The organism is Serratia sp. 2723, assembly GCF_050434425.1.
Taxonomy (GTDB): Bacteria; Pseudomonadota; Gammaproteobacteria; order Enterobacterales; family Enterobacteriaceae; genus Chania.
This window is the reverse complement of the sequence record NZ_JBNDIN010000023.1, coordinates 1-49530: the sequence shown is the minus strand read 5'-3', so window position 1 is coordinate 49530 and position 49530 is coordinate 1. Positions and strand designations below refer to the sequence as shown.

Genomic DNA, 49530 nt, shown 5'->3' with positions numbered 1-49530 from the left:
CATCGGGTGCAGTAAGATTAATAATGCCGAGGGCTTGTGAGAGTTCCATTTAAAAAGGGTCCATGATGAACATGAACCCTTTTTACACCAGCCACCGGATCGGTCAACCGATCCTTAAACGATCGGCATTAGCCCTCGGGCGGCCTTTTTTCGCAACGCAACGCGTTATGCCTGCAGTTGACTGCTAACCCACTGTTGTAGACGACGGCGCGAAATCTTGATGCCGCCGTTTTTTAGCTCGTCGGGCAACGCCAATGCGGCAATCGGCCGCTGGAAGTTCGCCAGCCGGTCTTGCGCCCAGAGCATCAACCCTTCCAGCGTCAACTCACCTTCCAGATCGACCACCGCTACCGGCCGTTGGCCAAACTCCGCATCGTCAATCGGCACGATAAACACCTGCAACACCTGCGGATGTGCGGCAAACACACGTTCCACATCTTCCGGCTGAACGCCTTCCCCGCCGCTGAAGAACAGGTTATCCAGCCGACCGATAATACGCAGTTCACCCTGCTCCATCGCGCCACGATCGCGGGTATGGAACCATCCTTGCTCGTCGGTAATGGGCACTAGCTCGCCCCGCAGCCAATAACCCAACGCCAGGCTGGTGGAGCGGATCCAGACCTCCTGATCCACCAGGCGGATTTCACGGCCTGCTAAAGGTGCCCCAACGCCGGGCAGCTCGTCGGCACGCTTGGCGCAAACCGTTGAAGCCAGCTCCGTCAAACCATAGCCACACCAGCAGTGGATCCCTACCGCCTCGGCCTGCTGGGTGAGTGACACCGGGATCATCGCCCCGCCGAGCAGCACTTCTTTTAGCGCATGCCTGGCCATCGGTTCAGACAGCAAACGCCACAGTTGGGTTGGCACCAGCGAGGCATGGGTGCAGCCCGCCAGCGCATCGGCCAAAGGTTGCATCTCACGCACCACGAGCTGTGCCCCTACCGCCAACCAGCGCCAGATAATGCCCTGACCAGAGACGTGAAACAGCGGCAGCGAGAGCAGCCAGCTGTCCTGCGGCTGAAATTCCATCAGTTGCAACACGCCCTCTGCACTGGCAAGGTGGCCGGCATAGCTATGGGCGGCGGCTTTTGGCAAGCCGCTGGAGCCGGAAGTCAGCGTCAACGTCGCCAGTCTTTGTTCATCCCACGCCAGCAGCTGCAAGTGGCACTCATCAACGCCCGGCGGCGACAAAACGATCGCGCCAGGGGGCAACTCAGGCAAGCCATCCGGGCTGAAGGCAAAGTCGATATCCAGATCCGGCAACAAAGCCGCCAGCATCGGCGCAGGCAGCGTCGGATTGAGCGGCAGCAGGCGCGCACCACACTGCAAGAGCGCCAGATAGGCCAACAGCAGCGGATAACTGTTTTTTCCACACAGCAGCACACCGTTACCGGGTAACACGCCCTGGCGCTGAAAGTCGGCGGCCAGTACTTCCACCTGCCGTTGCAGCATCAGCCAACTGACCGGCTGTTGTTCAAAGATCACCGCGGTCGCCTGTGGGCGCTGTCTGGCCCAATGCCGCCACGGCCAATCACTCAACTGCGCCATACACACTCCAAGGTCTCAATGCCCAATAACGGCAAGGTGCTCTCTGGCCAGTTGCGTATCAGCTGGGCCTGCATCAGGTTCAACGTATCCAAACCCGGTATCGTCTGCGGCGTCAGCCAATGCGCGATACGCGCCAGTTGCGTCAACCCCAAACTGGATTCAATACTGGAACTGATCACCGCCACCAATCCGGCCTGATGCGCCTGCATGACCAGTTCACGGCAGCGGGCCAGACTCCCCACCAAGGTCGGCTTGATCACAATCGCTGCCACGCCCGGCTCCGCCTGTACGACAAAATCGGCTTCACGCACGCTTTCATCCCAGGCAATGGCAATTCCGGTTGCCTGGGCAAACTCACGGGATTCGTCACGGGTTTTGCATGGCTCTTCCAGAAACGCGATGCGATCGCGCCACGCTGGATTGACGTATTTGGCAAAACCGTCCGCTTTGGCCCGGCTCCAGCTGCGGTTGGCATCCAGCCGTAGCCTGAGATCGGGCAAGGCTTCCAGCAAGACATTGACGACCATGCCATCCCGCACCGCCTCATACAGCCCCACCTTCACCTTGGCCACTTTCTCCCCCGGCAGCGCGGCCAACAGGTCGAACAGCTCGTCGGGATCGCCAGTGCATAGCGGGGCTTTGCGGTAGTCGGCCTGCGTTGGCAATTGCCCGGCCATTTCCGCCAGGGCGCAGCTGGTACCGAAGGCCACCGATGGCCACTCGCTCTGCGCAGGCAGTTCACCCGCAACCCAAGCCTGCACCCAGGCCAAGGTAGCCTGCTGCGCCTGGTCGAGTGTCTCCTGGCTGAACTCCGGTAAAGGGGCAATTTCCCCCCATCCTTGCTGCCCATCCTGTTGCAGGTGGATCAGCAAACCCTCTCGCGTTTTCAGCCGCTGGTTGCGCAGCACCACGCCCGCCTCCATCGGCAGGCTATAGCGGTAGATCGCAGCAACACGGGTCAATAGTGCCGTCATTACGGGTTACGCTTGAATTTGCTGAAGTCAGGCTGGCGTTTTTCGATAAATGCGTTGCGCCCTTCCTGACCTTCATCGGTCATATAGAACAACATGGTGGCGTTACCCGCCAGCTCTTGCAGCCCGGCCTGACCATCACAGTCGGCGTTCAGTGCGGCTTTCAGGCAGCGTAGGGCCATAGGGCTGTTCTGCAACATTTCACGGCACCAGCGAACGGTCTCTTTTTCCAGATCCGCCAACGGCACTACGGTATTGACCAGGCCCATATCCAGCGCCGCAGCGGCGTCGTATTGGCGGCACAGGAACCAGATTTCACGGGCCTTCTTCTGGCCGACGATACGCGCCATGTAGGAAGCGCCCCAGCCGCCGTCAAAGGAACCGACTTTCGGCCCGGTCTGGCCAAAGATGGCATTATCCGCCGCAATGGTCAGATCGCACATCATATGCAGCACGTGACCGCCGCCGATGGAATATCCGGCCACCATCGCCACCACCGGTTTAGGGCAGGTGCGGATCTGGCGTTGGAAGTCCAGCACGTTCAGGTGGTGCACGCCGCTGTCATCGCGATAGCCGCCGTAGTCACCGCGCACTTTCTGATCGCCACCGGAGCAGAAGGCTTTATCCCCGGCACCGGTAAGAATGATGGTGCCGATACCGTCGTCATACCGCGCGTTCGACAGCGCCTCGATCATTTCCTTCACCGTGTGCGGGCGGAAGGCGTTACGCACCTGCGGGCGGTTGATGGTGATTTTGGCAATGCCATCGCTGGACTTGTGATACAGGATATCTTCGAAATCACCCGAGCAGTCCTGCCAGTCGATCGCGGCGTACAGTTGTTCTTCATTGGGATACAGCATGTTTGGTTCCTTTTTTAGCAAGAAATGCATCGAGCGCGGCGGCAAAATCTGCCGGATTGGCCAGATGAGCGTTATGACCCGCCTCTGGCACGGTTTGCAATGGCAAACCGGCATCACGCGCCAGCGCCTGAAACTTGTGATCGTCGGCACCGCATAACACCATCACAGGCAGTGCCAACTGTTGTAATTGCGGCACCAGCCAAGGTTGCCGCCCGAGAGACGTCGCCTCCAGCATATCGGCAATGGCCGGACCATGATTATCGGCACGGGCGGCGATCAGCGCCTCGCGGTGTACCAGGCTGAGGTTGGCAAAGACCGGTTGGAGATACCAATCGGCCAAGACCTTTTTGATCCGTTCGGTGCGGAAACGCTGCGCCCAGGCGGCATCATGGGCACGTCGCTGGGCACGTAAATCTTCGTTTTCCAACCCTGGATTACCGCCTTCGATCACAATGCCCTGTAGCCCTTGCGCTTCTCCGCAGCAAGCATGGTACATGGCAATACGCCCACCGAGTGAATAACCCACCAGCCAATAGCGCTCAATATTATGCTGTTGCAGCGTGGCGGTGATTTGCCTGCTGACGTCGGCAAAGTCCAGGCAGGATTGATCGGCAGAATCGCCATGGCCGGGTAAATCAATCGCCAGCGAGGGCCACTGTTCGCAACGCGAGGCGATCACCCGCCACTCATTGTTGTTCCCCAGCAGGCCATGCAGCCAGATCAACCATGGTCGTTGGCTTTCGCCCTGTTGTAACACGCGGGAAGCCAGCATCAGTTTGCCCCCATTTTTTGTACCAGATGTTGCAAGGTTTCTGCGCCATCGCTCGGCGGCACCTGCAACTCAATCAGCGTGGCTCCGCTGTGACGCCAGGCTTTTTCCACCGCCTGCTGCAACTGCCCCCAGTTTTCCGGGCAGGCATAATCAAGCTGGAACATGGCTGCCGCCTGGCTGAACTCCACGTCCTGCGGCATACAGTAAAACCGCTGGCGCTCAGGTTCCGGCGTTGGCAGCAGCGAGAAAATCTGCCCGCCGTTGTTATTCACCACGATCAGCACCGTGGGTGCCGAACATTGGCGCAACAGCGCCAGGGCGTTCAAATCGTAGAGTGCGGAAAGATCGCCTACCACGGCCAACGTCGGCTTGGCGGTGGCGCGTTGGACACCCGCTGCAGTAGAGATTAGACCGTCGATACCGCTGGCCCCGCGGTTGCTGAACACCGGATAACCGGCAGGCAGCTGGGTTAAGGCATCGATCAGGCGCACAATCAGGCTATTGCCGAGAAACAGCTGGCCATTCTCCGGCAACAGCTCAGGCAGGCGATGGGCCAGTTGCGCCTCACCAAACCGGTTAACCAGGTATTGCGACGTCACATCAAGGGCATCATCCGCCAACGCAGACAGATCGCCAGCCCAAGATGAACGCGGCTGTGCCGGGTGCAGATCGAGCCACTCGCCAACGGTAGAACGAATGCGGCGGCCACGATGATGCGCAGGATCGAGACGCCCAGGCAGATCGTCGATCAGCCAGAACTCCTCCGGCTGGCAGCGTTCCTGCCACTGCAGCAGACGTTTGCCCGTCAGGCTGCTGCCAAACTGCACCACCAGCTGCGCGCTTGCCAACAAATCGCGAGCCTGGGGGTTAGCCAGCCATAAGTCGGCACAGGGCAACGGTTGTCCCGTTTGCGAAAGGGCATCGCCGATCAACGGCCAACCGAGCATGCCTGCCCATTCGGCCAGTTGCACGCCCTCTTCCGCCCCCATTCGGCCAGCGATAATCACGCCGCGCTTCTGCCGCCAGAAAAACCAGTCCGGCTGCTTGATAACCTGATGCGGGTCCATTTCACGCAGCCAAGGATGGGTATCTTGCCACCAGTCCCCTAGCTCCGCCGACCACTGCTCATACAGCTGTTCATCACCGCCATATAACGGCTCCGCAAACGGGCAGTTGATATGTAGGGCACCTTGCCGCAGACGCGCCATCGCGCTGTCCAGGGTAGATACCAGCCAGCGAGCCGGAATATCCGGGCTTGGGCGTGGCAAATCGATGTTCAAGGTGGGATGGCTCGAGTAGAGGCCATTTTGGCGGATCGCCTGATTGGCCCCGCAGTTAATCAACTCCGGCGGACGATCGGCGGTGAGAAACACCAGCCGCTCCCCGGTTAGCCCGGCTTCGATCAGGGCTGGATAAAGATTTGCTGCCGCGGTACCCGAGGTGACGATCACCGCCACCGGCTCACGCGTAGCCTTTGCCAGGCCGAGCGCTAAATGGCCCAGGCCCCGCTCATCGAAATGAGTATGGCAGACAAAAGCGCGGTTCGCGGCGGCGGCCAGCGTAAGAGGCGTTGAGCGCGATCCCGGAGCGATACAGACATGCCGTACTCCATGGCGGACCAGCGTTTCCAGCAACAACGCCGCCCACCGGCGATTAAAAACACTTGTCGACATATTTCGCTCATAAGTAATAAACAGAGGTTACGCGCCGAAGCCTACCCAAACGAGGTAGCGAACCGGGGATCATAACTCTGAATTATATAAGTAATTATCTTTACGGCTTTTGCGCTGGCGCAAAAACGCCGTATTTCCCTGTGGCAGGTGGCCTGCAATAAATCAAGTTCGACCCACCAATACCAAATAGCGCCGCGAAAAAGAACAAAAAAGAAACATATAAAACACAACAAGTTTACACACGAAGATCGGCCTGCTCAATGCGCCAGCCCAGAATGTTCTGACTGCAACAGAGTGCGTAAGCCCGCCGCCTTGTTTTCGATCTCTTGCCACTCCTGTGCCGGATCGGATCCGGCCACAATCCCCGCCCCGGCATACAGCTCAACCCGGGCATCCGCGATCTGGCAGGAACGCAGCGCAACACAGAACTCAGCCTGCGCCGCAGCAAGATACCCTGCAGAACCGGCATACCAACCACGGGAAAAAGGTTCATGCTGGCGAATAAACTCACGCGAGGCCTGGCGCGGCAACCCGGCTACCGCAGCCGTCGGTTGGAGGCGTTGCAGGCAATCGGCATCATCACAATGGTTCAGTTGCCCTTCAATACGCCGCCGCAGATGCTGTACCTTGCGCAACCGCACCACTTCGGGTGGCAACACATCGACCGCTCTGGCACCGCCTTGCAGACGCTGACAGATATCATCAACCACCAGCAGGTTTTCCTGTTGGTTCTTGCCGTCTTGCAGCAACCACTGGGCCAGTGCCTGGGCTTGCCGCTCATCGGGATGGTTGGCAACCGTCCCCGCCAACGCTTCGGTCAGCAAATGTTTTCCCTCACGCAGGTACAATCTTTCCGGGCTGGAGCCAAGAAATGCGGAATGTGCATCAAAGCGCAGCATAAAGTGGTAGCATTGGTGATTCACCCTGCGGCTGGCGGCCATCATCGCAGGGGCAGACAACGGACTCTCCAGCGTCAACACCGAGCTGCGCGCCAAGACCACCTTATCCATCTGCTGCCGATTTATCGCCTTCAGCGCATCGCGCAGCATGATTTCCCACCCGGAACGTTCCGGTTGATGCTGCACCGACAGCACTTTCACCCGTAAATTCTCGATCGGTTTGGTTACCCGCAAATTTTCAAGCCAGGCAAGCGCCGCTTGGGCGTCATCACTCAATGACTCTTCAGAAAACAGGTTTAGCGTCAGTTCACACTTGCCTTGGTGGTTGAGAATTTCCAGACGCGGCAAAAACAGTTGGGCGTCACCGTCGAAGGCAGTCAGCCCCCATAAACGGGCAGCAGGATAGGCATCCACGAATGCCTGCGCCATTGAAGGGTGTGAAAACTGCCGCAAAGCGCCGCACACCGCCGCCTCCTGCCGCCCTTCGCGATGACGCCAGTAGAATTGAGGGAACAGCACCTGCGCCGCCAGCCACTCCAGCAGCAAATCGCTCAGATGGCCGGGAACCACCAGAGTCAGCTGCCGAAATCCGGCTTCACGGGGAAAGCCGTACCCAAGCTGCCGACGTAGCCGCCGCAGCAATCCCGAAAGTTGTTCCACTGCCACCTCATTAACCAAACGCTATGTGGGGAATTATACGGTAAATCAACCCTCGCGGGCGGAAAAATAGCGTCTATTAACCCATAGCTTCCACCGCTAATTATTTATTAAAACTGAAGTTTGAGATTAAAAAACAGCCACACGCGCGCGGCGGAACTATACTTAGACGTCATGTTCCTGCCGCAGTGAAATCTTGTTATATCAGATCGATAGTTAAATCAAGATGCTCACAGCCTCCCAACGGTATTAACCCGCTGTCCTTTGGGTCAGATGTAAGGAGCTTTTTGCGTGAAAGAAACACTTATCAATTGGTTAAATAAACAGCGCCGCAACCCCAAAGTGGCACGGTTACCTTTACGGCATAACCGGGCCGTTGCCGAAACGCCTCCCGCCAGCAACATCAAGGCAGAACTGTTTTCTGTCGACCAAATGGAGCGCTATGGCCAGCGCCTGGCACGCTCCCATAAGCTGGCAACCCATAAAACGCCCTACCATTTGCTGAAACGTCTCGATAACAACGAACAGGTATTGACGGACAGTTGTCGCAGGCTGAGCAACGACAAGAAAAACACCATGACCCCGGCGGGCGACTGGCTGCTGGATAACTTTTATCTTATCGAGGAGCAGATCCGCGTCGTTCGGCACCATCTGCCGAAAACCTTCGGCCGTGGGCTGCCACAGTTAACCGCCCCGCACAATTGCCCACGAATTTTCGATATCGCCACCGAAGCCATTGCTCATGGCGACGGGCGGTGGGATGCCGAGAGCCTGACGCGCTATATTGCCGCTTACCAGAATGAGGCCAATCTGACTCTGGGCGAGCTTTGGGCACTGCCAGGCATGCTGAGGCTGGCGCTCATTGAAAACCTGCGCCGCGTGGCGGTAGAAGTGGCCCAGGCACAGGAAGAACGCAGCCTGGCCGATAGTTGGGTGACCAAAATGCTGGAGTCGGCGGAAAACGATCCGGCCAACCTGATCATTGTGATTGCCGATATGGCCCGCTCCAATCCGCCCCGCACCAGCGCCTTCGTGGCGGAACTGGTGCGTCGTCTACAGGGGCACGGCACCATGCTGGCGCTACCGCTGACCTGGGTTGAGCAACGCCTGGCCGAAGTCAGCCTGACCTCCGATGAGCTTATCCATCGTTTCAACCAACAACTGGCCGTCAGCCAACTTTCCGTCAGCAACAGTATCGCTGGCCTGCGGCAACTGAGTGAAATGGATTGGGCAGAATTTGTTGAGACCATGAGCAAGGTCGATCAGACGCTGCGCGAAGACCCTACCGGGATTTATTCTTTAATGCATTTCGATACCCGTGACAACTATCGTCATGTGATCGAGAGGCTGGCTCGCCACTGTTCTCACAACGAGGTTGAGGTAGCACAACAGGCTCTGAATATGGCACGGATCGCCGCCGAAGATCCCCGCAACGATCCACGTACTCATCACATCGGCTATTACCTGATTGACCATGGCCACACGCAGTTAGAGCAACAGCTCGACGTTCGGCTTGGCCGTATTACGCGCACCCGTCAGGCGCTCAGCCAATCCCCACTGCTTTCCTGGCTCGGTAGCATCAGCCTGCTCACAACCGCCGGTTGGGCCTTGCTGTTACGCCATGCCCACCAAACCGGGCTCACCTGGGGATTATTGATCTTGCTGTTCCCACTGGGAATGGTAATCGCTCAGTTCGTCATCAGCCTGCTCAGTGAGGTCACCACCCGCAGCCGTTCCCCACAGCCGCTGCCAAGGCTGGATTTTTCCTGTGGTATCCCGGCAGAGTTCCGTACGCTGGTCGCCATCCCCACGCTGATCGGCAGCAAGCCCGATATTGATCAGTTGATCAACACGCTGGAAGTTTGTTATCTGGGCAATGCCATGAAGCACCTGCATTTTGCCCTGCTCACCGACTTTAATGACTCGCCCCGGCAACAGCAGCCAGACGACGCCGAACTGCTGGCCTATGCCAGCCAGAAGATAACCGAGCTTAATGCGCAATATGCCTGCGAGGGGCCAAGCCACTTTTTCCTGTTCCATCGCGATCGCCAGTGGAATGAAAAACAGCAGAGCTGGATGGGGCTGGAGCGTAAACGCGGCAAGTTGAACGCGCTGAACGATTGGCTGCGCAACCGTGGCAATACGTTTACCACCCAGATTGGCCAAGGGCTAGAAGTGCTGAAAAACGTCAAATACGTGATCACCCTGGACAGCGATACCGTGCTACCACGTGAAACCGCACACCGGCTGATCGCCGCTATGGCCCACCCCCTGAATCAACCCCAGTATGATGCCAAGCTGCAACGGGTGGTGGAGGGTTATGCCATCCTGCAACCCCGCATAGCCGAAGAGATCCCCGCTTATGGCCAGAGCCGTTATGCTGCCCTGTGCAGCAGCACGCCGGGCAACGATCCCTACACCCAGATGGCTTCAGATATCTATCAGGATCTGTTTGGCGAAGGCTCGTTTATCGGCAAAGGGATTTATGATGTCGACGTCTTCTCCCACAGTCTGAAGGGCACCTGCCCGGAAAACCTGGTGTTAAGCCACGATCTGCTGGAAGGCTGCTATGCCCGTTCCGGTTTATTGAGCGACGTCTTGCTCTATGAGCAGTATCCAAGCAACTATCTGGTCGATGTCGCCCGCCGCACCCGCTGGATCCGCGGCGATTGGCAGCTATTCAACTGGCTGTTGCCCCGGGTCACCACCGAAAACGGTTCGCGGGCCGCTAATCCATTAAGTCCCCTGTCGCGCTGGAAACTGTTCGATAACCTACGCCGCAGCCTGGTAGCCCCCTGCTTCCTGTTGCTGCTGTTCTTTGGCTTGACCTGGCTACCGGATACCCCATACTGGTTGGCGGTGTTCGCCATTATTCTGCTGCTGCCCACGCTGCTGGCGCTGTTGCAGGATGTGGTGCGCAAGCCCCCGCGTCGGCCTGTTGTTCAGCACTTGCAGCTGGCTCTGAAGGGCTCACTGCATCGGCTTTCTCAGATTGGCCTGCGTCTGGCCGAGCTGCCTCATGAAGCCTGGTACAGCCTGAAGGCTATTGGCATCACCCTGTGGCGTTTGCTGATCAGCAAACATAATCTGCAAGAGTGGACCAGCTTCGACCAATCCAGACACCATCTGACCGTCACGCTGGCGAATTTTTATCGCAATCTGTGGATCAACCCGCTTGCTGGCGTTTCATTGTTACTATTGGCCGCCTTTTCCAGCCCGGTTGCGCTATTAGCCGCCATCCCGTTGGCTGCCTTGTGGATCCTGTCGCCGTACCTGCTTTATTCACTCAGCCTGGAGCCACAGCGCAGCAAAACGGCCATCGACGATCGCCAGCGCCGTTTCCTACGCCAGAGCAGCCGCGAAACCTGGGAGTTTTTCGCCACCTTTGTCACCCAGCAGGAAAACTGGCTACCGCCGGATAACTTCCAGGAAATTCCAGAGCCGGTAGTAGCGCACCGCACGTCACCCACCAATATCGGGCTGGCGCTGTTGGCCGACCTCACCGCCTATGATTTCGGCTATATCACTCTCAGTGCAGCCTTGCAGCGTATTACCCTGACGTTGAATACGCTCGACCGCATGGAGCATTATCGCGGTCACCTGTACAACTGGTACGACACCCGCACCCTGGAGCCTCTGAACCCGCGTTATGTTTCCAGCGTGGACAGCGGTAATTTCGCGGGCCACCTGCTCACCCTGAGCTCAGGCCTGCCAGCGTTGGCTATGCAACCCGTTATCGAGCCATCCCGCATTCTGGCTGGTGTAGAAGATACGTTGCTGATACTGGAACAACACTGGGGTAACGCCGCACCGAAAGGATTAACCAAACTGCGCAAACACTGGGAACAGGCGCAGAACGCCCATCCGGCGGCACTACAGGCTGAACTCAATGAAATGCGCAACCACTGCAATGGGTTGCAGGAACCCGCTCTGCAACAGGGTGACGAGGTCAAACGTTGGGCGGGCAACCTACACCAGCAGCTCAACGAGCTGTGCGCCGAATGGGCATCATGGTTTGGCTGGCTGAGCGACAGCATGCCGGAACTGGGGCAGCTCCCTAGCTTGCATTGGCTGGCCAACCCACCTAAAGGGTTGACGCTGTCGACAGAACAGCAAGCGCAGTTGGCTGCCGTGCAGCAGTTGGCTGCGGAACGCCTCGAACAGTTGGCACAGCTGGCACATCGCCTGACAGCAATGGCGCAAATGGACTTCAGCTTCCTGTATGACGAAGCCACCCATTTGCTGACCGTCGGTTTCAACTGCGATCAAAACCGGGCCGACAGTGGTAAATACGATCTGCTGGCCTCGGAAATCCGCCTGACCAACTATGTAGCGATTGCCACCAACCAAATTCCACAGCGGAGCTGGTTTGCATTAGGTCGACTGTTTACGGTGATCGACAAGGAGCCAGCGCTGATGTCCTGGAGCGGCTCGATGTTTGAATACCTGATGCCGCAACTGGTGATGCCTGCCTATCCCGATACGTTGCTGGTGCAAATGTGCCGCTCGGCAGTTGAGCGGCAAATTGCCTGGGGCAAGGAGCGCGGTGTACCGTGGGGGATTTCCGAGTCCGGTTACTTCGGCTTTGACGCTTTGCAAAACTACCAGTACCACGCCTTTGGTGTGCCGGGGTTAGGGCTGCGGCGTGGGCTGGGTGACGACATGGTGATCGCTCCTTACGCCACCATGATGGCGCTGATTGTCGATCCGGACAGCGCCTGTAGCAACCTGGTGGAACTGGAAAAAAACGGTGCCAAGGGCCGTTATGGCTTCTATGAAGCACTGGACTACACCACGTCGCGCCTCAGCCGGGGGCAGCTGTATGTGATTGTTCGCTCCTATATGGCTCACCACCAGGGCATGAGCTTCCTGGCGCTGTCACACCTGCTGTTGGATGCACCGATGGTGAAACGCTTTGCCCGTTACCCCGCCTTCCAGTCAACCCGTTTGCTGTTGCAGGAACGGGTGCCTGATGCGGTTGAGCTGTACAGCACCCGCCGCCACTTCGAAACCCATGAAGGCGAGATTAAACCGGCCAGCTTCGCCGCGCGTGAATTCACCCGTGTGGACACACCGATCCCGGAAGTCCAGTTGCTGTCGAATACCAACTACCACCTGATGATCACCCAAACCGGCGGCAGCTACAGCCGCTGGCAGAATCTGGCGCTGACCCGCTGGCGTGAGGATGCCACCTGCGATAACTGGGGGGCGTTCTGCTACCTGCGCGATCCGCAAACCGGCGAGGTGTGGAGCAATACCTGGCACCCTACCGGCGAAACCGAGAAAGGCGGCTATCGCGCCGTCTTCAACGATGCCGGGGCGGAATTCCAACGCAGGCAGGGGCTGCTGTCGGTGAAAACCCAGGTGGTGATTTCCCCAGAGGACGACATCGAACTGCGGCGCTTAACCCTGGTGAACCGGGGCAAGCAAGCGCGGACCATTGAAATCACCAGCTATGCCGAAGTGGTGCTGGCCCCGGCCAGCAACGATTTGGCCCACCCGGCGTTCAGCAATCTGTTTGTCCAAACCGAGCTGTTGCCGGAACAGGATGCCATTCTGTGTCATCGTCGTCCGCGTGAGCCGAAGGAAAAATCGCCGTGGTTGCTGCACATGATGTCGGTCCAGGGTGCCAGCAGCAAAACGTCCTTTGAAACCGACCGGGCCAAGTTTATTGGCCGTGGCCGCACGGCAGCCAACCCGCAGGCGCTATATCAGAATCAACCCCTGACCAATAGCGCCGGACCGGTGATCGATCCGATCATCGCCATCCGTCAGCGGATCCGGCTGGAACCCAACGTGCCGCTGACGCTGGATATCTTCTATGGAGTATGTGAAGACCGTGCCGCCAGCCTGGCGATGTTGGAGAAGTACCGCGACCGCCATATGGCCGACCGTATTTTCGAACTCGCCTGGTCGCACAGCCAGGTGGTGTTGCGCCAGTTGAACGCCAACGAAGAAGACGCCAATCTGTTTAACCGCCTGGCCAGCGCGGTGGTGTTCCCGGCGCAGGAAATGCGTGCCGCCAGCAATGAAATCATCAATAACCGCCGTGGGCAGTCCGGCCTGTGGGGCTATTCGATTTCCGGCGATCTGCCGATCGTGCTGCTGTCCGTCACCGACAGTGAGAATATCGGGCTGGTGCAACAGCTCATTCAGGCACACAACTACTGGCGACTGAAAGGATTGCTGGTCGACCTGGTGATCCTCAATGAGGATTCCGGCGGTTACCGGCAAGATCTGCAAAATCGCATCATGGGGCTGATCGCCGCCGGGATGGAGTCTTCCATGACGGACAAACCCGGAGGGATCTTCGTACGTTCCAGTGAACATATGTCACCGGAGGATCACACTTTGCTGCTGAGCGTAGCGCGGATCTATCTGGATGACCGCCGTGGTGGCCTGACAGAGCAACTCAACCAACGGTTGCAACTGCCGCAAACGCTGCAACAGCCATTGGGGCCGCCGACCGCTTCCTCCAAACTGGCTACCATGGCCAATCTGCCGCGTAATCTGCATTCGCCGCAGTTGCCGATCATCGACAAGCTCCAGTTCTACAACGGGTTTGGCGGATTCTCGGAGGATGGCAGCGAATATGTGATCGCCATGAACGAAAGCAAGATGACGCCGGCCCCGTGGTCAAACGTCATCGCCAACCCGATGTTCGGCTCGGTGATCTCTGAAAGCGGCCAAGCTTACACTTGGTACGAGAATGCACATGAATACCGCCTGACGCCTTGGGATAACGATCCGGTCAGCGATCGCAGCGGCGAGGCTTTCTATCTGCGCGATGAAGAGAGCGGTCACATCTGGTCACCAACGCCGCTGCCCGCCCGTGGGCGCGGTCATTACCTGACGCGTCACGGTTTTGGTTACAGCGTATTTGAACACCGGGAAGGCGGCATCGACAGCCAGTTGACGATGCTGGTTGCCAAAGACGCCCCGGTGAAACTGTTCCTGTTGACGCTCACCAACACTTCTGGCCGGACGCGTAAGCTCTCGACCACCGGCTATGCCGAGCTAATCCTTGGTGATTTGCGCCAGAAATCTGCGATGCACGTGGTCACCCGTGTGGCCACACCGCCTGGCGGCTGTGGCATCCTCGCCACCAACCATTACGTCAGCAGCGGATCGCCACGTACCGCGTTCTTCGGCGTTACCGGCGTCCATTGTTCGGTCACTGGCGATAGGCGGGAATTCATTGGCCGTAACGGTTCGTTGGCCGCGCCTGCCGTGCTTAAGCTGCGGCGGTTATCCGGCAAGACCGGTGCCGGATTGGATCCCTGTGGCGCGGTGCAATCGGCCATCAGCATGATCGATGGCGATCAGCGCAGCTTTGTGTTTGCGCTTGGCCTGGGACAAGATGGCGACGAAGCCGAATCCCTGCTGCGCCAGTACCTCAACGAGGAGGCTTTGCAACACGAATTGCAGCAGGTCGATGCTCATTGGGACAAGATCCTCAACAAGGTGCAGATCGGTACGCCTCATCCAGCGGTTAACCTGCTGGCTAACGGCTGGTTACTGTATCAAACCCTCTCCTGCCGCATTCACGCACGCAGCGGTTATTACCAGTCCGGCGGCGCATTTGGCTTCCGCGATCAGCTCCAGGATACCTTGGCCCTGACGCATGCCTTGCCTGAGCGGATGCGTGAGCAGATCCTGCTGTGTGCTTCGCGCCAGTTTGTTGAAGGCGACGTTCAGCACTGGTGGCATCCACCGCAGGGCAACGGAGTGCGCACCCGCTGCTCCGATGATTACCTGTGGTTGCCGCTGGCGATTTGCCACTACCTCGACACGACCGACGACTCATCGATCCTCGAAGAACAGGTGGGTTATCTGGAGGCCCGTATACTGGCACCGGGTGAGGAGTCTTCCTATGAACAGCCTGGCATCAGCCCGAAACAGGAAAGCCTGTATCTCCACGGGGCCAGGGCGCTGAAGCATGGCCTGACCTTTGGCGAGCATGGCTTGCCGCTAATGGGGGCCGGTGACTGGAACGACGGCATGAACATGGTGGGGTTGGAAGGCCGGGGTGAGAGCGTTTGGCTGGGCTTCTTCCTGTTCTATATTCTGCAACGTTACGGCAAACTGGCCACCCATCGCGGCGATCTTGAGCTGGCAGAACTGTGCCGCGAGGAAGCAGAAAAACTGCGGGCCAACCTGCACAGCAACGCCTGGGATGGCGAATGGTATCGCCGTGGTTACTTCGATAGCGGAGAACCGCTGGGATCACAGCAAGCGGCAGAGTGCCGCATTGATGCCATCGCCCAGAGCTGGTCGATCCTTTCCGGTGCGGGTGACAAAGATCGCAGCGCACAGGCGATGCAATCTCTGGATAAGCACCTGGTGGACGACCAGGCCGGCATCATCAAACTGTTGACCCCACCTTTTGACGGCAACGGCCCGAATCCCGGCTACATCCGGGGTTATCTGCCCGGCGTGCGGGAAAACGGCGGTCAATACACTCACGGAGCGGTATGGGCGGTGATGGCGTTCGCCGAGATGGGCAATATCGAGCGCGCCTGGGAACTGATGGCGCTGATTAACCCCATCAACCACAGCCTGGATAGCACCGCGGCGGAGCGCTACAAGGTTGAACCTTATGTCGCCACGGCGGATATTTACGCGGTCGCCCCGCACGTTGGGCGCGGAGGATGGAGCTGGTATACCGGCTCGGCGGGCTGGATGTATCGCTTGATCGTCGAGTCGTTGCTGGGGCTAAAACGCCACGGCAATACGCTTTCCATCCACACCCGCTTACCAGCAGATTGGCCGCCGGTCACCCTAACCTACCGTGAAGGGGAAAGCGAATATCACTTCACCCTACGCCAAGGGGAAGGGGAAACGCAGGTAATTATTGATGGTGTATTGCAGCAGGAAGCGGTGATTAGCTTGGCTGATGAGGCTAAAACCTACCAGGTGGAGGTAATACTGGGGCGTTAACATAAGCTATTGGTGTTTACTTTTTGTTCTGGCTATAATGAACATTCAAGCCATTTTAGCCAGTAGGTGATGTATGGAAGTCATAACCGCACAGGTAGCCAAAAACCAGTTTGGCGATCTGCTGATGAAGGCACAGCGTGAACCAGTGGAAATAAGCAAGCATGGTAAGCGCGTGGCAGTGGTCATCTCGCCTGAGGAATATGATCGGTTCACACAGCTCAAGCTACAGAGCCTAAAAGCCGTTCTTGCTGAATCTATTGCGCAGGCTGATCGTGGCGAATTACATAGCATTGATGATGTGTTTGCTCCGCTAACGGCTGATGAACTTAACGGGATCTGAGGGCAAGGAGCTAAAGGATGAGCGTAAGCTTTACCAAGAAAGCCAGGGAACATATTCGCGCGATAAAGATCTATTCTATCCGCAGGTGGGGGAAAGACGTCTCAGAGGCTTACGCTAATTCGCTACGTGTAACGATGACAGATATTCTGGATCGTCACCCATCCCCAGGTCGAGATCGCAGTGAGGATCTCTATTTTGGTGTGCTGAGTTTTCCCGTTGAGAGTCATATTATTTACTATCGGGAAGTACTGGATGGTATTGAGGTGTTGGCAGTGCTGCACCAAGCACAGGATCCGTTTAACCATTTCAATGAGCGCGGTCGCTAGCTTCCGCGCTCATTCATTGGTGTTACTTACGGGCCAGCAACAGTCCAAGCACCAAACCTACCGTGGCACCAATGCCTACGCCACGCCAAGGCTTGTCACGCACGTAATCATCGGCACGACATGCCGCCTCTTTCGCCCGCACGTAGTAACACTCCGAGCTATTCGTCAGACGCGACTTTACGTCTTTTAGCGCCCTCTCGGCATGGGCTTTGATATCCGTATAGGCCCGATCGGCTCGATCGCCAGAGTAATCCAACACGTCTTGCAGAGTGTCACTCAACATTCTCAGATCGTCATCCAGCGTCGTTTGGTTCTCGTCTCGGTTTCTCGCCATCTTAAGCTCTCCGTTATTAGTAGATTCAACGTTGCTTAGCCATCAACAACCCTTGGTCGTAGTCCCATGGTAGGACACGACCAGAATACACGCCATCGGAATGTTGGTGAAAAAAGAGGCAAGGCAGGAAACAGACGCCCTTTCAGGCGTCGGTGGAGGCTTGTTCAGTCAGCGCTACAGCGGGGGATTTACGGCGTGCGGCCAGCCACAAGCCGCTGTTTTTCATGGCGTAGCCAAACAACAGCCCGACCAGCAGTGAGAGCGTGATCAATGGCCAGTTACCGTCACCGGCGAAGGTGGCGCAGGCACCGATAAACGTCCCAGGAACAAAGCCAAGCCATTGCTGTTTGGCCTGAATGCACATCAGGAAGGCGACAAGGCCGGTCAGCAGATAGCCAAAAATGCTCCAGGCTGGCTCCAACGCGCTGCCGTGAATAATGACCATCGCCCAGAACACGCCGCTCAAACTGGTCAGCGTGCTGATCGCCAGGCCCCTGAGGCCACCTTGCGGACAGGCAAAATAGGCCGTGCAGCCAAGAAAGCCCGCCCAACTGATTAGCCCAAGGCTGATGGCAACCCAGCCCCATACGCCGGAGAGAATACCGGTAGTTACCGCAATGGCAAAAATGACGTTCATAATCCTGATCCGCTAAAAATAATCCACCCAGTTTACGCGAAATCAGCCAATTAGATGTGATAAAAATCACTTCAACGGTGCAAAATGATGGGTTATGATCATAAAAATGAGAAATAAATCACAAAAATAGGGCTATTTTTCATCATCCAACGCGATAAACCGCTAGCCACATTATTGAATAACGGCGGTGATAGCCAGCAACCACCCACCATTAAAATAGCCAACTTCAGCGCGGGAAGCCCACTCGCGTCACCCATAGCCCCAACACCCCGCAGACGATGGCAGTAACCAGAAATAGCAGGTTTACCGCCAGTTGCAGACTGGCATGGTCAATGATACTGCCAAGCAAAATGGGCACCCAGTTGGCAACATAAGCAATCACATAGAACAGTGAGATCAGGCGTGCATGGCTGGCTTTGGGTGAAATCAGGTTCACCAACGTCGCACTGCCAACAAAGATCGCGCCATAAGCATAACCGGCAATGGCCATCCCCGCAGCGGCCAGCCCCAGTGAATGGATCTGAATGGCTTCGGCAAACACCACCACCGCCAACGCCTGGGCCAGGCAACCAAACATCAGCGAATGGCGCGCATTTATTTGACGGCTGAGGATTTGGCTGGCCCCGGCAATCAGCAGATAGACCGCAATCACATAGCCGAAACTGCTACGGTTTTGCATGCCCAACAGCGTTTCCGCCACGTTGGGGCCGATCGCCAGGATGCTGGCAGCCAGCGCCCAACAGACAAACAGCGCGCTGGCACACACGAAGAACCGGCTCCCGGTCGCACGCAGGCCCGCGGCCAAGGTATTTTCCCCTGCCCCTGCCTCTGCCCCCTCAGCCAAACTGACGCTAGCTTTGACCACCACACGCGCAGGCCAGCTCAGCATAATCCCCAGGGCGGCAATCGTTGCCACCACCATGATGATCACAAACGGCATCGAGGTAGTATGAAAACCGGTCTGCAACGCTATGCCGCTAAAAATCGGCCCCAATGCCAACCCAGCGGTAAAGGACAAGGTAGCAATTAGCGCCGCCTGCTTGCCACCGTCCGCAGGGCTAAAACGGACCAACGCAATATTGGCCGCGCCGGTCAACGCCCCCGTGCCTACTCCGGCCAGCAAGCGAGCCATCAGCATCAGGGAAAATGAATCGGCCAGGGCAAAAAGCAATGCACCCAGCAACACCACCAGCAGCGCCGGGACGAGCATACTGCGTAGATCTTTCACCTTGCCAGCCAGATTGCCCACGGCGAACAGGGAAATCAGCACGCCAGCGGCATAAGCCCCGTAGACCAGGGTCAGGCTGACCGAGGTCAGCGCCAGTTGCTGTTGGTACAAGGGATAAAGCGGCGTTGGCGCACTGCTGTTGAGCAATGCTGACAGCAATGCCAACGCTAGAAACAGCACAATGGCTCTGGATGATGGCCCCGCATTGGCGCGCGTGGCTTGATCAACGGCTAAACCGTCGGACATGATTTTCTCCCTCAATACGCAGGCAAAAATCCTCACCTGCAAACTATCAGGCGCTCATCATACCGTTCAGAGCAAGCCGCCCAAACCACCAACAATGCAGCACTATGATGCATTGTTGCAGCAGGCCAGAACGGCAAAATCACACCGACGCCGTTGCCACCTTTTTAGCGGGTGCACGGCGCAAAATGGCCAACGCTCCGGAAAGGATAATCAGCGCCATGCCTGCCGCAGCGATAAACGACAGGGTCTGGGCAAAAATCAGGTAGCCGAGCAGCGTGGAGAAAATGATCGTGCTGTAGGAAAGAATGCCGACGGTGACCGCGTTGCCACCACCATAGGCGCGGGTCATGGTGATCTGCCCCAGGCTGCCGAATACGCCGATAGCGCAGACATACAGCAGGCTGGTAGCATCCAACGCCGCGAAGCCGACAATCGAACTCATCACCACGCCGAACAAGGTACCGACCAGCGAGAAGTAAAACACCACACGCAGTTCTGGCTCCCCGGTACGTACCAGTTTGCCGACGTTGAAATAGGCCAGCGCCGTCAGCAATCCGGACAGCAGGCCAATCAAGGTGGCGGTATATTCCCCGTTTGGCACGTCTGGGCGCAACAAGATCAAAATGCCCACAAAACCCAGCAGCACCGAGAACAGCAGCTTGCCAGTCAGTTGACCTCTGGCCGTGACGAAGGTGATCACCGATTGGAAAATCGGGTTGGTATAGCCCAGCGTGGTGGCGGTGGCGATCGGCAGATGGATCAGCGCATAGAAGCCGCAATACATGGCCGCATTGCCAATCGCGGCGCGTTTCATGTGCAAGCCAAGGTGCTGGGTGCGAAAACCGATGCTTTTGATTTTTATCAGCGCCGCCACGATGGCCACGTTGATCAGTGAACGGTAAAAAATAATATCGAAGAAACCGACCTTGGCCGAAGCCAGTTTGATGCAGGCCCCCATCAGCGCGAAGAACACGCTGGCAGCGACCATCCATAAAGCAACCATGATTTCCCCAGAATGCGGCCCGACAAGACCACAAAATAATCCCTTGCTCGGCGGTTCTCACCGTCAGAAGTTGGTTAGCGGAACTGACTTAGAATACCAGCATTCCCATACAATATGGATCGCCTGCTACAAATAAGCTTGATACACAACCTCACATAGATGCATTTACCTGACGGTTACCAGATAATACGTGTTTCCGTCACTGCTGGCGACCAGCCACCAAGGACACTGCACAATGAATTGGGATGATGCACGCTTCTTCCTGGCGGTGGCACGCTGCGGTACGTTACGCAAGGCCGCCCATGAACTTCACGTCGATCAAGCCACCGTTGGGCGGCGGCTCACCGCTTTCGAACAGGCGTTGGGTTCAAAACTGTTTATCCGCACGCCAAAGTCCTTCTCGCTCAGCCCGCTGGGTGAAGCCATGCTGGCAGAAGTGCTGGCGATGGAAAATGCAGTTCAGGCTATCGCCCGTAAAGCCAGCAGCGGCGATCAAAGCCTGGCGGGTGAAGTGCGCATCGCCACCACCGATACCTTGGCCGGGGCCTTTGTGATCCCGGCGCTGAAACGACTGCGCGAGAAATACCCACATATCACCATCACGCTACTGACGGCACTCAATATCTCCGACATCTCCTATCGCGGGGCAGATCTGGCTATCCGTGGTGCTCGCCCTGAATCTGATGAACTGGTCATCAAACGTCTGGCAACCATTGAGATGGGGTTATATGCCACACAGGGCTACCTGGATCAGCACGGAACACCAAGTAAAGGCGACCATCTGCGCGGCCACGATTTGCTGATGTTCCCGCGCGAACTGGTGCCACGCCACTGGGAAAACTTCGGCGGTGAAGCGTTAAATGAGCCAAACGTAGTGCTGCAATGCAACTCACAGCTGTTACTGCGTTCGGCAACGCGCAACGGGTTGGGTATCGGCCTGCTCTCTTGCTTCCTGGCCGATAGCGATCCCGATCTGGTGCGTATCCTCCCGCAGAATCAGGACTGGGTAGATATCTGGCTGGTGTTACACCCGGATCTGCAACACACGGCAAGAATACGTGCGGTGGTGCAAGAGCTGGAAGCTTCGTTTAACGGCAGCGCACTCTAGCCCACAAATAAACAAGGGCCGCCATTTGGCGACCCTTGGTGTCTAGCTCGAGATCAATCAGAACATCGGCTGTGCCATCTGCACCAGCGTGATCAGCGGCTGCGGGTAGATCCCCAGCAACAGCACCAACGCGGCAGAGATCAGCACCACCACACCACCGGCGGTCAACGCCCAGTTGTTTGGCGTATCACGAACCAGTGTTTCCGGCGCGCTGAGGAACAGGCTGACGGTCACACGCAGGTAGTAGTACAAACCGATCGCACTACCCAGCACCACGGCACCGGTCAACCACCACAGGTGAGCACTGACGCCCATCGCAATCACGAAGAACTTACCGATAAAGCCCAACGTCATCGGGATACCGGCCAGGGAAAGCATCATCACCGTCATGACCGCTGACAGGATTGGCTTGTGCCAGAACAGGCCGCGATAGGAGAACAGCGAGTCGGCATCCGGGCCACGGTACGGGCTGGACATCAGGCTAACCACACCGAAGGCACCCAGGCTGCTGAACAGATAACCCGCCAGATAAACCCCAGCGGTTTCCAGCGACAGCTGGTGGGTTTGCACCGCAACCAGCGCCACCAGCAGGTAGCCCAGGTGAGCGATCGAGGAGTAACCCAGCAGTCGCTTGATGTTGGTCTGGCTGATCGCCATCAGGTTACCGAACAGGATCGAGCAAACGGCAATGATCGACAACACCATCCGCAGCGCGTCGTTGTCGGCAGCCGGTGCGTACAGGAACAGACGCATCACGACGGCGAAGATCGCAATCTTGCTGGCGGTAGCCAGGAAGGTTGAAACCGGCGCAGGCGCCCCTTGATACACATCCGGCGTCCACAGCTGGAAAGGTACCAGGGAGAGTTTGAAGCCCAGACCGACGATCATCATGCCCATGCCTGCCAGGATCAGCGGCTGATGCATCATGTTCTCCTGCATGCTCCTGCCCAGGCCAGCCAGTGACAGGTCACCGGATTCTGCGTACAGCAGCGCCATGCCGAACAGCAGGAAGCTGGAGGCCGCCGCAGACAGCACCATGTACTTGATGGCCGCTTCCAGCGAACGCTTCTGGCGGTAGGCGTAGCCCACCAGACCAAACAGCGGCAGCGAGATCAGCTCGATACCCAGGAACAGCGAAGCCAGGTGGTTGGCGCTCGCCAGCAGAATGCCACCCATGGCGGCAATCAGCACCAGCAGGTAGAACTCTTCGCGGTTATCCGGGTAACCCACCAGCCATGGATAGGCGAAGGTACAGGTTGCCAGACTCGCCAGCAGCACCAGCCCGGTATAGAACATCGAGTAACCGTCAACCCGCATCAGCGGGGTGACGTCCATTGGGCCTACCTGGCCAACAAAGTAGAGTGAAAGCAGCGCCAGGTTAAGACCGATCACTGTCAGGGTGGCGTTGATAAAGTGGTCGCGTCGCCACGCAATGCACAGCATCACAACCACCACCGTCAATCCGACGATCAACAGCGGTAACAGTGCGATCAGTTGTTGAGGAGTTATTGTCATGGCGAATTACGGCCTTGTTGTTGAAATTGCTGAAACTGACGGACCAAACCAGTGTTGCACGTTGCTCATCGCCGCACTTGAGGTATCGAGGATTGGCTGAGGATAGACACCCAGCAGCACCAGCAGTACCACCAACAGCAGAATGATAAACAGTTCACGTGCGGTCATGCCTGGCAACGGCTGATCAGATTTCGGGGTGCCGTAGTAGGCACGCTGCATCATGATCAACGAGTAAACCGAAGCAAACACCAGACCGAAGGTAGAAATCACGGTGATCACTGGCACGACCTGGAAGCTGCCGAACAGGATCATGAATTCACCGACGAAGTTACCGGTACCCGGCATCCCCAAGGTTGCCACCGCGAAGAACAGTGACAGCGCAGGAAGATACTTGATACGTCCCCACAGGCCGCCCATCTGACGCATATCGCGAGTATGCAGACGTTCGTACAACTGGCCACAGATGATGAACATACCAGCGGCAGACAAGCCGTGGGCGATCATCTGGATCACCGCACCCTGGTAAGCCAGCTGGCTACCGGTGTAGATCGCAATCAGCACGAAGCCCATATGGGAAACGGAGGTGTAGGCAATCAGACGTTTGATATCGGTCTGTGCGAACGCCATCCAGGCACCGTAGAAGATACCAATCACACCCAACCACATGGCGATAGGGGCAAACTCGGCGGACGCGTTCGGGAACAGCGGCAGGCTGAAACGCAGCAGGCCGTAGGCCGCCGTCTTCAGCAAGATCCCCGCCAGGTCGACAGAACCCGCCGTTGGTGCCTGGCTGTGCGCATCCGGCAACCAGCCGTGCAATGGCACCACCGGCATTTTCACCGCAAACGCGATGAAGAAGCCCAGCATCAACAGGTATTCAACGTTGTGCGACATCGGGGTTTTCAGCAGATCTTCATAGTTGAAGGTCCACACGCCGGTCGCATTGTAGTGCACAAATACCAGGCCCAGGATCGCAATCAGCATCACCAGACCGCTGGCCTGGGTATAGATGAAGAACTTGGTTGCTGCGGTGATACGGGTTTTACCATCCGATGCTTTATGACCCCACAAGGCGATCAGGAAGTACATCGGCACCAGCATCATTTCCCAGAAGAAGAAGAACAGGAACAGGTCGATGGCCAGGAACACGCCGATCACGCCGCCCAGGATCCACAGCAGGTTCAGGTGGAAGAAGCCCTGATACTTCTGGATTTCACGCCAGGAACAGAGGATCGCCAGCACGCCCAGGAAACCGGTCAGCACCACCATCAGCAGTGACAGACCGTCCAGCGCCAAGTGAATGCTGATGCCAAAGCGCGGGATCCACTGCAACATAAACTCAGACTGCCACTGCGGCACGCCCTGCGGTTTTATCAACGAATAGCCCCCCTGCAACCACAGTTGCAGAGAAAGCGCCAACGTCAGCCCCATTGCGATCAACGCTATCCAGCGCGGCGCCTTAGTACCGAAACGCTCGCACTGCCAGCACAGCAGACCGCCGATAAAGGGGATAAGAATTAGCCAAGGTAATAGCATGGCGTTTTGTGTCCCTTATATGAATAATCTAAAAAACTTGTATCGGGCCCTTGTTCGCCAAGGGCCGAACCCAAAATGCGTCTGTTTAAATTATTCAGTTAAACCAAAATCAACAGAGCCAGTACCAGCACTGCCCCCACACCCATAGACGCGATATACCAGCGGATCTGACCGTTCTCACTCACCGTCAGACCACGGTTCCCCCAACGGGAGAACAGCGCAGGCAGGTTCATCAGCGAGTTCAGCGGATCGCTTTGCAGCAGCTTGGCGATACCCAGGTATGGCTTGACGAACACTTTGTCATACAGCCAGTCGAAGCCCCAGGCATGGAACCACCAGGTCGAGAAGAAACGACCCGGAGCACTGTTCGCGATGCTGTTTACCAGGCGACGTTGGCCCAGCCACAGCGCAGCTGCCAGCAGGATCCCGACGATAGCGACCACGCCAGAGGCGATCTCCAACGTCATAACGCTGCCGTGTGCCAGTTCGGTGGTTTCCGGCAGTACACCCTGCAATGGCGGCACAATCATCGCGCCGACGAAGGTGGACAGCACCATCAGCACCAACAGTGGCAAGTGGTGAGTGATCCCTTTGCCAGCATGAGCTTTGATTTTCTCTTCGCCGTGGAACACGATGAAGATCATGCGGAAGGTATACAGTGAGGTCATGAATGCGCCAATCAGACCGGCAATCATCAGGTTGAAGTGGCCGTTCGCCATGGCGCCCGCCAGGATTTCATCCTTACTGAAGAAGCCAGCGGTGACGATAGGCAGAGCAGACAGCGCCGCGCCCCCCACCAGGAAGCAGACATACACCAGCGGAATGCTCTTGCGCAGGCCACCCATCTTGAAGATGTTCTGCTCATGATGACAGGCCAGGATCACCGAACCGGAGGACAGGAACAGCAGCGCCTTGAAGAACGCGTGAGTCATCAGGTGGAAGATGGCCGCATCCCATGCCTGCACGCCCAGCGCCAGGAACATGTAGCCAATCTGGCTCATGGTGGAGTAGGCAAGCACGCGTTTGATGTCGGTCTGCACCAGTGCGGCAAAGCCCGCCAGCAGCAGCGTAACGCCACCAATGATACCCACCAGATTCAGCACTTCCGGCGTCATCAGGAACAGGCCATGCATACGGGCAATCAGGTAGACGCCAGCGGTAACCATGGTTGCCGCGTGGATCAATGCAGACACCGGGGTTGGACCCGCCATCGCATCTGCCAGCCAGGTTTGCAATGGCAGCTGAGCCGATTTACCCACTGCGCCACCCAGTAACATCAGGGTTGCCCAGGTCAAGGCCGTATCGCCAACCGCCAGTTTCTGCGGTGCCAGCACCATCAGTTCACGGATGTTCAGCGTACCCAGTTCGTGATACAGGATGAACAGCGCAATGGCCAGGAACACGTCACCCACGCGGGTCACGATGAAGGCTTTCATTGCCGCCGCGCCGTTGGCCGGATCTTTGTAGTAGAAACCGATCAACAGGTAGCTGCACAGACCCACGCCTTCCCAACCCAGGTACATCAGCAGCAGGTTGTCTGCCAGTACCAATACCACCATGCTGGCGATAAACAGGTTGGTGTAAGCGAAGAAGCGGGAATAGCCCTCTTCACCACGCATGTACCAGGAAGCATACATGTGGATCAGGAAGCCGACGCCGGTGACCACCGACAGCATGGTCAGCGACAGGCCGTCCAGCACCAGGGTAACGCCGACGTTGAAGTCGCCAACGCTCATCCAGTTCCACAGGCTTTGCTCGTACAGCTGCACGCCAGCGGCCTTTTGGCCCAGAAAATCGATCGCCACATACACCGTGACCAGTGCCGCCAGGCCAATCGACCCCACGCCAACGGTAGCCGCGGTGTTTTCAGACCAGCGGCCACGGGAAAATGCCAACAGCAGGAACCCGATCAGCGGTAGCAGAATAGTTAAATATAATAGGTTCATCCGCGCATCTCACTGACAGTGTCAATATTCAGGGTATGACGACGACGGTAAAGCTGCAGCAGCAATGCCAGGCCGATACTGGCCTCGGCTGCCGCCAGACTGATGGCCAGGATGTACATTACCTGCCCGTCGGTCTGGCCCCAATAACTGCCCGCCACGATAAACGCCAACGCCGCAGCGTTGATCATCACTTCCAGACTGATCAGCATAAACAGCAGGTTACGACGGATCAGCAACCCGGTCAGCCCCAGGACGAACAGGATCGCCGCCAGGATCAGCCCATGTTGAAGAGGGATCATGCTTGCTCCTCCGATTTTCTTTTCGCCATTTCGCTGCTTGCCGGGGCGTTGCTCAACACTTCACCCGGTTTGTGCTCACGGCCAATATGGAAGGCAACCACCAGGCCCGCCAACAGCAGCATTGAAGCCAGCTCAACCGCCAGCACGTAAGGACCAAACAGGCTGATCCCGACCGCTTTGGCATCCACCATCTCACCGCTGATGCCCTGATCGGACACGCTGCGGATCGCCACAATCAGCACCACCAGCAGGACCAGTGACAGCAGACCAGGGCCAATCCAGACGGCAGGCTTCAGCCAGTCGCGCTCTTGCTGCTGCACCGCGTTGCCGAGGTTGAGCATCATGACCACGAACACGAACAGCACCATAATGGCACCGGCGTAGACGATGATCTCCAGAGCACCGGCAAAGTAGGCACCCAGTGAGAAAAAGACTGCCGAGATCGCCAGTAAAGAGACGATCAGATACAGCAGCGCATGCACAGGATTGGTATGCGAGATGACGCGAATGGTCGCGACTATCGCAATTAACCCTGCCAGATAAAAGGCAATTTCCATGCTTGCTGGCTCCTTAAGGCAACAGACCTTTGACGTCGATCGGTTTGGCTTCATTTTCGGCTTCGCCTTTGGCTTTGCCGTCAATCGCCATACCGGCCATCCGATAGAAGTTATATTCCGGATATTTACCCGGCCCCGAGATCAACAGTTCTTCTTTTTCGTACACCAGATCCTGGCGCTTGAACTCACCCATTTCGAAATCCGGCGTCAGCTGGATCGCGGTGGTCGGGCAAGCCTCTTCGCACAGACCGCAGAAAATACAGCGTGAGAAGTTGATGCGGAAAAACTCCGGATACCAGCGGCCATCTTTCTGCTCTGCCTTTTGCAGGGAAATACAGCCAACCGGGCAGGCAACCGCACACAGGTTACAGGCCACGCAGCGCTCTTCACCGTCCGGATCGCGCGTCAGCACGATGCGGCCACGGTAGCGCGGCGGCAGGTAAACCGGTTCTTCCGGATACATCTGGGTTTCGCGTTTGGCGAAGGCGTGCAGGCCAATCATCCAAAGGCTGCGCACCTGGGTGCCGAAACCAACCACTAACTCTTTCAATGTCATGGTTTATTCACCCCTTATTGAGCGTTGTACAAAATGACCGCGGCGGTTGCCAGCAGGTTCAGCAGCGTCAACGGCAGGCAAATTTTCCAGCCGAATGACATCACCTGGTCATAACGCGGACGCGGCAACGAAGCACGGATCAGAATGAACATCACCATGAAGAAGGCCGTTTTCAGTGCAAACCAGATGAATGGCGGCAGGAATGGACCCTGCCAGCCGCCGAAGAACAACGTCACAATCAGGGCAGACACGGTCACGATACCGATGTATTCCCCCACGAAGAACAGACCGAACTTCATGCCGGAATATTCAATGTGGTAACCGTCGGCCAGTTCCTGCTCGGCTTCCGGCTGGTCAAACGGGTGGCGGTGACATACCGCTACACCGGCAATCGCGAAGGTAATGAAACCAAAGAATTGCGGAATGACGTTCCAGATGTGCGCCTGCGATTCAACAATCGCCTGCATGTTGAACGAGTCGGCTTGCGCCACCACGCCCAACACGGACAGGCCGAGGAACACTTCGTAGCTCAGGGTCTGTGCCGAAGCACGCATCGCCCCCAACAGCGAGTATTTGTTGTTACTGGACCAACCGGCAAACAGGACGGCATACACCGCCAGGCCAGCCATCATCAGGAAGAACAGAATACCGATGTTGAGATCGGCCACCGACCAGGTCGGGCTGACCGGCACGATGGCAAAGGCCAACAGCAGCGAGGTAAAGGCGATCACCGGCGCCAGCGTAAAGATCATGCGGTCGGCGAAGGTCGGAACCCAGTCTTCTTTGAAGAACATTTTGATCATGTCGGCGACCAGCTGCAGCGAACCGCCCCAGCCGACACGGTTTGGCCCGTAACGGTTCTGGAACAGCCCCAGCAGACGGCGTTCGCCGAAGCTCATAAACGCCCCGCAGGTGACCACGACCAGCAGGATCACCACCGCTTTCAACACGGCGATCAGGATGTCGATCACCCCAGGTGTCAACCAGCTCATAGTGCCGCCTCCCGCAGATTTTCAACCTTAGCACCCACCAGTACCGGCGGGATCCCTGGCAAGCCGAGCGGCAAACCAACCTGGCCTTGGCTCAGGGTTTCACTCAGGCGTACCGGCAAACGCAGCGTTTGACCGGCACAGCTGAACTCGACCCAGGCACCGGCATTGACACCAAGCTGTGCGGCATCGGCAACGTTGACCATCACGTAAGCCTGTGGCATACGCTGCTGGATCACCTCGGAGCGCTGTGACATTTCGTCACTGCCAAACAGATGGTAATACGGCGCAACACGCCAGCCTTCGGCTTTGAACGCCGCAGGGATAGTGGTGAAGTAACCGAGGTTGCCCTCCCCTGCTTCGATCAGACGGATACCCGGATCGCCATGACGCAGTTTGCCACCCACTTCGGCCTGGAACTTGTTCCATGCCTGCGGTGAGTTCCAACCTGGTGCCCAGGCAAATGGGATCTGCTGACGATCGGCCAGCGGGCTGTTGTTCCCTTCCATCGAGAAGGCGAACATGGTGTCTTTATCCTGCGGCTGACGCGGTTCGTGCACGCTGATATCGGCACGCATCGCGGTGCGGCCACTGTAGCGGTGCGGTGAACGGGCCAGTTTCTGACCACGGATGCGGAAGGTGGCATCTGGCGCAGCTTCGACAATACCTTGCAACTGCGGCAATGCGCTCACGCAGGCGGCAATCACGTCATCGAGCTGAGTCCAGTCAACCTGGCGGCTGGTGTAGGTGGAGTGCAGCGAGTGCATCCAACGCCAGCTTTCCAGCATCACGCTGTAGCTATTTTTCTTGGCATCATCGTAATAAGCCGGGTCGTACACCTGGAAGAAGCGCTGTGCGCGGCCTTCCTGGCTGACCAAGGTCCCATCGCTCTCGGCAAAACTGGCCGCAGACAGGATCAGGTTGGCTTTATCCATGATGGCGGTGCGCTGGTGATCGGCAACGATCAGGTTGCTGACCTTGGCCAATGCAGCATCCACTTTGGCCGCCGGGGCGTGACGATAGAGATCGTTTTCCATCACGATGGCGGTATCAGCGGAACCACTTTCCAATTGCACCAGTGCCTCGTCCAGCGAGCCACCGCCAATCATCGCCAGCCCCATGCTGTTGGCAGCGGCGGCGACGAAGGTGATGCCGACGTTGGCACCGCGACCTTTCAACGCCTTGGCAATGTTGGCCGCAGCTTCAATGATCGCTTCACTACCCGCATTGCTGCCGGTGATGATCAATGGCTTCTGCGCACCGGCCAGGGCCTGTACGATCACGTCAATTTTCTTGTTCAGGTCTTCGGCCAGATCGGTCACCGCCGGGGCGGACTCATCCAGCGCGTGGGCAATGGCGAAGCCTAAACGGGCTTGCTCATCCACCGGCGCACGATAGTTCCAGGCGGCGATGTCGTCCAAGCGGGTGTTATCAACGTTAGTGACGAACAGCGGGTGTTTGGCGTGCTGCCCGATGGTTTGCACCGCCGCGATCTGCCAATCGGCAACGCGGTGTGCCGCAGCCATCGCGCGGGCTTTACCTTTCACCGCCTGACGTACCGACAGCGCGATACGAGCACCGGTCTGGGTCAAATCTTCACCCAGTACCAACACCGCGTCGTAGCTTTCGATTTCGCGCAGGTTAGGCGTATAAACGCCGCTGTTTTTCAACACGTTGAGCATCAGGTTCAGACGCTGTTGTTCAGCCTGATTGATGCCGGTATAGAAGTTCTCGGCACCGACCAGTTCACGCAACGCAAAGTTGCTTTCCAGGCTGGCACGCGGTGATCCGATACCGATGGTTTTGTTGGCCTGACGCAGAATATCTGCCGCGCCCTGCATCGCCTGCTCGGCGTTCAGGGTGATCCAGTCGTTGCCACGCAGTTGCTGCGGCTGACGAGGGCGATCTTTCTGGTTCACATAGCCATAACCAAAGCGGCCGCGGTCACACAGGAAATAGTGGTTTACGCTGCCGTTGTAACGGTTTTCGATACGGCGCAGTTCGCCATAGCGCTCGCCCGGGCTGGTGTTACAGCCGATGCTGCACTGCTGGCAGATGCTCGGGGCAAACTGCATGTCCCACTTACGGTTGTAACGCTCGGAGTGGGTTTTGTCGGTGAATACGCCGGTTGGGCACACTTCTACCAGGTTACCGGAGAACTCGCTTTCCAGCGTGCCGCTTTCCGGACGACCGAAATAGACGTTGTCGTGCGCGCCGTACACACCGAAATCGGTGCCATCCGCGTAGTCTTTGTAGTAACGCACACAACGGTAACAGGCGATGCAGCGGTTCATCTCATGCGAGATAAATGGCCCCAGTTCCTGGTTGTTGTGGGTGCGCTTACTGAAGCGATATTTACGGAAGCTGTGGCCGGTCATTACTGTCATATCCTGCAGGTGACAGTTACCGCCCTCTTCACATACCGGACAATCGTGCGGGTGGTTGGTCATCAACCACTCGACCACGCTTTCACGGAACTGTTTGGCTTCTGCGTCATCGATGGAAATAAAGGTTCCATCGGATGCCGGTGTCATACAGGACATCACCAAACGGCCACGCGTATCGTCCGCGTTTTGGTATTGCTTTACCGCACATTGGCGGCAAGCGCCGACGCTTCCAAGCGCCGGATGCCAGCAAAAGTAAGGAATATCGAGGCCGAGGGAGAGACACGCCTGCAACAGGTTGTCGGCTCCATCTACGTCGTATTCTTTGCCGTCTACATGAATCGTAGCCATAGTCAGCATGCTTCCAAGTGGCCTGCCCATAAGGCAGGCGTTAATCAAAAATTCTGGCCGTGTTTCGGGGCGCGCTCACCGCACCCAGGCAAAGCGGGATTACCAGCGTTGCTTCAACAAGTTGTTTGGCTGAATGCCGCCAACCGCCTGGAGATTGCCCAAGTACTGTGGGGAAATCCCGGCTTCAAACTCTTCACGGAAATATTTAATCGCGCTTTGCAGTGGCTCTACGGCACCTGGCGCATGGGCGCAGAAGGTTTTACCTGGGCCAAGGGAGCGGCACAGCTGCTCGAGGGTTTCGATATCCCCCGGCTGGCCTTCGCCTCTTTCCAAAGCACGCAGGATCTTCACGCTCCACGGCAAGCCGTCACGGCACGGGGTACACCAGCCACAGGACTCACGGGCAAAGAACTCTTCCAGGTTACGCACCAGGGGAACCATGCCGATTTCGTGATCCACCGCCATCGCCAGCGCCGTACCTAAACGGCTGCCCGCTTTACCGATGCTTTCGAAGTCCATTGGCAGATCCAGGTGATCGGCGGTCAGGAAGTCGGTACCCGCCCCGCCCGGCTGCCAGGCTTTAAATTTCAGGCCATCGCGCATGCCACCGGCGTAATCTTCCAGAATTTCACGCGCAGTGGTACCAAACGGCAGCTCCCAGACGCCTGGGTTTTTCACCCGGCCAGAGAAGCCCATCAGTTTGGTACCGGCATCGTTACTCTTACCGGCAGAGATCCCTTTGTACCAGTCCACACCATGCTCGAGGATGGCAGGCACGTTACACAGGGTCTCGACGTTGTTCACGCAGGTCGGTTTGCCCCATACGCCCACGGAGGCTGGGAATGGCGGCTTGGAGCGCGGGTTGGCACGGCGGCCTTCCAGCGAGTTGATCAGCGCCGTTTCTTCACCGCAGATGTAGCGGCCAGCGCCGGTGTGGACGAACAGCTCGAAGTCAAAGCCGCTGCCCATGATATTTTTACCCAGCAGACCCGCTTCTGTCGCCTCGGCAATCGCGCGGCGCAGGTGTACTGCGGCCTCGACGTATTCGCCACGCAGGAAGATGTAACCGCGGTAGGCTTTCAGCGCGAATGCCGAGATCAACATGCCTTCCACCAACAGGTGTGGCAGTTGCTCCATCAGCAGACGGTCTTTATAGGTGCCCGGCTCCATTTCATCGGCGTTACACAGCAGGTAACGGATGTTCATGGATTCGTCTTTCGGCATCAGGCTCCACTTCAACCCGGTGGAGAAACCTGCACCACCACGGCCTTTCAGCCCGGCATCTTTCACCAGGGTGACGATGTCGTCGGCGGCCATGCCTTTAAGCGCTTTTTCCGCGCCCTGGTAACCATTCTTGCTGCGATATTCATCCAGCCAGACCGGCTGTTGGTCATCGCGCAGACGCCAGGTCAGCGGGTGCATTTCGGCAGTACGTTTGATATCGATCATCATTTATACCGCTCCAACAGTTCGACCGCGTTTTCTGGCGTCAGGTGAGCATGAGTATCTTCGTCGATCATCATGTTCGGGCCTTTGTCGCAGTTACCCAGGCAGCAGGTCGGCAACAGGGTGAAACGACCGTCAAAGGTCGTCTGGCCCGGCTTGATGTTGAGTTTCTTTTCCAGCGCGGCCTGAATGCCCTGGTAGCCGTTGATGTGACAAACCACGCTGTCACAGTAACGGATCACGTGGCGTCCTACCGGCTGACGGAAAATCTGGCTGTAGAACGTGGCCACGCCTTCTACGTCGCTAGCTGGGATGCCCAGCACTTCAGCGATGGCATAAATCGCCCCATCCGGAACCCAGCCACGCTGCTTCTGCACGATCTTCAGTGCTTCAATGGAGGCGGCGCGTGGATCCTCGTAATGGTGCTTTTCGTGCTCGATCGCATCACGTTCTTCCGCACTCAGCACAAATGCATCAGCGCCGCTCTGGGGAGCGGCTGCATTGGTGGCCTCAAGCGCATCGTGACTCACGTGAGTGTCTTTAAGATCATGCATAGTTAGCGGTCCACATCTGACATTACAAAATCGATACTACCCAGATAGACGATCAGGTCAGAGACCAGGCTGCCACGGATCACCGCAGGGATTTGCTGCAGGTGAGCATAGCTTGGCGTACGGATCCTGGTGCGATAGCTCATGGTGCTGCCGTCGCTGGTCAGGTAGTAGCTGTTGATCCCTTTCGTGGCTTCAACCATCTGGAATGATTCGTTGGCTGGCATCACCGGGCCCCAGGAAACCTGCAGGAAGTGGGTGATCAGCGTTTCAATATGTTGCAGTGTGCGCTCTTTCGGCGGCGGGGTGGTCAGCGGATGATCGGCCTTGAACGGGCCTTCCGGCATGTTGTTCAGGCACTGCTCAAGAATGCGCAGGCTCTGGCGCAGCTCTTCCACTTTCAGCATCACGCGGGTATAGCAGTCGCTGTTGCCGTCGCCGACCGGCACTTCGAAATCGAAGTTTTCATAGCCGGAGTATGGGCGCCATTTACGCACGTCAAACTCAACGCCGGTAGCACGCAGGCCAGCACCGGTCACCCCCCATTCCAACGCCTCTTTCGCATTGTAAGAAGCAACGCCGACAGAGCGCCCTTTCAGAATGGTGTTGTGCAGTGCGGCTTTCACATAGGAATCGAGACGCTTCGGCATCCAGTCCAGGAAGTCACGCAGCAGGCGATCCCAGCCACGCGGCAGGTCGTGTGCCACACCACCAATACGGAACCAGGCCGGGTGCATACGGAAACCGGTAATCGCTTCCACCAGATCGTACACTTTCTGCCGATCGGTAAAGGCGAAGAACACCGGGGTCATGGCGCCCACGTCCTGGATAAAGGTACTGATGTACAGCAGGTGGCTGTTGATGCGGAACAGTTCAGACAACATCACGCGGATGGTATTGACACGATCCGGCACCACGATCCCGGCCAGCTTTTCCACCGCCAGTACGTAAGGCATTTCGTTTACGCAGCCACCGAGGTATTCGATGCGGTCGGTATACGGGATAAAGCTGTGCCAGGACTGGCGTTCGCCCATCTTCTCTGCACCGCGGTGGTGGTAGCCCACGTCCGGCACACAGTCGACGATGTCTTCACCGTCCAGTTGCAGAATAATACGGAATGCACCGTGCGAAGACGGGTGGTTCGGGCCAAGGTTGAGGAACATGAAGTCCTCGTTCTCGGTGCCACGCTTCATGCCCCACTCTTCCGGCTTGAACTTCAGCGATTCCATCTCCAGATCTTCTTTCTGTTTGGTCAACACAAAGGGATCGAATTCGGTAGCACGCGCCGGATAGTCTTTACGCAGTGGATGGCCTTCCCAGGTCTGCGGCATCATGATGCGCGTCAGATGCGGATGGCCGTCGAAGGTAATGCCGAACATTTCCCAGGTTTCGCGCTCATACCAGTTGGCATTCGGGAAAATCTTGGTTGCTGTGGGCACGTGCAGGTCTTTTTCAGACAGCGCCACTTTCAGCATGATGTCACGATTACGTTCGACAGAAATCAGATGGTAGAAAACAGAGAAGTCCGCGGCAGGCAAGCCTTCACGGTGGGTACGAAGGCGCTCGTCCATGCCATGCAGGTCGAACAGCATGACGTACGGCTTCGGTTGTTTTCTCAAAAACGTCATTACTTCCAGCAACTGCTCAACTTTGACCCATACCACGGGCATTCCGGTACGGGTGGGCTGAACAGTAAAGGCTTCCGGCCCAAAACGGTTGCGCAGTTCGCCGATCACCGGATCATCGAGATGATCTCGGGTATGCCAAGCAGGCAGAGCTTCGTGCGTCGTTAAATCTGTCATAATTTTTTTCACCACACTAAAGGGTTATTTCGCCGCAAGTTCAACTTTCGCTGTGTTAACCAATAGCGCACTAAGATGGACGTTAAATGAACGTCTTAAATCTCGTCAGGCGAGCGAAGGTTGGTTACCGCAATACGCTCGGCGTGCTTACGTTCTTTTTCTGATGGCATATTGGCGCGGTACACGCCCTGATCGCCAACGACCCACGACAGCGGGCGACGTTCTTTGCCAATGGATTCCTGCAGCAGCAGCAATGCCTGCATGTAAGCTTCCGGGCGCGGTGGGCAGCCAGGGATATACACGTCGACCGGCAGGAATTTATCCACGCCCTGGACGACCGAGTAAATATCGTACATGCCGCCGGAGTTGGCGCAGGAGCCCATCGAGATCACCCACTTGGGTTCCAGCATTTGCTCGTACAAACGCTGAATAACCGGGGCCATCTTGGTAAAGCAGGTGCCGGCAACGACCATAAAGTCGGCCTGGCGTGGGGAGGCACGCAATACTTCCGCACCAAAACGCGCCACGTCGTGAACGGCGGTAAACGAGGTCACCATTTCCACATAACAGCACGAAAGGCCGAAGTTATACGGCCAAAGAGAGTTTTTACGCCCCCAGTTCACCATGTCATGCAAAGCATGTTCGAGTTTACCCATGTAAACCGTACGGTGAACCTGCTGCTCAAGGGGATCGCCTACGATCTCCTGTTTTTGCAGGGGATAACGGTCATTCTCACCGTTCGGGTCTATGCGGGTGAGCGTATAGTCCATCTTAATGCCTCGCTGTTACTGCGGATGACTGTTGCTGGCGTTCTTGATGGTACCCGGCTTGCTCAAACGCTTGGAACGCGTTGGAGTCCAATCCAATGCGCCGATACGCACCAGATAAACCAGACCAGCCAATAACACCAAAATGAAAATGGTGGCTTCGATAAAGCCTACCCAACCGCTCTCGCGAATCGAGACCGACCAGGCATACAGGTATAAGGCTTCAACATCGAAAATAACGAAGAACATGGCAACCAGGTAGAACTTGGCGGACAGACGCAGACGCGCCGAACCGACCGAGTCGATCCCTGATTCATAGGGGGTATTTTTGGAGCGAGCCTGGGCTCTCCCACCCAAGAAGAACGCACCCAGCAGCATAAGGCCGCAGAGCCCGATAGCCATGATAAGAAATACGGCGAACGCCCAGTGATGAGCGATGACTTCAATGGTTGTTGACATACTCTATGCTTACTCATCAAAAGTGGCGTCGATCGCTCTGCTCTTGTAACTGGCAGTTAGTGCACCACATCGATTTAAGGGAAGGATAAATAACCACACAAACAGGCTGCTTTACAGAGAGTTAGGCAGTGTTTTACTGTGGGCTTTTTACTCCTTTCTATAACCTTCTGTCAACTTTGACAAAAGTTTCTACACACTAATTTACATACGAAGCATTTAATTAACAGATGATGCGCTTGGCTTAGGCTAAATCGTGTCAGTTGATTGCTCAACGGAAACAGATAGATATAACCCCACAGGCACATTTCACTTTTACTATACCATTCTCTCAGGATTTCCCTGTTGTTCCACTCACTACCTAGGGGTATTTTTTTGATCCAGGACACGTTTCAGGCAGAAATCCTCAAAAAAAGTGTGGCAGTTTAACAATTTTTGTCAATTTCAGGTAAAAAAACGTCAGCGTAAAATAGCAAAATAACCCTATCGACTCCAGGTATTTACTCATTGTTATCACTGCATAAAAAATGAGCAACCTGGGGAGACTGGAACTTCACTTGCTAGAAACCATGAAGAAATACTCATTTAGCATCGAATTTACCTTCAACAGCCTTAAATTTATTATTTCCCTTTTTTTGAGCCAAAAAAAACCTCCGCCGTGGCAGAGGTTTGTAACTTTCAATACGGTCAGCTTAGGGCAAAACGCTACTCTTCGCTATCCGCCAGGCTGGAACCTTCATCGATCACCGAAGATTCGCCGCCGTCGAAATGGTAAATCTCACTGCCGTTTTGCACGGCACTGAAGATCGCCATGGCCAGTTCATTTTCGCACTTCATGTCTTTGCACAGCGCATACTGCGTATCAGGAAGAGGCGGTAAACCCTCCACCGCTCCCAAAACCCGCAGGTCTGGGCTCATCATCTCGATTGGCCGCACGGTGATCCCCAAACCTGCCCGGCAAGCCGCGCGCACCGCAGAAAGCGTTGAGGCCACGTAGGCTATACGCCAAGGAATACCGGCAGCTTCAAGGTGTTTGATCGCCATCGCACGGAACGGGCTTGGCTCATCCATCACCACCAGAGGGATCGGTTCCCCCGCCTGGAAATGGTAATCCGCCGAGCAGTACCACAGCGTTGGAGACGTACGCAGAACAATGTGCGGGTGCCCTTCGGTATCCACGGTGGTGATGGCCAGATCCACTTCGCCGTTCTTCAGCATATCGATCATGAACGGACTACGCTTCACCCGCACATCAATCGCCAGCTTGGGATAGACCGACGTCACGCGGTTTAGCAAGAAAGGCAGAATGGTATCGGCGGTATCATCAGAAGCGCCGATAGTCAGGACACCCTTGATATTGTTGTACATCAAGGAGGCACAGGCTTCGTCATTGAAGCGCAGGATTTTCCTGGCGTAGCCGAGAAGCTGGATACCATGTTCGGTTAACAGCTTATTGCGCCCATGACGGGCGAACAACTCTTTGCCAACCAATTGCTCTAACCGCTGCATTTGTTGACTGACTGCGGACTGAGTACGACAAACGGCAACGGCAGCAGCCGCAAACGTATTCAAATCAGCAACAGCAACAAAAGTTCTTAGCAGATCGAGGTCGAGATTAAGTATCGGACGATTTGCACTTGTCATAGTGTTTTCTTCACTTTTTAAATTCTAATTTACAAACTACCCTGGTGTATTTCTAAGACGCCGCTGAAATGGGCATGCGTCACTTATGACAGTACCCCACTCATTAGAAGAGGGCAAAAAAATTACTTATATTTCGTTATCTGCATCGCTTTTTATCCATGATCTATCGCAACGGCTTATTGATAGTGGTGAAAGTTACGACGAAAAGTGCTTACCTTTATAAGATTTAATAATCCTACTGGGGGCAAAATCCCCCCTTTTCCTCCCGGTTACCGCGATCCCGCCCCGCCAGAGACCATGACGGGATTGTTGTTTTCTGTACAAAATATTAACAACTCTCCGTATATCCAGCGGTTCATCGATTAGGGAATTTAATAAATTCAAGCAGTAATACTTTTGACTATTAAATTGCACCGATATTTACTTAAATAAAATTTAAGTAAATTACTAAAATGGACCTAATGTAATTCTACTTCAACTCAGTGTGGTATTGTCAGCACCGACAAGAAACAAGAATAATCCTACACTGCTATTCTTAAGCGCCTTTGGTGCTTTTCTGGCGCTTGGCGTGCGCCTTTCAGCGGTTAACTGATAAAAACCCCTTACATGACATGCACTTTCAGTGAAATATAAACCTAAAAACAAATTAAAATTCAGATTTAATCACTAGAAAACAAGCAATAAACACGGATACTATCTTAAAAACCGATTTTTGCCGATCGTTTTCACCAAAGCGGTGCATGACCCTTCAAAAGCCGGGCCTCCAGGAGTACATTGAACGGATTGCGGTGTTCCACGGTAGGAACGACCCTATCTTAGCAAAAGGCTCAACTTTCTATGTCACCCATTGAGAAATCCAGCAAACTGGACAACGTCTGTTATGACATTCGTGGCCCGGTACTCAAAGAAGCTAAACGTCTTGAAGAAGAAGGCAATAAAGTCCTCAAACTGAACATTGGCAACCCTGCCCCGTTCGGCTTTGATGCTCCTGATGAAATTCTGGTCGACGTGATCCGCAATCTGCCAACGGCACAAGGCTACTGCGACTCCAAAGGGCTTTACTCGGCGCGCAAGGCGATCATGCAGCACTACCAGGCACGTAACATGCGTGACGTGACCGTTGAGGATATCTACATTGGCAATGGCGTTTCTGAGCTAATCGTGCAATCCATGCAAGCACTGCTGAACATCGGTGACGAAATGCTGGTGCCTGCGCCAGACTATCCGCTGTGGACCGCCGCCGTGTCGCTTTCCAGCGGCAAGGCCGTGCACTATATGTGCGACGAAGAATCTGGCTGGTTCCCGGATCTGGACGATATTCGCAGCAAAATCACCCCACGCACCCGCGGCATCGTGATCATTAACCCGAATAACCCCACCGGTGCGGTCTACAGCAAAGAGCTGCTGGAACAGATCGTCGAGATCGCCCGCCAGCATGACCTGATCATCTTTGCCGATGAAATCTACGACAAGATCCTCTACGACGAGGCACAGCATCACTCCATCGCCGCATTGGCCCCGGATCTGCTGACCGTCACCTTTAACGGCTTGTCCAAAACCTACCGCGTTGCCGGTTTCCGGCAGGGCTGGATGGTGCTCAACGGGCCGAAGAAACATGCCAAAGGCTATATTGAAGGGCTGGAGATGCTGGCTTCCATGCGTCTGTGCGCCAACGTGCCAATGCAGCATGCGATCCAGACGGCACTGGGAGGTTACCAGAGCATCAGCGAATTTATTCAGCCTGGTGGCCGCCTGTATGAACAACGCGACCGCACCTGGGAGCTGCTAAACGAAATCCCTGGCGTTTCCTGTGTGAAACCTCAGGGGGCGCTCTATATGTTCCCACGCATCGACGCCAAGCGCTTTAACATCCGCGATGACCAGAAACTGGTGCTGGATCTGCTGTTGCAAGAGAAGGTGTTACTGGTACAGGGCAGCGCGTTCAACTGGCCTTACCCAGACCATGTCCGTATCGTTACTCTGCCCCGCGTGGATGAATTGGAAATGGCGGTGGGCAAACTGGGCCGCTTCCTGGAAACCTATCACCAATAATTTTGCCGGGTGCGGTTCGCTGCGCCCGTTTCTCTGATTGGCACTGACTTCGTAGGGGCGACGCATGCTGCGCCCGTTTCTCCGGTTGGCGCAGATATCGTATACTGCGCTTCTACAGATCCAAAGAGAGAACATCATGAGCCAGAGCCACTTCTTTGCCCACCTGTCCCGTTTGAAACTGATTAGCCGCTGGCCGCTGATGCGCAATGTGCGTACCGAAAACGTTTCCGAACACAGCTTGCAGGTCGCCTTTGTCGCCCATGCGCTGGCAGCGATCAAAAACCGCAAGTTTAACGGCAATCTGAATGCCGAACGCGTGGCGTTGTTGGCGATGTATCACGATGCCAGCGAAGTGCTGACCGGCGATATGCCCACTCCTATCAAGTATTACAACCCGCAGATTGCCCACGAATACAAAAAAATCGAGAAGATTGCCCAGCAAAAACTGCTGGAAATGCTGCCGGAAGAGCTACAGGACGATTTCCGTTCGATCCTGGATGAGCACCATCACAGCGAGGACGAAAAGCTGATCGTGAAACAGGCCGATGCGCTTTGCGCATATCTGAAGTGCCTGGAGGAACTGTCGGCGGGGAATAATGAGTTCAAGCTGGCCAAGGCACGCCTGGAGAAGACGCTGGGGCTGCGTCACAGCCCGGAAATGGATTATTTTATGCAGGTCTTTATCCCAAGCTTCAGCCTTTCGCTGGATGAAATCAGCAGCGACTCACCAATGTGAACCTGGAGCCAGGTGCTTTGATAACACACCTGGCAGTCTGCGATACCTTAGCCGCAGGTCGTGCCTTCCGGCATTTCCACCGTGAATTCCTCTCAACCACCGAGCGTAAATCGATATGCTGGAAGGTTTGCGTGACCAGGAAGCGGTAAATTTTATCCAGTGGGCATTGTGAGAGAGCCACTCATGTATCTCGCACATCCGGACAGCGACAACAGAGAAGCTAAAGTAAGGGTTATAAATCCATGTCTCATTTTCATGGCAACCCCAGAAGGATCGCTAAACTAAGCCAGGGCGACACGGGTCGCCGTAAAGCCTCAACGAGCTGCAGCATGAGCCGATAAAATGCCAAAACGCTTTATGGTTTCGGTCGTTAGCTACTTCATCGTATTCTCAAAAAAAGATAAAGCGTCTTTTCTCAATCCTGACATAAAACGCAAACTGTGTGCTTAAAACGCATACAACCAAGGCACCAGGATCACGCTGACAATCATCACCAGCACGGTAAACGGCACCCCAATTTTCAGAAAATCGCCAAACTTGTAGTTCCCCGGCCCCAACACCAGCGTATTGACCGGCGATGACACCGGCGTCATAAAGGCGGCGGAGGCGGCAATAGCGATAATCATGGCAAACGGATAAGGCGAAACGCCCATTTCGCGGGCCGCGGCGATGGCTATTGGTGCCATCAATACCGCAGTGGCAGTGTTGGAGATAAACAGCCCTATGGTGGCGCACAGGACAAACAGACAGGCCAGCATGACGTGCGGCCCGGCATCACCGGCAACGTCCATCAACCCACGGACGATCAGATCTACCCCGCCCGTTTTCTGCAACGCCTGGGCAAAGGGCATCATACCGACGATCAAAATGATACTCGGCCAATGGATCGCCTTATAGGCACTTTCCATATCGATGCAGCGAAAGCGCCCCATCAACAGGCAAGCGATCAGTGCGGCAATCGGATTGGGGATCTCGTCGGTCAGCATCATCGCCACCATCAGCGCCAGACAGAACAACGCATGAGGAGCCTGGGTGATAGCCGGTGCCACTTCGTCCACTTCGGCAGGCAGGTTCAAGACGATAAAGTCATGGGTTTTTGCCTGCAACTGGCGGATTGCTTTCCAGTCGCCGATCACCAACAGAATGTCCCCCAGGCCCAGAGGCTCATCCACCAGCTTGCCTTGCAGGGTTTCACCATTGCGGCGGATGCCGACCACGTTGAGATCGTAACGGCTACGGAAAGTGGCATCGCGCACGCTTTTCCCCAGCAGAGCCGACTCAGGAATTAACGAAACTTCGGCCATGCCCACGTTGCGCGACTGTTCGGAGAAATATTCCCCCCGCAGCACCATAGGCTCAAGTTGTTGCTCACTACAGAACTGACGCAAATCGATATCGCAATCCGTCATGTCGATCAGCAGAACGTCCCCTTCGCGCAGCTCCGTGCTGCCGAAGGCGCTGATCATCACCCGGCGAAAACGCTTCCAGCGCTCGATGCCGATAACGTTGGCGCTGTAACGCGCGCGCAAATGCAGCTCATCCAGCGAACGGCCAATCAGTGGCGAACCGCTGCGCACCGCCAAACGACGCGCCCGCCCGGTGAGCTTGTAGTCGCGGATTAAATCGCGGAAAGTCCGGCGCTCCCAGGCCGACTTGGTCTTGGTGCCGCCGCTGTCGCCGAGCCAACGGCGCGCAATCAGCATATACCCCACGCCCAACAGCAACACCACCAAACCAATTGGCGTGACGCCAAAGAACCCGAACCCCGTGATGCCTTCACGCACCAGTTCGCTGTTGACCACCATATTCGGCGGCGTAGCGACCAGCGTCATCATGCCGCTGATCAAACCGGCGAAGCTCAACGGCATCATCAGGCGCCCTGGGGAGATTTTCATGCGTACCGCGACGCTAAGCACCACGGGAATAAAGATGGCTACCACCCCGGTTGAGCTCATAAAGGCCCCCAGCCCGGCAACGGTAAACATCAGCAGCATCATCATCCTGGTTTCACTGCTGCCCGCCACCCTCACCAACCAGTCGCCAACCTGATAGGCCACCCCGGTACGTACCAGCCCTTCGCCAATGACGAACAGAGCGGCAATCAAAATAACGTTAGGATCGCTGAAGCCAGCCGTTGCCTCTTGCAGACTCAAGGTTCCACTGAGCACAAACGCGATGATCACCAACAGCGCCACCACATCCATACGCAGCTTGTTGGTGGTAAACAGCACAATGGCTATTAGCAGTAAACTCAAAACCCAAAGCAATTCGCTGTTCAAAATGGCCTCATTCTGCAGTGATCCCGGCATAAGAAATTAGCATAAAAAAACCCCGCCGATGCGGGGTCTAATCAAATTGGGGTAAGAATGTGCAGATTAAGCAATAAGTTCGATGACTGCACCCTGCTCGGAACGGGTTAGCCTGAGCTGTTCCAATGAGGAGAGGATCAGATCCACCTGGTCCAATTTCGGTGCGTCTGCCGGTGCATTGACCGCAATCACCTGGCAACCTGCTGCCAAGCCGGAAAGGATCCCGGCAGGAGCATCTTCCACCACCACACAGTCCTGCGGAGCCAACCCAAGGCTTTTTGCCCCTAACAGGTAGGCGTCTGGATGTGGTTTACCCTGTTTGACCTGCTCACAGGTGATAAATACCTCCGGAAGCGGCACCCCGCCGGCAATACGGCGTGCGCTGGCCACTGGCACGGACCCCGAGGTGACGATTGCCCAAGGTATCCCCAACGCATTGATCCGCTCCAGCAGGGCCAATGCACCTGGCAGGGCGTGGACGCCGTCGGTATCTTCTGCTTCCATCTGCTCAAGCAGTGTGAACTCATGCTGCAGCTCGGCCTCGGTGGCATTCGGCATAAAGTGACGCAGCGAGGTGATCGCCTGTTTTCCGTGGATAAAGTCCAGCACCTGTTGCGGGCTGATGCCATGGCGTTCAGCCCAATGCGTCCAGGCTCGCTCTACCGCCGGTAATGAATCTACTAACGTTCCATCAAGATCGAACAGAAAACCCTTACACTCCACGGGAAACCCCTCTACGTTTAATCAGGCATTGATGATTTGCGCAATCTCGACGGCGCTCAAATGATACTGGCGTGGGCAGGATAACCAGATACCCAGCATGCGCTGGTATTTTTCCCACATTTTGGTTTGGGCGTTAAACCCGTGGCTACCAGAATCGAAATGAGTATACCGCCCTTCCGTGTTCACCAGGAAACGCACATAGCTCAGGTAACGCGCTTCGGTTGCTGCATCAAAACCCAGGAATGCCAGGCGACGCGCGTCCAGCCCCTGGCGATCCTTGAGGTTCTCCCAGGACACCTGGAGCGCATGGTGCATTTCCATGATATTGATGATGGTGCGGCACACTTCTTCACTCATCTCACCAAAATCACGATCCAGCTCGCGCATTTGCAAACCAAAACCGCGCTCGATGATCGTCTGCAAGCGGCGGTAGCGCTCCGCATTGTCCGGATCGAGCATGGTCATCATCTTGTATTGATTCGACAAAATCAGCCGTTGGGCGTGAGTCATTTCCATTTCATTGTCCTCAGTTCTGCAAATTAACCAGAGCATCGCATGACTTCAGTATGGCGTGGAATCACAACTAAACCTTTCTTTGATTTGAACCGGGATATTCGTCGAATGTGGGTCGCAGCCAGACATGATCCGGACACGAATTTGCGGCATAAAGCCAGCAAGGCCGGTGAGATCCCGGCCCAGTGGCACTTAAAGATCGTCGAGGAAGGTTTTGTCCAGCTGTTTGAAGGCTCGCTTCAGCACGTCCGCCAGCGCCTGGTAGGTTGGCGTCCCTTCGACGGGGGCAATCGCCTGCCCGGCTTCCGCCAGCTTGTTACGGACCTCATGGAACCATTGCAGCAAGGTTGGCGGCAACGGCGTCACGGAACGACGCCCCAACCACCACAGCCCCTGCATCGGCAGGCTACAGGCGAACAGTGCGGTAGCAATCGCCGGGCCAAGCTGACCGCCGAGCGCAATCTGCCAGGTCAGGGTAAAAATCGCCAACGGTGGCATAAAGCGAACGGCAAAGCGGGTAGCGCGCGCCACGCGGTTCTCAGGGAAAAGCGGTGCCAGCCGTTTGTCTGCTGGCCAGGTTTTCATGTAATGCTGCCCGCGCTGGAATATCTGAAACCAGCTTACGGAACCGGATGGTCTGCCCGTCATTGCGCACCTCAACTTCACGTATAAAAAATAGAATATTCTTGCAAACACACCAACAAAAAAGTTGAAGCTTTAAATTTATTTTGTGTTTGTGACGGGCTATCGGTATCCTAAGCCGGCCATGTGCCGGTAGAAGATGACAGAAGATTTGTCAACTTTTAGCCCTATCTCCCTAATCCTGCCGTTGGCGGCCATGTGGGGCTAGGAAGCGGTAAAAATCAGGATCGCTTAAACCGCAGAGAAATCATCGGTTTTTTCATCATTGTGTCCTTTGTATCACTGACATGATGTTAATCATAAATGTCAACGGCATTATGCGCTACGCTTGTTGTCTGATTGACGTTTTATTCACCACGTGTTTTTGGGTCTTCCTTAATACCAACACGAACTATAAGTAGGTACTTCCATGTCGAGTAAGCTAGTACTGGTCCTTAACTGCGGCAGTTCTTCCCTGAAATTCGCCATCATCGATGCAGCCAACGGTGAAGAATACCTCTCTGGCCTAGCCGAGTGCTTCCATCTTCCTGAAGCCCGTATCAAATGGAAAATGGATGGCGGTAAACAAGAAGCGGCCCTGGGTGCCGGCGCAGCGCACAGCGAAGCGCTGAACTTCATTGTTAATACTATTCTGGCACAAAAACCAGAGCTTTCCGCCCAGTTGACCGCTATCGGCCACCGCATCGTGCACGGCGGCGAGAAGTTCACGGCTTCTGCCGTCATCAACGACGAAGTCCTGCAGGGTATCAAAGATTCGGTACCTTTTGCACCACTGCATAACCCGGCTCACCTGATCGGTATTGCTGAAGCGTTGAAATCCTTCCCTAATCTGGCTGATAAAAACGTTGCCGTGTTTGACACCGCGTTCCATCAGACCATGCCGGAAGAGTCCTACCTGTATGCCCTGCCGTACAGCCTGTACCGCGACCATGGCGTTCGTCGCTACGGCGCACACGGCACCAGCCACTTCTACGTGACGCAAGAAGCCGCGAAGGCGCTGAACAAGCCGGTTGACGAAGTTAACATCATCACCTGCCATCTGGGCAACGGCGGTTCCGTAACCGCAGTGCGCAACGGTAAGTGTGTTGATACTTCCATGGGTCTGACCCCGCTGGAAGGCCTGGTAATGGGTACCCGCAGTGGTGACATCGATCCAGCCATCATCTTCCACCTGCACGACGCCATGGGTATGAGCGTTGACCAGATCAACAAGATGCTGACCAAAGAGTCTGGCCTGCTGGGCCTGACCGAAGTCACCAGCGACTGCCGTTACGTTGAAGACAACTATGACACCAAGGCCGATGCCAAGCGCGCCATGGACGTCTTCTGCCACCGTCTGGCCAAGTACATCGGTGCCTATAGCGCCCTGATGGAAGGCCGTCTGGATGCCGTGATCTTCACCGGTGGTATCGGTGAGAACGCCGCGATGGTACGTGAGCTGACCCTGGACAAACTGGGCCTGCTGGGCTTTGAAATCGATCATGAACGCAACCTGGCTGCCCGCTTCGGCAAATCAGGCAACATCACCAAAGACGGCAGCCGTCCGGCACTGGTGATCCCGACCAACGAAGAATTGGTCATCGCGCAAGACGCTTCCCGTCTGACCGCTTAATGCTCTCCACACCGTCAGCCCAGGCTGGCGGTGTTGTTTTGAGCCTGTCATCTTTGTCTGCGCCCCCGTTGCAGGCAGAAAACCGTGAAGAGGACTATTCTGTGTCACGTACAATTATGTTGATCCCCACAGGCACCAGCGTCGGTCTGACCAGCGTCAGCCTGGGTGTCATCCGCTCCATGGAGCAAAAAGGCGTTCGCCTGAGCGTGTTCAAACCTATTGCCCAACCGCGTACCGGCGGCGATTCCCTCGACCAGACCACCACCATCATCCGCAGCAACTCGACCATTCCGGCGGCCGAACCCCTGCGTATGAGCTACGTTGAGGGCCTGTTGAGCTCCAACCAGCAGGACGTGCTGATGGAAGAGATCGTGGCTCGTTACCACGAAAACACCAAAGACGCAGAAGTGGTGCTGATCGAAGGCCTGGTGCCTACCCGTAAGCATCAGTTCGCCAACTCGCTGAACTACGAGATCGCCAAAACGCTGAACGCAGAGATCGTCTTTGTGCTGGCACTGGGCAACGATTCTCCAGCCCAGTTGACCGAGCGCATCGAACTGGCTCGCTCCAGCTTCGGCGGCAGCAAGAACAAAAACATTACCGGCGTGATCATCAACAAGCTGAACGCTCCGGTGGACGATCAGGGCCGTACTCGCCCAGACCTGTCCGAAATCTTTGACGACTCCACCAAGGCCAGCGTAGCCAACGTCGATCCTGCACAGCTGTTTGCCAACAGCCCGCTGCCGGTGTTGGGTTGCGTACCGTGGAGCTTCGAACTGATCGCTACCCGTGCCATTGATATGGCCCGCCACCTGAAGGCGCGAGTGATCAACGAAGGTGACATCATGACCCGCCGGGTGAAATCTGTGACCTTCTGTGCGCGCAGCATTCCGCACATGCTGGAACACTTCCGCCCAGGTTCCCTGTTAGTCACTTCTGCCGACCGTCCGGACGTGCTGGTTTCAGCCTGCCTGGCCGCGATGAACGGCGTAGAAATTGGTGCCATCCTGTTGACCGGCGGCTACGAGATCGATGCCTCCATCAACAAGCTGTGTGAGCGCGCCTTTGAAACGGGCCTGCCGGTGTTCATGGTTGACACCAACACCTGGCAGACCTCGCTGAGCCTGCAAAGCTTCAACCTCGAAGTGCCTTCAGACGACCATCAGCGTATTGAGAAAGTACAGAACTACGTGGCCAGCCACATCAACGCCGACTGGATCGAGTCCCTGACCGCCACTTCTGAGCGTTCACGTCGTCTGTCTCCACCGGCGTTCCGTTATGAGCTGACCGAGCTGGCACGCAAAGCGGGTAAACGCATCGTGCTGCCGGAAGGCGACGAGCCACGCACCGTGAAAGCGGCGGCCATCTGTGCCGAACGTGGTATCGCAGAATGTGTGCTGCTGGGTAACCCAGAAGAGATCAAACGCGTTGCCGCCGCGCAGGGCGTTGAGCTGGGTAAAGGCATTGAGATCGTCGATCCGGTTGCCGTGCGTGAACTCTATGTGCCGCGTCTGGTTGAGCTGCGCAAGAGCAAGGGCATGACCGAAGTGGTCGCACGTGAGCAGTTGGAAGACAACGTGGTTCTCGGCACCCTGATGCTGGAGAAAGGCGAAGTTGACGGCCTGGTTTCCGGTGCCGTTCACACCACCGCCAATACCATCCGCCCACCGTTGCAGTTGATCAAAACCGCACCGGGCAGCTCCCTGGTTTCTTCCGTGTTCTTCATGCTGCTGCCTGACCAGGTTCTGGTCTACGGTGACTGCGCGATCAACCCGGATCCAACCGCTGAACAGCTGTCTGAAATCGCCATTCAGTCCGCCGATTCCGCAGCCGCATTCGGTATCGAACCACGCGTAGCGATGATCTCTTACTCTACCGGTAATTCCGGTGCGGGTAGCGACGTTGAGAAAGTGCGTGAAGCGACCCGTCTGGCACAGGAAAAACGCCCGGATCTGATCATCGATGGCCCACTGCAATATGACGCAGCGATCATGGCCGACGTGGCCAAATCCAAAGCGCCTAATTCGCCAGTGGCCGGTCAGGCGACCGTGTTCATCTTCCCGGATCTGAACACCGGTAACACCACTTATAAAGCGGTGCAGCGTTCTGCTGACCTGGTCTCTATCGGGCCAATGCTGCAAGGCATGCGCAAGCCGGTGAACGACCTGTCCCGTGGTGCTCTGGTTGACGACATCGTCTATACCGTAGCCCTGACGGCGATCCAGTCGGCTCAGGCTGATGCACAGGCAGCTAAAGCCTGATGAGACAAAGGTGCCACTACGGCACCTTTAGACTCTGGTAATACCCATAACGGCCTGGTGATCATCACCGGGCCGTTTTATTTTTGGCGTCAACAAAGAGTAAGCAATGCACCTCCTGATGCCCCTCACCCTAACCCTCTCCCACAGGGAGAGGGGACCGATCGAGTGGATCTGAAAATTCGGTGGCTCACCTTGGATGAGGGAGCGCTCGAGTCTGCTTAGATCACCTATTTACCTCCAACAGGATACGGGCTATCAGCTCCCTCTCCCTGCGAGGGTTGGAGGTAAATCTGTTGAGATTATCTATTTACCTCCAACAGGGTACGGGCTATCAGCTCCCT

The 49530-nt window shown here is 56.2% G+C and carries 36 protein-coding genes; 8 read left to right on the top strand and 28 right to left on the bottom strand.

Translation table 11 applies throughout. From position 1 onward, the window contains the following. Nucleotides 1-165 precede the first annotated feature (165 nt). The 6 genes from menE to menF all read right to left on the bottom strand — a co-directional run bounded on the left by menE (nt 166) and on the right by menF (nt 7383). Nucleotides 166-1548, bottom strand: a complete 1383-nt coding sequence (gene menE, locus ABIE29_RS22895) for an o-succinylbenzoate--CoA ligase (RefSeq protein WP_429621576.1) — start codon at nt 1546-1548, stop codon at nt 166-168. Further along, nucleotides 1536-2522 (bottom strand): o-succinylbenzoate synthase, encoded by a 987-nt coding sequence (gene menC / locus ABIE29_RS22890; protein ID WP_429621574.1) that lies wholly within the window; start codon nt 2520-2522, stop codon nt 1536-1538. Before menC ends, menE begins: the two co-directional genes overlap by 13 nt. Next, complete coding sequence (menB, locus tag ABIE29_RS22885; RefSeq protein ID WP_429621572.1) at nt 2522-3379, bottom strand: 1,4-dihydroxy-2-naphthoyl-CoA synthase; 858 nt, start codon at nt 3377-3379, stop codon at nt 2522-2524. Before menB ends, menC begins: the two co-directional genes overlap by 1 nt. Further along, nucleotides 3363-4151 (bottom strand): 2-succinyl-6-hydroxy-2,4-cyclohexadiene-1-carboxylate synthase, encoded by a 789-nt coding sequence (menH, locus tag ABIE29_RS22880; RefSeq protein ID WP_429621570.1) that lies wholly within the window; start codon nt 4149-4151, stop codon nt 3363-3365. The genes menB and menH overlap by 17 nt, the downstream gene beginning before the upstream one ends. Then, nucleotides 4151-5824, bottom strand: coding sequence for a 2-succinyl-5-enolpyruvyl-6-hydroxy-3-cyclohexene-1-carboxylic-acid synthase (gene menD / locus ABIE29_RS22875; protein ID WP_429621568.1), 1674 nt, complete (start codon nt 5822-5824; stop codon nt 4151-4153). The genes menH and menD overlap by 1 nt, the downstream gene beginning before the upstream one ends. A gap of 257 nt (nt 5825-6081) precedes the next feature. Continuing rightward, a complete protein-coding gene (menF, locus tag ABIE29_RS22870) occupies nt 6082-7383 on the bottom strand; it encodes an isochorismate synthase MenF (RefSeq protein WP_429621567.1) in 1302 nt (433 codons plus the stop codon). A 288-nt stretch (nt 7384-7671) separates the two neighbouring features. On the opposite strand from menF, the gene ABIE29_RS22865 reads away from it, so the two are divergent. The 3 genes from ABIE29_RS22865 (at nt 7672) to ABIE29_RS22855 (ending at nt 16986) form a co-directional block, all read left to right on the top strand. Beyond that, nucleotides 7672-16320 (top strand): GH36-type glycosyl hydrolase domain-containing protein, encoded by an 8649-nt coding sequence (locus ABIE29_RS22865; protein ID WP_429621565.1) that lies wholly within the window; start codon nt 7672-7674, stop codon nt 16318-16320. A 73-nt stretch (nt 16321-16393) separates the two neighbouring features. Further along, a complete protein-coding gene (locus ABIE29_RS22860; protein WP_021178506.1) occupies nt 16394-16660 on the top strand; it encodes a type II toxin-antitoxin system Phd/YefM family antitoxin in 267 nt (88 codons plus the stop codon). A 17-nt stretch (nt 16661-16677) separates the two neighbouring features. Continuing rightward, the gene (locus tag ABIE29_RS22855) at nt 16678-16986 is read left to right on the top strand and encodes a type II toxin-antitoxin system RelE/ParE family toxin (protein WP_429621563.1); all 309 of its coding nucleotides are present in this window, start codon (nt 16678-16680) and stop codon (nt 16984-16986) included. A gap of 22 nt (nt 16987-17008) precedes the next feature. Here the strand turns inward: ABIE29_RS22855 and elaB are convergent, their stop codons facing one another. The 4 genes from elaB to ABIE29_RS22835 form a co-directional block, all read right to left on the bottom strand. Next, nucleotides 17009-17320: a stress response protein ElaB gene (elaB, locus tag ABIE29_RS22850; RefSeq protein WP_429621561.1), complete on the bottom strand. Its 312-nt coding sequence runs from the start codon at nt 17318-17320 to the stop codon at nt 17009-17011. Nucleotides 17321-17462: 142 nt separating this feature from the next. Further along, a complete protein-coding gene (locus tag ABIE29_RS22845; RefSeq protein WP_429621559.1) occupies nt 17463-17957 on the bottom strand; it encodes a DUF1097 domain-containing protein in 495 nt (164 codons plus the stop codon). A gap of 226 nt (nt 17958-18183) precedes the next feature. Then, entirely contained in the window at nt 18184-19431 is a 1248-nt protein-coding gene (locus ABIE29_RS22840) for an MFS transporter (RefSeq protein ID WP_429621557.1), read from the bottom strand. Between the two features lie 139 nt (nt 19432-19570). Beyond that, entirely contained in the window at nt 19571-20434 is an 864-nt protein-coding gene (locus tag ABIE29_RS22835; protein ID WP_429621555.1) for a DMT family transporter, read from the bottom strand. Nucleotides 20435-20669: 235 nt separating this feature from the next. On the opposite strand from ABIE29_RS22835, the gene ABIE29_RS22830 reads away from it, so the two are divergent. Next, nucleotides 20670-21542 (top strand): LysR family transcriptional regulator, encoded by an 873-nt coding sequence (locus tag ABIE29_RS22830; protein ID WP_429621553.1) that lies wholly within the window; start codon nt 20670-20672, stop codon nt 21540-21542. Between the two features lie 57 nt (nt 21543-21599). Here the strand turns inward: ABIE29_RS22830 and nuoN are convergent, their stop codons facing one another. The 14 genes from nuoN to lrhA all read right to left on the bottom strand — a co-directional run bounded on the left by nuoN (nt 21600) and on the right by lrhA (nt 38341). Further along, nucleotides 21600-23057: an NADH-quinone oxidoreductase subunit NuoN gene (gene nuoN, locus ABIE29_RS22825; RefSeq protein WP_429621551.1), complete on the bottom strand. Its 1458-nt coding sequence runs from the start codon at nt 23055-23057 to the stop codon at nt 21600-21602. Nucleotides 23058-23063: 6 nt separating this feature from the next. Beyond that, nucleotides 23064-24593 carry an NADH-quinone oxidoreductase subunit M gene (nuoM, locus tag ABIE29_RS22820; RefSeq protein ID WP_429621549.1) on the bottom strand — a complete coding sequence of 510 codons (1530 nt, stop codon included), beginning with the start codon at nt 24591-24593 and terminating at the stop codon, nt 23064-23066. A 98-nt stretch (nt 24594-24691) separates the two neighbouring features. After that, nucleotides 24692-26539: an NADH-quinone oxidoreductase subunit L gene (gene nuoL / locus ABIE29_RS22815; protein ID WP_429621547.1), complete on the bottom strand. Its 1848-nt coding sequence runs from the start codon at nt 26537-26539 to the stop codon at nt 24692-24694. Further along, nucleotides 26536-26838: an NADH-quinone oxidoreductase subunit NuoK gene (gene nuoK, locus ABIE29_RS22810; protein ID WP_248944269.1), complete on the bottom strand. Its 303-nt coding sequence runs from the start codon at nt 26836-26838 to the stop codon at nt 26536-26538. Before nuoK ends, nuoL begins: the two co-directional genes overlap by 4 nt. Further along, nucleotides 26835-27395, bottom strand: coding sequence for an NADH-quinone oxidoreductase subunit J (nuoJ, locus tag ABIE29_RS22805; RefSeq protein ID WP_429621545.1), 561 nt, complete (start codon nt 27393-27395; stop codon nt 26835-26837). Before nuoJ ends, nuoK begins: the two co-directional genes overlap by 4 nt. Before the next feature lie 13 nt (nt 27396-27408). After that, entirely contained in the window at nt 27409-27951 is a 543-nt protein-coding gene (gene nuoI / locus ABIE29_RS22800; RefSeq protein ID WP_161739400.1) for an NADH-quinone oxidoreductase subunit NuoI, read from the bottom strand. 14 nt (nt 27952-27965) lie between these two features. Further along, nucleotides 27966-28943: an NADH-quinone oxidoreductase subunit NuoH gene (gene nuoH / locus ABIE29_RS22795; protein ID WP_429621543.1), complete on the bottom strand. Its 978-nt coding sequence runs from the start codon at nt 28941-28943 to the stop codon at nt 27966-27968. Beyond that, nucleotides 28940-31675, bottom strand: a complete 2736-nt coding sequence (nuoG, locus tag ABIE29_RS22790; RefSeq protein ID WP_429621541.1) for an NADH-quinone oxidoreductase subunit NuoG — start codon at nt 31673-31675, stop codon at nt 28940-28942. Before nuoG ends, nuoH begins: the two co-directional genes overlap by 4 nt. Nucleotides 31676-31774: 99 nt before the next feature. After that, the gene (gene nuoF / locus ABIE29_RS22785; protein ID WP_021805992.1) at nt 31775-33127 is read right to left on the bottom strand and encodes an NADH-quinone oxidoreductase subunit NuoF; all 1353 of its coding nucleotides are present in this window, start codon (nt 33125-33127) and stop codon (nt 31775-31777) included. Beyond that, on the bottom strand, nt 33124-33675 hold the full coding sequence (nuoE, locus tag ABIE29_RS22780; RefSeq protein WP_021178523.1) for an NADH-quinone oxidoreductase subunit NuoE: 552 nt from the start codon (nt 33673-33675) through the stop codon (nt 33124-33126). Before nuoE ends, nuoF begins: the two co-directional genes overlap by 4 nt. A gap of 2 nt (nt 33676-33677) precedes the next feature. Next, nucleotides 33678-35474: an NADH-quinone oxidoreductase subunit C/D gene (nuoC, locus tag ABIE29_RS22775; protein WP_024529593.1), complete on the bottom strand. Its 1797-nt coding sequence runs from the start codon at nt 35472-35474 to the stop codon at nt 33678-33680. A 95-nt stretch (nt 35475-35569) separates the two neighbouring features. Then, nucleotides 35570-36244, bottom strand: a complete 675-nt coding sequence (locus ABIE29_RS22770) for a NuoB/complex I 20 kDa subunit family protein (RefSeq protein WP_021178525.1) — start codon at nt 36242-36244, stop codon at nt 35570-35572. Between the two features lie 15 nt (nt 36245-36259). Then, entirely contained in the window at nt 36260-36700 is a 441-nt protein-coding gene (locus tag ABIE29_RS22765) for an NADH-quinone oxidoreductase subunit A (protein ID WP_429621538.1), read from the bottom strand. 702 nt (nt 36701-37402) lie between these two features. Then, nucleotides 37403-38341, bottom strand: a complete 939-nt coding sequence (gene lrhA / locus ABIE29_RS22760) for a transcriptional regulator LrhA (RefSeq protein WP_429621536.1) — start codon at nt 38339-38341, stop codon at nt 37403-37405. 837 nt (nt 38342-39178) lie between these two features. On the opposite strand from lrhA, the gene ABIE29_RS22755 reads away from it, so the two are divergent. Together ABIE29_RS22755 and yfbR are read left to right on the top strand one after the other, a co-directional pair. Further along, nucleotides 39179-40393: a pyridoxal phosphate-dependent aminotransferase gene (locus ABIE29_RS22755; protein WP_025122802.1), complete on the top strand. Its 1215-nt coding sequence runs from the start codon at nt 39179-39181 to the stop codon at nt 40391-40393. A gap of 136 nt (nt 40394-40529) precedes the next feature. Next, a complete protein-coding gene (gene yfbR, locus ABIE29_RS22750) occupies nt 40530-41129 on the top strand; it encodes a 5'-deoxynucleotidase (protein ID WP_429621534.1) in 600 nt (199 codons plus the stop codon). 446 nt (nt 41130-41575) lie between these two features. On the opposite strand, the gene ABIE29_RS22745 is transcribed toward yfbR, so the two are convergent. The 4 genes from ABIE29_RS22745 to yfbV form a co-directional block, all read right to left on the bottom strand. Then, a complete protein-coding gene (locus ABIE29_RS22745; RefSeq protein ID WP_429621532.1) occupies nt 41576-43408 on the bottom strand; it encodes an SLC13 family permease in 1833 nt (610 codons plus the stop codon). A 96-nt stretch (nt 43409-43504) separates the two neighbouring features. Next, nucleotides 43505-44161: a sugar phosphatase gene (locus tag ABIE29_RS22740; RefSeq protein WP_429621530.1), complete on the bottom strand. Its 657-nt coding sequence runs from the start codon at nt 44159-44161 to the stop codon at nt 43505-43507. 21 nt (nt 44162-44182) lie between these two features. Further along, nucleotides 44183-44677: a YfbU family protein gene (locus tag ABIE29_RS22735; RefSeq protein WP_429621528.1), complete on the bottom strand. Its 495-nt coding sequence runs from the start codon at nt 44675-44677 to the stop codon at nt 44183-44185. A gap of 189 nt (nt 44678-44866) precedes the next feature. Next, nucleotides 44867-45322, bottom strand: coding sequence for a terminus macrodomain insulation protein YfbV (gene yfbV, locus ABIE29_RS22730; RefSeq protein ID WP_429621526.1), 456 nt, complete (start codon nt 45320-45322; stop codon nt 44867-44869). Nucleotides 45323-45725: 403 nt separating this feature from the next. Between yfbV and ackA the strand changes: the two genes are divergently transcribed. Beyond that, nucleotides 45726-46928 carry an acetate kinase gene (gene ackA, locus ABIE29_RS22725; RefSeq protein ID WP_065683095.1) on the top strand — a complete coding sequence of 401 codons (1203 nt, stop codon included), beginning with the start codon at nt 45726-45728 and terminating at the stop codon, nt 46926-46928. Nucleotides 46929-47029: 101 nt separating this feature from the next. Next, nucleotides 47030-49189 (top strand): phosphate acetyltransferase, encoded by a 2160-nt coding sequence (pta, locus tag ABIE29_RS22720; protein WP_429621524.1) that lies wholly within the window; start codon nt 47030-47032, stop codon nt 49187-49189. Nucleotides 49190-49530 lie beyond the last annotated feature (341 nt).

What these genes read in the sequence shown, in the direction of transcription:
- nuoC (WP_024529593.1), bottom strand. Translation starts at nt 35,474, where the DNA reads ATGACAGATTTAACGACGCACGAAGCTCTGCCTGCTTGGCATACCCGA.
- nuoG (WP_429621541.1), bottom strand. Translation starts at nt 31,675, where the DNA reads ATGGCTACGATTCATGTAGACGGCAAAGAATACGACGTAGATGGAGCC.
- ABIE29_RS22855 (WP_429621563.1), top strand. Translation starts at nt 16,678, where the DNA reads ATGAGCGTAAGCTTTACCAAGAAAGCCAGGGAACATATTCGCGCGATA.
- nuoH (WP_429621543.1), bottom strand. Translation starts at nt 28,943, where the DNA reads ATGAGCTGGTTGACACCTGGGGTGATCGACATCCTGATCGCCGTGTTG.
- nuoM (WP_429621549.1), bottom strand. Translation starts at nt 24,593, where the DNA reads ATGCTATTACCTTGGCTAATTCTTATCCCCTTTATCGGCGGTCTGCTG.
- nuoK (WP_248944269.1), bottom strand. Translation starts at nt 26,838, where the DNA reads ATGATCCCTCTTCAACATGGGCTGATCCTGGCGGCGATCCTGTTCGTC.
- nuoI (WP_161739400.1), bottom strand. Translation starts at nt 27,951, where the DNA reads ATGACATTGAAAGAGTTAGTGGTTGGTTTCGGCACCCAGGTGCGCAGC.
- elaB (WP_429621561.1), bottom strand. Translation starts at nt 17,320, where the DNA reads ATGGCGAGAAACCGAGACGAGAACCAAACGACGCTGGATGACGATCTG.
- yfbR (WP_429621534.1), top strand. Translation starts at nt 40,530, where the DNA reads ATGAGCCAGAGCCACTTCTTTGCCCACCTGTCCCGTTTGAAACTGATT.
- nuoL (WP_429621547.1), bottom strand. Translation starts at nt 26,539, where the DNA reads ATGAACCTATTATATTTAACTATTCTGCTACCGCTGATCGGGTTCCTG.
- lrhA (WP_429621536.1), bottom strand. Translation starts at nt 38,341, where the DNA reads ATGACAAGTGCAAATCGTCCGATACTTAATCTCGACCTCGATCTGCTA.
- nuoJ (WP_429621545.1), bottom strand. Translation starts at nt 27,395, where the DNA reads ATGGAAATTGCCTTTTATCTGGCAGGGTTAATTGCGATAGTCGCGACC.
- yfbV (WP_429621526.1), bottom strand. Translation starts at nt 45,322, where the DNA reads ATGACGGGCAGACCATCCGGTTCCGTAAGCTGGTTTCAGATATTCCAG.
- ABIE29_RS22765 (WP_429621538.1), bottom strand. Translation starts at nt 36,700, where the DNA reads ATGTCAACAACCATTGAAGTCATCGCTCATCACTGGGCGTTCGCCGTA.
- menH (WP_429621570.1), bottom strand. Translation starts at nt 4,151, where the DNA reads ATGCTGGCTTCCCGCGTGTTACAACAGGGCGAAAGCCAACGACCATGG.
- ABIE29_RS22845 (WP_429621559.1), bottom strand. Translation starts at nt 17,957, where the DNA reads ATGAACGTCATTTTTGCCATTGCGGTAACTACCGGTATTCTCTCCGGC.
- menC (WP_429621574.1), bottom strand. Translation starts at nt 2,522, where the DNA reads ATGACGGCACTATTGACCCGTGTTGCTGCGATCTACCGCTATAGCCTG.
- ackA (WP_065683095.1), top strand. Translation starts at nt 45,726, where the DNA reads ATGTCGAGTAAGCTAGTACTGGTCCTTAACTGCGGCAGTTCTTCCCTG.
- ABIE29_RS22840 (WP_429621557.1), bottom strand. Translation starts at nt 19,431, where the DNA reads ATGTCCGACGGTTTAGCCGTTGATCAAGCCACGCGCGCCAATGCGGGG.
- nuoF (WP_021805992.1), bottom strand. Translation starts at nt 33,127, where the DNA reads ATGATGATCGATATCAAACGTACTGCCGAAATGCACCCGCTGACCTGG.
- nuoE (WP_021178523.1), bottom strand. Translation starts at nt 33,675, where the DNA reads ATGCATGATCTTAAAGACACTCACGTGAGTCACGATGCGCTTGAGGCC.
- menD (WP_429621568.1), bottom strand. Translation starts at nt 5,824, where the DNA reads ATGTCGACAAGTGTTTTTAATCGCCGGTGGGCGGCGTTGTTGCTGGAA.
- ABIE29_RS22735 (WP_429621528.1), bottom strand. Translation starts at nt 44,677, where the DNA reads ATGGAAATGACTCACGCCCAACGGCTGATTTTGTCGAATCAATACAAG.
- nuoN (WP_429621551.1), bottom strand. Translation starts at nt 23,057, where the DNA reads ATGACAATAACTCCTCAACAACTGATCGCACTGTTACCGCTGTTGATC.
- ABIE29_RS22835 (WP_429621555.1), bottom strand. Translation starts at nt 20,434, where the DNA reads ATGGTTGCTTTATGGATGGTCGCTGCCAGCGTGTTCTTCGCGCTGATG.
- ABIE29_RS22860 (WP_021178506.1), top strand. Translation starts at nt 16,394, where the DNA reads ATGGAAGTCATAACCGCACAGGTAGCCAAAAACCAGTTTGGCGATCTG.
- ABIE29_RS22755 (WP_025122802.1), top strand. Translation starts at nt 39,179, where the DNA reads ATGTCACCCATTGAGAAATCCAGCAAACTGGACAACGTCTGTTATGAC.
- menE (WP_429621576.1), bottom strand. Translation starts at nt 1,548, where the DNA reads ATGGCGCAGTTGAGTGATTGGCCGTGGCGGCATTGGGCCAGACAGCGC.
- ABIE29_RS22830 (WP_429621553.1), top strand. Translation starts at nt 20,670, where the DNA reads ATGAATTGGGATGATGCACGCTTCTTCCTGGCGGTGGCACGCTGCGGT.
- ABIE29_RS22770 (WP_021178525.1), bottom strand. Translation starts at nt 36,244, where the DNA reads ATGGACTATACGCTCACCCGCATAGACCCGAACGGTGAGAATGACCGT.
- menB (WP_429621572.1), bottom strand. Translation starts at nt 3,379, where the DNA reads ATGCTGTATCCCAATGAAGAACAACTGTACGCCGCGATCGACTGGCAG.